This window comes from Flavobacterium arundinis (genome assembly GCF_038289855.1).
In the GTDB taxonomy this organism is placed as follows: Bacteria; Bacteroidota; Bacteroidia; order Flavobacteriales; family Flavobacteriaceae; genus Flavobacterium; species Flavobacterium arundinis.
In genome coordinates, this window is record NZ_JBBYHR010000001.1 from 173,014 (window position 1) to 230,684 (window position 57,671).

At 40.6% G+C, this 57,671-nt stretch carries 60 protein-coding genes, 1 tRNA gene and 1 riboswitch (2 of these 62 only partly in view); of the genes, 26 read left to right on the forward strand and 35 right to left on the reverse strand.

Features of this window, described 5'->3' with window-relative positions; genetic code table 11:
* The 7 genes from AAEO56_RS00735 to AAEO56_RS00765 all read left to right on the forward strand — a co-directional run.
* Positions 1-70, forward strand: the 3' portion of a protein-coding gene (locus tag AAEO56_RS00735; RefSeq protein WP_341695095.1) for a hypothetical protein. It extends 140 nt beyond the left edge of the window; only the last 70 of its 210 coding nucleotides appear in the window; its start codon lies off the left edge, out of view; its stop codon occupies positions 68-70.
* Between the two features lie 12 nt (positions 71-82).
* Complete coding sequence (locus AAEO56_RS00740; RefSeq protein ID WP_341695096.1) at positions 83-274, forward strand: hypothetical protein; 192 nt, start codon at positions 83-85, stop codon at positions 272-274.
* 50 nt (positions 275-324) lie between these two features.
* The gene (locus AAEO56_RS00745) at positions 325-627 is read left to right on the forward strand and encodes a hypothetical protein (protein WP_341695097.1); all 303 of its coding nucleotides are present in this window, start codon (positions 325-327) and stop codon (positions 625-627) included.
* 88 nt (positions 628-715) lie between these two features.
* Complete coding sequence (locus tag AAEO56_RS00750; RefSeq protein ID WP_341695098.1) at positions 716-1,162, forward strand: DUF6146 family protein; 447 nt, start codon at positions 716-718, stop codon at positions 1,160-1,162.
* A 30-nt stretch (positions 1,163-1,192) separates the two neighbouring features.
* Complete coding sequence (locus AAEO56_RS00755) at positions 1,193-1,498, forward strand: DUF6787 family protein (protein WP_341695099.1); 306 nt, start codon at positions 1,193-1,195, stop codon at positions 1,496-1,498.
* Between the two features lie 184 nt (positions 1,499-1,682).
* Positions 1,683-1,791: riboswitch (SAM riboswitch) on the forward strand.
* 149 nt (positions 1,792-1,940) lie between these two features.
* Entirely contained in the window at positions 1,941-3,125 is a 1,185-nt protein-coding gene (locus tag AAEO56_RS00760; protein WP_341695100.1) for a trans-sulfuration enzyme family protein, read from the forward strand.
* 4 nt (positions 3,126-3,129) lie between these two features.
* Entirely contained in the window at positions 3,130-4,362 is a 1,233-nt protein-coding gene (locus tag AAEO56_RS00765) for a homoserine dehydrogenase (protein WP_341695101.1), read from the forward strand.
* Positions 4,363-4,507: 145 nt separating this feature from the next.
* On the opposite strand, the gene AAEO56_RS00770 is transcribed toward AAEO56_RS00765, so the two are convergent.
* Complete coding sequence (locus AAEO56_RS00770) at positions 4,508-5,107, reverse strand: DUF1684 domain-containing protein (protein WP_341695102.1); 600 nt, start codon at positions 5,105-5,107, stop codon at positions 4,508-4,510.
* Between the two features lie 232 nt (positions 5,108-5,339).
* Between AAEO56_RS00770 and AAEO56_RS00775 the strand changes: the two genes are divergently transcribed.
* The 4 genes from AAEO56_RS00775 (at position 5,340) to AAEO56_RS00790 (ending at position 9,359) form a co-directional block, all read left to right on the forward strand.
* The gene (locus tag AAEO56_RS00775; protein ID WP_341695103.1) at positions 5,340-6,557 is read left to right on the forward strand and encodes an MDR family MFS transporter; all 1,218 of its coding nucleotides are present in this window, start codon (positions 5,340-5,342) and stop codon (positions 6,555-6,557) included.
* Positions 6,558-6,665: 108 nt separating this feature from the next.
* Entirely contained in the window at positions 6,666-7,025 is a 360-nt protein-coding gene (locus AAEO56_RS00780; protein ID WP_341695104.1) for a BlaI/MecI/CopY family transcriptional regulator, read from the forward strand.
* A 1-nt stretch (position 7,026) separates the two neighbouring features.
* The gene (locus AAEO56_RS00785) at positions 7,027-9,036 is read left to right on the forward strand and encodes a M56 family metallopeptidase (RefSeq protein WP_341695105.1); all 2,010 of its coding nucleotides are present in this window, start codon (positions 7,027-7,029) and stop codon (positions 9,034-9,036) included.
* 182 nt (positions 9,037-9,218) lie between these two features.
* Positions 9,219-9,359 carry an SsrA-binding protein gene (locus tag AAEO56_RS00790; RefSeq protein WP_341695106.1) on the forward strand — a complete coding sequence of 47 codons (141 nt, stop codon included), beginning with the start codon at positions 9,219-9,221 and terminating at the stop codon, positions 9,357-9,359.
* On the opposite strand, the gene AAEO56_RS00795 is transcribed toward AAEO56_RS00790, so the two are convergent.
* The gene (locus AAEO56_RS00795; RefSeq protein ID WP_341695107.1) at positions 9,356-9,868 is read right to left on the reverse strand and encodes an adenine phosphoribosyltransferase; all 513 of its coding nucleotides are present in this window, start codon (positions 9,866-9,868) and stop codon (positions 9,356-9,358) included. The genes AAEO56_RS00790 and AAEO56_RS00795 overlap by 4 nt on opposite strands.
* A 70-nt stretch (positions 9,869-9,938) precedes the next feature.
* Between AAEO56_RS00795 and AAEO56_RS00800 the strand changes: the two genes are divergently transcribed.
* Positions 9,939-10,012: transfer RNA gene (locus tag AAEO56_RS00800), tRNA-Arg, on the forward strand.
* 144 nt (positions 10,013-10,156) lie between these two features.
* Here the strand turns inward: AAEO56_RS00800 and AAEO56_RS00805 are convergent.
* The gene (locus AAEO56_RS00805) at positions 10,157-10,390 is read right to left on the reverse strand and encodes a helix-turn-helix domain-containing protein (RefSeq protein ID WP_341695108.1); all 234 of its coding nucleotides are present in this window, start codon (positions 10,388-10,390) and stop codon (positions 10,157-10,159) included.
* 92 nt (positions 10,391-10,482) lie between these two features.
* Here AAEO56_RS00805 and AAEO56_RS00810 point away from each other — a divergent pair, with 92 nt between their 5' ends.
* The 4 genes from AAEO56_RS00810 (at position 10,483) to AAEO56_RS00825 (ending at position 14,223) form a co-directional block, all read left to right on the forward strand.
* Positions 10,483-11,634, forward strand: coding sequence for a hypothetical protein (locus AAEO56_RS00810; protein ID WP_341695109.1), 1,152 nt, complete (start codon positions 10,483-10,485; stop codon positions 11,632-11,634).
* A gap of 151 nt (positions 11,635-11,785) precedes the next feature.
* Positions 11,786-12,946: a site-specific integrase gene (locus AAEO56_RS00815; protein WP_341695110.1), complete on the forward strand. Its 1,161-nt coding sequence runs from the start codon at positions 11,786-11,788 to the stop codon at positions 12,944-12,946.
* A 10-nt stretch (positions 12,947-12,956) separates the two neighbouring features.
* A complete protein-coding gene (locus AAEO56_RS00820) occupies positions 12,957-13,265 on the forward strand; it encodes a hypothetical protein (protein ID WP_341695111.1) in 309 nt (102 codons plus the stop codon).
* Positions 13,255-14,223 carry a hypothetical protein gene (locus AAEO56_RS00825; protein WP_341695112.1) on the forward strand — a complete coding sequence of 323 codons (969 nt, stop codon included), beginning with the start codon at positions 13,255-13,257 and terminating at the stop codon, positions 14,221-14,223. The genes AAEO56_RS00820 and AAEO56_RS00825 overlap by 11 nt, the downstream gene beginning before the upstream one ends.
* Before the next feature lie 269 nt (positions 14,224-14,492).
* Here the strand turns inward: AAEO56_RS00825 and AAEO56_RS00830 are convergent, their stop codons facing one another.
* Both AAEO56_RS00830 and AAEO56_RS00835 read right to left on the reverse strand, forming a co-directional pair.
* The gene (locus tag AAEO56_RS00830) at positions 14,493-14,927 is read right to left on the reverse strand and encodes a HEPN domain-containing protein (RefSeq protein WP_341695113.1); all 435 of its coding nucleotides are present in this window, start codon (positions 14,925-14,927) and stop codon (positions 14,493-14,495) included.
* A 25-nt stretch (positions 14,928-14,952) separates the two neighbouring features.
* Positions 14,953-16,005 carry a DUF262 domain-containing protein gene (locus AAEO56_RS00835; RefSeq protein ID WP_341695114.1) on the reverse strand — a complete coding sequence of 351 codons (1,053 nt, stop codon included), beginning with the start codon at positions 16,003-16,005 and terminating at the stop codon, positions 14,953-14,955.
* Positions 16,006-16,250: 245 nt separating this feature from the next.
* Here AAEO56_RS00835 and AAEO56_RS00840 point away from each other — a divergent pair, with 245 nt between their 5' ends.
* The 5 genes from AAEO56_RS00840 to AAEO56_RS00860 all read left to right on the forward strand — a co-directional run bounded on the left by AAEO56_RS00840 (position 16,251) and on the right by AAEO56_RS00860 (position 21,752).
* Positions 16,251-18,593 (forward strand): N-6 DNA methylase, encoded by a 2,343-nt coding sequence (locus AAEO56_RS00840; RefSeq protein WP_341695115.1) that lies wholly within the window; start codon positions 16,251-16,253, stop codon positions 18,591-18,593.
* A 177-nt stretch (positions 18,594-18,770) separates the two neighbouring features.
* The gene (locus AAEO56_RS00845) at positions 18,771-19,157 is read left to right on the forward strand and encodes a hypothetical protein (protein WP_341695116.1); all 387 of its coding nucleotides are present in this window, start codon (positions 18,771-18,773) and stop codon (positions 19,155-19,157) included.
* Position 19,158: 1 nt separating this feature from the next.
* Positions 19,159-19,884 (forward strand): hypothetical protein, encoded by a 726-nt coding sequence (locus AAEO56_RS00850; protein WP_341695117.1) that lies wholly within the window; start codon positions 19,159-19,161, stop codon positions 19,882-19,884.
* Positions 19,885-19,896: 12 nt separating this feature from the next.
* Positions 19,897-20,640, forward strand: coding sequence for a DUF3800 domain-containing protein (locus AAEO56_RS00855; RefSeq protein WP_341695118.1), 744 nt, complete (start codon positions 19,897-19,899; stop codon positions 20,638-20,640).
* Positions 20,641-20,774: 134 nt separating this feature from the next.
* Complete coding sequence (locus tag AAEO56_RS00860; protein WP_341695119.1) at positions 20,775-21,752, forward strand: reverse transcriptase family protein; 978 nt, start codon at positions 20,775-20,777, stop codon at positions 21,750-21,752.
* Positions 21,753-21,972: 220 nt separating this feature from the next.
* Here AAEO56_RS00860 and AAEO56_RS00865 read toward each other — a convergent pair whose 3' ends face one another.
* The 22 genes from AAEO56_RS00865 to AAEO56_RS00970 form a co-directional block, all read right to left on the reverse strand.
* Positions 21,973-23,280, reverse strand: coding sequence for an ATP-binding protein (locus AAEO56_RS00865; protein ID WP_341695120.1), 1,308 nt, complete (start codon positions 23,278-23,280; stop codon positions 21,973-21,975).
* Positions 23,281-23,312: 32 nt separating this feature from the next.
* Positions 23,313-23,864: a hypothetical protein gene (locus AAEO56_RS00870; RefSeq protein WP_341695121.1), complete on the reverse strand. Its 552-nt coding sequence runs from the start codon at positions 23,862-23,864 to the stop codon at positions 23,313-23,315.
* A complete protein-coding gene (locus tag AAEO56_RS00875) occupies positions 23,834-24,661 on the reverse strand; it encodes an eCIS core domain-containing protein (RefSeq protein WP_341695122.1) in 828 nt (275 codons plus the stop codon). Before AAEO56_RS00875 ends, AAEO56_RS00870 begins: the two co-directional genes overlap by 31 nt.
* Before the next feature lie 40 nt (positions 24,662-24,701).
* Positions 24,702-25,388 carry a hypothetical protein gene (locus AAEO56_RS00880; RefSeq protein WP_341695123.1) on the reverse strand — a complete coding sequence of 229 codons (687 nt, stop codon included), beginning with the start codon at positions 25,386-25,388 and terminating at the stop codon, positions 24,702-24,704.
* Positions 25,389-25,405: 17 nt separating this feature from the next.
* Positions 25,406-28,318, reverse strand: coding sequence for a contractile injection system tape measure protein (locus AAEO56_RS00885; RefSeq protein ID WP_341695124.1), 2,913 nt, complete (start codon positions 28,316-28,318; stop codon positions 25,406-25,408).
* Complete coding sequence (locus AAEO56_RS00890; protein WP_341695125.1) at positions 28,311-30,221, reverse strand: hypothetical protein; 1,911 nt, start codon at positions 30,219-30,221, stop codon at positions 28,311-28,313. Before AAEO56_RS00890 ends, AAEO56_RS00885 begins: the two co-directional genes overlap by 8 nt.
* A 10-nt stretch (positions 30,222-30,231) precedes the next feature.
* Complete coding sequence (locus tag AAEO56_RS00895; protein ID WP_341695126.1) at positions 30,232-30,936, reverse strand: hypothetical protein; 705 nt, start codon at positions 30,934-30,936, stop codon at positions 30,232-30,234.
* 7 nt (positions 30,937-30,943) lie between these two features.
* On the reverse strand, positions 30,944-34,033 hold the full coding sequence (locus AAEO56_RS00900; RefSeq protein ID WP_341695127.1) for a baseplate J/gp47 family protein: 3,090 nt from the start codon (positions 34,031-34,033) through the stop codon (positions 30,944-30,946).
* A gap of 12 nt (positions 34,034-34,045) precedes the next feature.
* A complete protein-coding gene (locus tag AAEO56_RS00905; protein WP_341695128.1) occupies positions 34,046-34,480 on the reverse strand; it encodes a GPW/gp25 family protein in 435 nt (144 codons plus the stop codon).
* A gap of 2 nt (positions 34,481-34,482) precedes the next feature.
* Positions 34,483-34,785 (reverse strand): PAAR domain-containing protein, encoded by a 303-nt coding sequence (locus AAEO56_RS00910; RefSeq protein WP_341695129.1) that lies wholly within the window; start codon positions 34,783-34,785, stop codon positions 34,483-34,485.
* A gap of 18 nt (positions 34,786-34,803) precedes the next feature.
* Positions 34,804-36,588, reverse strand: a complete 1,785-nt coding sequence (vgrG, locus tag AAEO56_RS00915) for a type VI secretion system tip protein VgrG (RefSeq protein WP_341695130.1) — start codon at positions 36,586-36,588, stop codon at positions 34,804-34,806.
* A complete protein-coding gene (locus tag AAEO56_RS00920; protein ID WP_341695131.1) occupies positions 36,585-37,235 on the reverse strand; it encodes a CIS tube protein in 651 nt (216 codons plus the stop codon). Before AAEO56_RS00920 ends, vgrG begins: the two co-directional genes overlap by 4 nt.
* A complete protein-coding gene (locus AAEO56_RS00925) occupies positions 37,235-37,396 on the reverse strand; it encodes a DUF5908 family protein (protein ID WP_341695132.1) in 162 nt (53 codons plus the stop codon). The genes AAEO56_RS00920 and AAEO56_RS00925 overlap by 1 nt, the downstream gene beginning before the upstream one ends.
* Before the next feature lies 1 nt (position 37,397).
* Positions 37,398-37,838 carry a phage tail protein gene (locus AAEO56_RS00930; RefSeq protein WP_341695133.1) on the reverse strand — a complete coding sequence of 147 codons (441 nt, stop codon included), beginning with the start codon at positions 37,836-37,838 and terminating at the stop codon, positions 37,398-37,400.
* Positions 37,839-37,848: 10 nt separating this feature from the next.
* Positions 37,849-38,298, reverse strand: coding sequence for a phage tail protein (locus AAEO56_RS00935; protein WP_341695134.1), 450 nt, complete (start codon positions 38,296-38,298; stop codon positions 37,849-37,851).
* A gap of 36 nt (positions 38,299-38,334) precedes the next feature.
* Complete coding sequence (locus tag AAEO56_RS00940; protein ID WP_341695135.1) at positions 38,335-40,179, reverse strand: phage tail sheath C-terminal domain-containing protein; 1,845 nt, start codon at positions 40,177-40,179, stop codon at positions 38,335-38,337.
* Between the two features lie 16 nt (positions 40,180-40,195).
* Entirely contained in the window at positions 40,196-40,912 is a 717-nt protein-coding gene (locus tag AAEO56_RS00945) for a hypothetical protein (protein WP_341695136.1), read from the reverse strand.
* 5 nt (positions 40,913-40,917) lie between these two features.
* Positions 40,918-41,478 carry a DUF4255 domain-containing protein gene (locus tag AAEO56_RS00950; protein WP_341695137.1) on the reverse strand — a complete coding sequence of 187 codons (561 nt, stop codon included), beginning with the start codon at positions 41,476-41,478 and terminating at the stop codon, positions 40,918-40,920.
* A gap of 135 nt (positions 41,479-41,613) precedes the next feature.
* Positions 41,614-42,294: a response regulator transcription factor gene (locus AAEO56_RS00955; RefSeq protein WP_341695138.1), complete on the reverse strand. Its 681-nt coding sequence runs from the start codon at positions 42,292-42,294 to the stop codon at positions 41,614-41,616.
* Complete coding sequence (locus tag AAEO56_RS00960; protein WP_341695139.1) at positions 42,281-43,057, reverse strand: sensor histidine kinase; 777 nt, start codon at positions 43,055-43,057, stop codon at positions 42,281-42,283. Before AAEO56_RS00960 ends, AAEO56_RS00955 begins: the two co-directional genes overlap by 14 nt.
* Entirely contained in the window at positions 43,027-43,689 is a 663-nt protein-coding gene (locus AAEO56_RS00965; protein WP_341695140.1) for a hypothetical protein, read from the reverse strand. Before AAEO56_RS00965 ends, AAEO56_RS00960 begins: the two co-directional genes overlap by 31 nt.
* Before the next feature lie 5 nt (positions 43,690-43,694).
* Positions 43,695-44,303, reverse strand: coding sequence for a hypothetical protein (locus AAEO56_RS00970; protein ID WP_341695141.1), 609 nt, complete (start codon positions 44,301-44,303; stop codon positions 43,695-43,697).
* Positions 44,304-45,346: 1,043 nt separating this feature from the next.
* Between AAEO56_RS00970 and AAEO56_RS00975 the strand changes: the two genes are divergently transcribed.
* Entirely contained in the window at positions 45,347-46,063 is a 717-nt protein-coding gene (locus AAEO56_RS00975; RefSeq protein WP_341695142.1) for a LytR/AlgR family response regulator transcription factor, read from the forward strand.
* A 9-nt stretch (positions 46,064-46,072) separates the two neighbouring features.
* Here AAEO56_RS00975 and AAEO56_RS00980 read toward each other — a convergent pair whose 3' ends face one another.
* The 8 genes from AAEO56_RS00980 to AAEO56_RS01015 all read right to left on the reverse strand — a co-directional run bounded on the left by AAEO56_RS00980 (position 46,073) and on the right by AAEO56_RS01015 (position 55,131).
* Positions 46,073-46,753 (reverse strand): LytR/AlgR family response regulator transcription factor, encoded by a 681-nt coding sequence (locus AAEO56_RS00980; protein WP_341695143.1) that lies wholly within the window; start codon positions 46,751-46,753, stop codon positions 46,073-46,075.
* A 153-nt stretch (positions 46,754-46,906) separates the two neighbouring features.
* Positions 46,907-47,950 (reverse strand): sensor histidine kinase, encoded by a 1,044-nt coding sequence (locus AAEO56_RS00985; protein ID WP_341695144.1) that lies wholly within the window; start codon positions 47,948-47,950, stop codon positions 46,907-46,909.
* Positions 47,943-49,160 (reverse strand): ABC transporter permease, encoded by a 1,218-nt coding sequence (locus tag AAEO56_RS00990; RefSeq protein WP_341695145.1) that lies wholly within the window; start codon positions 49,158-49,160, stop codon positions 47,943-47,945. Before AAEO56_RS00990 ends, AAEO56_RS00985 begins: the two co-directional genes overlap by 8 nt.
* A 23-nt stretch (positions 49,161-49,183) precedes the next feature.
* Positions 49,184-49,921 (reverse strand): ABC transporter ATP-binding protein, encoded by a 738-nt coding sequence (locus tag AAEO56_RS00995; protein WP_341695146.1) that lies wholly within the window; start codon positions 49,919-49,921, stop codon positions 49,184-49,186.
* Positions 49,922-49,933: 12 nt separating this feature from the next.
* Complete coding sequence (locus AAEO56_RS01000; RefSeq protein ID WP_341695147.1) at positions 49,934-51,142, reverse strand: efflux RND transporter periplasmic adaptor subunit; 1,209 nt, start codon at positions 51,140-51,142, stop codon at positions 49,934-49,936.
* Between the two features lie 5 nt (positions 51,143-51,147).
* Positions 51,148-52,461, reverse strand: coding sequence for a TolC family protein (locus tag AAEO56_RS01005; RefSeq protein WP_341695148.1), 1,314 nt, complete (start codon positions 52,459-52,461; stop codon positions 51,148-51,150).
* A 149-nt stretch (positions 52,462-52,610) separates the two neighbouring features.
* Positions 52,611-53,852, reverse strand: coding sequence for a hypothetical protein (locus AAEO56_RS01010; RefSeq protein WP_341695149.1), 1,242 nt, complete (start codon positions 53,850-53,852; stop codon positions 52,611-52,613).
* Positions 53,845-55,131, reverse strand: a complete 1,287-nt coding sequence (locus AAEO56_RS01015) for a DUF4270 family protein (protein ID WP_341695150.1) — start codon at positions 55,129-55,131, stop codon at positions 53,845-53,847. The genes AAEO56_RS01010 and AAEO56_RS01015 overlap by 8 nt, the downstream gene beginning before the upstream one ends.
* Before the next feature lie 239 nt (positions 55,132-55,370).
* Here AAEO56_RS01015 and AAEO56_RS01020 point away from each other — a divergent pair, with 239 nt between their 5' ends.
* The 4 genes from AAEO56_RS01020 to AAEO56_RS01035 form a co-directional block, all read left to right on the forward strand.
* On the forward strand, positions 55,371-56,234 hold the full coding sequence (locus AAEO56_RS01020; protein WP_341695151.1) for a hypothetical protein: 864 nt from the start codon (positions 55,371-55,373) through the stop codon (positions 56,232-56,234).
* A 2-nt stretch (positions 56,235-56,236) separates the two neighbouring features.
* Positions 56,237-57,214, forward strand: coding sequence for a Kelch repeat-containing protein (locus tag AAEO56_RS01025; protein WP_341695152.1), 978 nt, complete (start codon positions 56,237-56,239; stop codon positions 57,212-57,214).
* Positions 57,215-57,296: 82 nt separating this feature from the next.
* Positions 57,297-57,593, forward strand: coding sequence for a DUF4907 domain-containing protein (locus tag AAEO56_RS01030; protein WP_341695153.1), 297 nt, complete (start codon positions 57,297-57,299; stop codon positions 57,591-57,593).
* Positions 57,587-57,671, forward strand: partial view of a sensor histidine kinase gene (locus tag AAEO56_RS01035; RefSeq protein WP_341695154.1) — the start only. 944 nt of this gene lie beyond the right edge of the window; the window shows 85 of its 1,029 coding nt (coding positions 1-85); the start codon lies at positions 57,587-57,589; the stop codon falls past the right edge of the window. Before AAEO56_RS01030 ends, AAEO56_RS01035 begins: the two co-directional genes overlap by 7 nt.

Genomic DNA, 57,671 nt, shown 5'->3' on the forward strand with positions numbered 1-57,671 from the left:
TGTGCCGGACAACCACCCCGCACCGAATGAAAGACTGCTGCACCCGGATAAAGGAGATTTAAACAACTAAAATTATACCACTATGATACCATCAGACAACAAGGGATATATTCCCGGACAGGACGGAGATGAAAACAACCCCATTTCCGAAAAAAATATGGGAAAAGGCTATGAAGAAAAAGCAAACGTTACCCGCAACCATGCTGAAAACATGGATGAGAACGAAAGAAGGAACCTGAATGCCGACCAGGAAAAAAGATCGGGAAACAAATAATTGGACTTTAATAATTTAAACATAATTCACTAATCTTAATTTAACAAGCTATGAGTAACAAAAAATTGATCATAGGGATCGCAGCAGGAGTTGCAGCCCTAGCAGTAGTAGGCATTATCCTAAAAAGAAAAGGACATCTTGACGGCATCATCGGAAAAGCGGAAGAGCTTGGAAGTGACCTTGCCGACAGATACGAAAGCGTAAAAGAAAGCGCCAGGAAAAAATTTGATGAAGTAGTACAAAAAGGTGGCGAAATTGCTGATAAAGTAACAGGCCATGCTTCTGAAACTGCATCAACAAATACTGCCGCAGGCAATACCGCAGCCGGTAAATCAAACACTGCTACAGTTTAACAATTTCTCCGGAAGTTGATAATAAAGGTGCCTATATGATATATGGCACCTTTATTTTTTTAAATTTATACCTTATTTACTGAAAATCATGAGAGTATACATTGCAATTATAGTCGCCGTACTGACGGTAACTATAGGCTGTGGCAGCAAGGATAATGTTATGTATCCTGCAAATGCTAATGCCAATGAGGTAGCGGCAAGCGCCGTAAATGACACCGTGCGGATTGCCAATGACTCACTTGAATATGAAGTGATCATTATCGACCCCGGATTCTCTACATGGCTGGCTTCGAGGGCACGGCAGCGCGGTTACTATTCACAGCCGTACCTTCAGAACAAGAACCGCTTTTGGGTGACAGAATGGAACACGCGTGTAATGGAGCCGCAACGCTTTGGAGACCTTTACCAAATGCGCATTGATTATGATTATAGTGTCGATTATGGCTACGAGGTGAATTACCTGTTATATAATTATTTGGTTTATTTCCAAATAACGAATAACCAAAAGCTAGGAGGTATTGTTCCCTACCCATAAATCCGGTATATTTGCGCCAGCAAAACCAACATGGAAAAATTAAAGAAACGCTGGGGCATAACGAGCAACTACCAACTGGTGGTTATCTTTATCGTTTTTGCCGTTACAGGGTCATCTTCTGCCTATTTATCCAAACCGATATTGGCTGCATTGGGCTTTAAGAGAGACCTCTTTTCTCCATGGCTTTACTGGCCTTTGTACATCATTTTTATCTTTCCTATTTACCAGGTTTTACTAGTGTTTTTTGGGTTCATTTCGGGGCAGTTCAAATTCTTTTGGGCGTTTGAGAAACGAATGCTGAAGGCGGTTGGATTTGGATTCCTTTTTAAGGATTAATTAGGCTGCTATTATTATCGATATACTAAATAACACTATTTATCACAATCTACTCAAGTTAAATTTATAACATTTTTAAACTGATTATCAATTAGTTGCAAAATAGATTAAAAATTTTATAGAATAAATTTGGAAATTAAAAAGTTTGTCCCGTAAATTTGCTCCAAGTTCTTTAAAAAATTATTTCTTATCCAGAAAGACCGAGGGAATTGACCCTATGACGTCTTGGCAACCTGTTCGTAATTGAATAAGGTGCCACATTCAACCCCCTGCATTGCGGGGAAAGATAAGCTTAGAAAATAGTACATAATACCTCAAAATATTATATGCTCTTCTGACTTATCGGAAGGGCATTTTTTGTTTTAATGCCCTTTCGATAGAACTGGTTTAGAATTTTTTTTACAAGACGAAAAAAATTATTTAACACGCTAAATCAACAAAAATGAAAGAGCAGACCCAAATTTTACACAGCATCCCGGTTGACCCGCTAACAGGCAGTATCTCAACCCCTATTTACCAAACATCAACATTCGTACAAGACGCGCCTGGGGTACATAAAGGCTATGACTATGCCCGCAGCAACAATCCTACACGCAAAGTGCTTGAAGACTGTATTGCCAAACTCGAGAACGGAACGAATGGCTATGCGTTTGCCAGCGGGCTCGCAGCTATCGACGCGGTTATAAAGCTCCTTGAATCCGGCGACGAAGTGATCGCAGTAGATGATATTTACGGCGGCGCATTCAGGCTGTTTACGCACATTTACCAAAAATTCGGCATCAGCATCAACTATGTGGATACAACCAATGCCGCTAACGTGGCAGATGCTATCACGTCGAAAACAAAGCTCATCTGGATCGAGTCGCCTACCAACCCGACATTAAAAATATCAGATATTGCCGCTATCGCTGAGATCGCAAAAGCCAATAACGTATTGCTTTGCGTAGACAATACCTTCGCATCACCGGCTTCGCAAAAACCTATTGATCTCGGCGCCGATATCGTGATACACAGCGCGACCAAATACCTGGCAGGCCACAGCGACCTCATTGCCGGACTGGTGGTAACCGCTACACAGGAACTGGGAGACAAGATAAAATTCATCCAGAATGCTTCCGGCGCTATACTTGGGCCATTCGATAGCTGGTTGGTGATACGCGGTATCGAGACACTTACACTCCGCATAAGGCAGCACTCGGAGAACGCACAAAAGATTGCAGAGTTCCTGTCGGAAGAGAAGCTTATCAAAAATGTATATTTCCCAGGACTTCCCTCCCACCACAACCACGATATTGCCAAAAGACAGCAAAAATACTTCGGTGGTGTAATTGCTTTTGATCTCGTGATCGATGATAAGGAACTGGCTTCGCAAATCGTTTCATCGACTAAACTATTCAAATTGGCGGAAAGCCTTGGCGGCGTAAAGAGCCTTTGCTGCCTGCCATGTGAAATGACCCATAAGTCCATCCCGGCAGAGAAACGATACCAGTCGGGCGTGACGGACAGCCTCATCCGCTTATCTGTGGGGCTTGAAGATGCCGACGACCTTATCGCCGACCTGAAGCAGGCCATTGCCGCAGCTGTAGCGAAAACTGCTGTAACCAATTCTGTAACCGCCTTAAACTAATCCAATGTCAAGAAAAAATTTAAATATCGGGCTGTTCGGATTTGGCTGTGTGGGACTTGGGTTGTATGAAGTACTGCAAAAAACACCTGCATTGAAAGCGACTATCAGCATTATCTGCGTAAAGGATAAAAATAAAAAAAGGGCTATCGGGAAGGAAAATTTCACATTTGATAAAAACGATATCCTGAACGATGAAAGCATCAATGTTGTCGTGGAACTTATCGATGATGCAGATGCTGCTTTCGAAATTGTTTCCGCTGCGCTGAAAAAAGGCAAGGCAGTGGTATCGGCCAACAAGAAAATGATAGCCGAACATTTTACTGAATTGCTCGAATTGCAAAAAGAATACAATGTGCCTCTGCTCTACGAAGCAGCGTGTTGTGCCAGTATGCCGATAATCCGAAACCTTGAGGAGTATTACGATAATGACCTGCTGGAATCGATCGAAGGTATTGTGAACGGCTCCACCAATTACATCCTTACCAAGACCTTTAGCGAGAACCTGTCGTATGACGAAGCACTGCTACAGGCTCAGGAAAAAGGCTTTGCAGAAAGCAACCCGATACTCGATACAGGAGGATTCGATGCCAAATACAAGCTGCTCATCTTGCTTGCCCACTCATTTGGCTATGTAGCGAAACCCAAGGATATTTTCAACATTGGGATAGACAACATTGGTGAATTGGAGTTTAAATACGCAAAGGAAAAGAACCTGAAAATAAAATTGGTAGCCCAGGCTTTTAAAGGGGAGGAAGGGAATATTTCAGCATTTGTAATTCCGAAATTTGTAACACCCGATGACCGACTGTATAATGTGGATGATGTATTCAATGGCATTATTACCAAGACCAGCTTTGCCGATACCCATTTCTTTGTAGGGCGTGGTGCGGGTTCGCTGCCAACGGCTTCGGCAGTGCTGTCGGATATATCTGCGCTAAGCTATGACTATCGTTATGAATACAAGAAAATTTACCGTGAAGAGAATGTCTCACTTACCAACGACGCACAGCTTAAGGTGCTGCTCCGCCATAAAAAAGACGATGCCGCCGCACTAAAGCATTATTTTGATGAGGTAGAGGAATCGTATAACAATAATGAATCCGGATACATTACAGGTGTCATTTCGTTGAAAAACCTGATCGCGATTCATGCCGGGAATACCGGAGACAGGTCATTCATTCTTATTAATGTTGAAAAGGAAGCGGCTGTTGAGAAAGCTTTTGCGTTGGTGAATTAATTCAGGCCTCACCCCGACCCTCTCCAAAGGAGAGGGAGGAGCTTCACTCGGATGTACTTACTTAGCTCCGAAAAAGTTTTTGACTTTACGGAGCTTAAGGTTTGTAATTTGGGATTTGTTTTTTGGAATTTATTATACCCCGAATTTATTTTTTGTACTCTCTCACTCCTGCTTTCACTTCCACCTGAAGGTCATTCTGTGGCGGCGGTATAGGGCAGGAATAGGTATGGTTGTAGGCGCAGTAGGGATTGTAAGCACTATTGAAGTCAATTGTAATTTTATCGCCGTTCGGGATTTTAAGGTCAACATACCTGCCGCCGCCATAGCTGCCGTTGCCTGAGGTAAGGTCGGTGAAAGGAAGGAACAGATAATCCTTATATTCATCCAGCTTCACTAGGTCCAGGCTTTGGAAGACATCCAGCCTGCACGCTTTTCCCTGAAGTGTAAATTGAAGTTCACCATATTTTATATATTTAGGTGTCCTGTTTCCTGTCGTTGGCATTTTAAACGCTTTTTCTTCGGGCGTGCGTACCAGTTTTGCTTCAATGCAATATTGCAGGTCAATCGGATAAAAATCGAGTGCTTTAAAAGTGGCAAGGTCTTCCTTTAACAATGGCGACTTTTTAGGATCGGCATACTCCTCATTCAGCTGCTTTTGGGATTTCTGTGAATTTTCGACGGAGCATTCCTGCGCATTGGCATAAAACGTCATGGCTATTGCAAAACCTGTGAGGAGCTTTTTCATTTGGGATATTTTGGCAAAAGTAAGGAATATAGTTGTTACACAAAGATTCGCAAAGAATCGCAAAGGTTCACAAAGCGCGGCATGGTAGTTTTTCTAAGTTCTCTGTACAGATAATCTCTTTGCGCTTCTTTGCGAATCTTCGTGGTATAACTCCAACTACCCGTAAGAATTATTTCCATTTGATACCAAAGCACTTGCAAATCATTTGTAACTTTGAGGCAAACCAATCCACATGTTCCTGCAGGCCATTTCCCGATACATCAACAACTTCCGCGGATTCAGCAGGGAGATATGGATACTTGCCATCATCACATTCATCAACCGGGCCGGCACGATGGTACTGCCTTTTCTTTCAAAATACCTTAAGGAAAACCTTCATTTTACCTATGACCAGGTGGGAACAGTTATAGCTTGCTTTGGGTTAGGATCGCTGCTTGGCTCCTGGATTGGCGGCAAATTATCCGACAAAATTGGCTTTTACAAAATAATGATCTTCAGCCTTTTTACAAGCGGGTTAATGTTCTTTGCAATACAATATGTCACTACATTTCCGGGATTGTGTATTGCGATGTTCAGTATCATGGTTATTGCCGATATGTTTCGCCCCGCCATGTTCGTTTCCATTAGCACCTATGCCAAACCGGAAAACCGCACACGGGCCATGACGCTTGTAAGGCTTGCCGTAAACCTTGGCTTTGCCGCCGGGCCTGCCATGGGCGGACTTATAATTGTGGCTGTGGGGTATCGCGCATTATTCTGGATAGACGGTGCATCATGCATTATTTCGATACTTATTTTCAGTCTTTTGGTAAAAGAGAAAAAGAAAGTGGCATTGCCGGAAACTTTTACAGAAGATATAAAAAAGCCCCGAACGCTCCGAAACGACAAGTTATTCTGGCTGTTCCTTTTTTGCAGCTTCGCCACGGCGATGGTGTTTTTCCAACTGCTCACCACCCTCCCGCTCTACCACAGGCAGCATTACGGCCTTACGGAATTCCACACCGGGCTGTTCATGTCCTTCAACGGACTTATGGTCTTCGCACTGGAAATGCCGATAGTAAGCTTCTTTGAAAGGAAAAATGTGCCGAAGCTAAAAGTCGTTGGCTGGGGAGCGTTGCTTGTTGCATTGAGCTACCTCGTGCTGCTGTTTGACGCTTGGATCGGCATCCTTATAATAAGCATCATCCTTATCACCTTCGGCGAAATGTTTAACTTTCCTTTTTCCAATTCTTTTGCCTTTGGCCGTGCGCCAAGAGGACAGGAAGGGCTATATATGGGCTGGTACACCATGATGTTCAGTATGGCCCATATTGTCAGCGCAAAATTGGGAATGGATATAATAGCCAAACACGGATACGCTGCTAACTGGCTCTTTATGGGAGTGTTCGGACTGTTTTCTTTTACCTGCTGTATAGTGTTGCAACGATTACTTTTAAAAGAAAATACCTGAAACTTTCCGGTTTGATACAAAAAAACTACCTTTCCAGTTATTTAACTATAAATATAGTTGCGTAACTAAAAAAATAGTTTTACTTTTGGATCATACAATTCGGAAACCATGCAAAAACTGACAAACAAAGAAGAAGAGATCATGCACATATTATGGAAGCTGGAAAAAGCTTTCGTAAAAGAAGTGCTGGAAGAGATAAAGGACGACAAGCCGCACTACAATACGCTGTCGACCATCATTCGTAACCTTGAAGAAAAGGATTATGTAGACCATAATGCTTATGGCAATACCCACCAGTACTATCCGGTAGTTAGCAAAGAAGAATACAGAAAAGGATTTATGAGCAACGCCATCGAGAGTTACTTCAATAATTCCTACAAGAGCATGATATCCTTTTTTGCAAAGGAAGAAAAAATTAGCGCTGAAGAGCTCCGTGAGATACTCGATATGATCGAAAAAAAGAAATGATATGGAAAATTTCATTATCTATATGGTTAAGGCATGCGGGCTGATCGCCCTGTTTTTCCTAGCATACCATACTTTATTAAAGAAAGAGACTTTTTTCACCTCAAACCGGTGGTTCCTGCTGGCCGGGCTGTTTACGGCGGTACTGCTTCCGTTCATCGTTTATACAAAAACAATATGGGTAGAGCCTACGCCGATAGCACAATTGCCCGGGGAGACGATTGACCTTTACCAATTAATGCAATACCGCCAGCAACTGGCAAAACTGCCGTCACCGGAAGAAACCATCACTATCAATTGGTTTGATGTTGTTGGGGGTATGTATTTCGCTGGTGTACTTTTGTTCTTTGTACGTTTTATATTAGATTTCTTATCCATACGAAAAGTACTTACCTGCAATATTATCATTAAGGACAAGAATTTCAGGCTGATTGATTCAGAGAAAGTGGCCTCGCCTTTCTCATTCTTTAATTATATCGTTTATAATTCAGCCATACTGAAGCCCGAAGAACTTGACAGTATTATTACCCACGAAAAGGTACACAGCAGCCAGAGGCATTCGCTGGATATGATCATTAGCCAACTGTTCTGTATAATGTTCTGGTTTAACCCTTTTATATGGATGTACAAAAAATCGATATCACAAAACCTGGAATTCATTGCCGATGCCGAAGCTACAAGGCTACTGGCCGACAAGCAGGCCTATCAAAAAACACTATTAAAAATAACCATACAGCCTGACTGTATTGCCATCACCAATCATTTTTATCAATCATTAATCAAAAAGCGAATCGTTATGTTAAACAAGCAACAATCAAAAAAATGGAATTCCTGGAAGTATGCCACAATACTTCCACTCCTTGCCGCATTCATATTCCTGTTCCAGGTAAGAGTTGTGGCACAGGAAAAGCAGTCAGCCCAACAGCCCGTAAAAGTAACCGATACCAAAGTGAAGTTTGCTCTTGAAATCAATAAGGATACACAGGACAGTGAGCTTGAAGAAAGCAAAAAAGTTCTTAAAGAAGAATGTAATGCCGATGTAAGCTACGAGAAAGTTATCCGCAACCTGAACAGCGAGATCACAGCCATTAAAGTTACTGTAAAAGATAAAGGCCAGTCGCAGGTATATGAAGTGGCAGGAAATGACCCTATAAGCCCTTTTACAATTGAAGTGGAGCAAAACGGTTCAGGCCGCAACGCAATAACTTTTGGTACAGGCGGCGATGATAATTTTATAAGAAGCCGTGCTTTCCGCATTGCAGATAATGGCGACCGTAAGGACTTTTCAAAAGACATGGCTAAGGACTCTGTCAGAATGCAAAGGCACCAGATACTTAGGTCTTATAATGGCGGCAGTATGCCCAACCTCCCAAACACTCCATTTCCTCCAACCGAAGGCTGGTCTGTAAACAGCATGAAAATAGGCGGTAATGATATGCTTATCATTATCAACGGGGTAAAGCAGAAAAAAGGCGAAACTTCCATAAAAATCCCGCTTGGGCAGGAAATAGCTGAGATGAATATCCTGAAAGGCAAAGAAGCCAAAAAGAAATACGGCAAAGAGGCTAAAGAAGGTGCTGTAGAAATAACAACCCAGGGCGCTAATAACATGGCTTTCAACATAGGCCCGGAAGCTTTTGATTTCCAGATGCCACCTGACATGCAGTTTGACATGCCTATGGATTTTGATATCAGGATAGAAAGCCTGGGCGACTTTGGTAACATGAACCGTATATTTACAGACGGTGACTACTTTAAAGCCTGGGGCGATATGTCTGAAGAAGACATGAAGCAGGTGCAGGAGGAATTGAAGAAAGCGCAGATAGAATTGCAGGACCTTGGGCCAAGGATGCAGGAAAGCTTCAGGAAAAAAGAAATGTCCCAAGAGGAGTTGAAAGCTGCGAAGGAAGAGATAGAAAAAGCTAAAAAAGAAATAGAGCAATCCAGGAAAGAAATGGAAAAAGCGCGCAAGGAACTGGAAAACGCGAGAAAGAAATTGAATAAAAAAGCATAATTATTTAGAGTTAGTTACATAAATAAATTTAGTAGTTTATTATGACAAAAGCGGCCTTTGCAGGGCCGCTTTTTTTGTTTTGAAAGAATCGGTTAAGCCGCTGAAAAATAACATTATATTATGAGAGGAGACGACTTGGAAAAGAGGGCTTTTTTGTATTTTAGTATTAAAATTTTATCGCTATGTTTAAACTTTTAGCTAAACTCAACCATTGGCTGCTGCCAAACTATACCAAAGATCAGCTTGACCTCGCGAAGGCAACTAAATTCCAAAAGGCTGTCATCGCCTGGAAGTATTATGTAACCACCCGGGCTTTGGGTTAATAAACAAGCGGGGCATAAACTTCATACGGGCCAATTTTTTCACGCCCTTTCAGGAATGAAAGCTCCATCAGGAAATTGCATTGAACAATTTCGCCGCCCAGCTTTTCCACAAGCTCACAAACAGCCTTTGCTGTACCTCCTGTTGCAAGTACATCATCGTGTATTAGTATCCTGTCACCCTTCTTAATGGCATCGGTATGTATCTCGAGCGTGTCCATGCCATATTCCAGTTCATAAGAAGCTGAAATTGTTTCAAACGGAAGTTTTTTCGGCTTACGCACCGGTACAAACCCTGCTCCCAGTTCATACGCGAGCAACGTTGCAAAAAAGAACCCACGGCTCTCCACTCCTACTACTTTATCTATTTTACGCTCCCTAAGCCCATTGATCAGCAGTGCCATACATTCCCTTACAGCCTTTGGATTGGCCAATAGCGGTGTTATGTCTTTAAATACAATTCCGGGTTTCGGAAAATCCTGAACATCACGTATATACTGGTTTAATGTCATTTTTTTGTAGTTTATTATGGTTTTGCGTTTGCAAGTTACACAATATTATGTATATTTGCACCCGCATTAAGGCCTCGTGGCGCAACTGAATAGCGCATCTGATTACGGCTCAGAAGGTTACTGGTTTGAATCCAGTCGAGGTCACGAAATAGTAGATTGAAAAAATCTAAAAGTACTTAAAACCCGCTATATGCGGGTTTTTTATTGGACTTTATTAGACAATAATGGACAATATTGGTCAACTTAATTACCCCTACGGCTATCCCTGTATTGAAAAGAACTGATTTACTATAAATCTTCAAAGAAATCCTTCAAAGAAATTTTGTGAATATCTAAAACCTTGATTAAGGTTTTGAGCGTGATATTTTTCCCCGATTCAATACGCCAATACTGTACCCTATTTAATTCATTTTCAAAAGCGAAAGTTTCGTAACTCGTGTAACCTTTTGATAATCTGATAGCTTTTAATTTCTTAGAAATTTCATTGATTTTTAATTCGATATTTTTATCTACATCTTCCATTTCGGAAAATTGTAAAAAATGTCGCTTTTAATTTACCGCATTTATTATACAAATTTATATATTAGCTGAAAATATTTTGTAAAGTTTTTACTATGAAAACATCTTTGGCAATGGGAAGACTAATTTTAAAGTCGGTTTTAGTAATTTCTGTTTTATTTGCTTCTTGTAAGAATGAAGCCAAAAAATCTGAAATACTTGTAAGAGATAAGGGTATCGATACTATCAACGAGGTCGTTAAAACTGATGTAAATTTTATAACTTCTAAAGAAGCTACTTTAAATAAAGTTGGAGATACAATTTACGGTGATTTTAACGGCGATGGAAAATTGGAAAATGCCTTTCGTGTACTAATTAAAAAGGGGTATGGTAATCCAGTAGAGGACGGAATTCCTGATGAATATGAGATACATTTTTCAGATAAAAGAATTAAACCTGTAAAAGTAGATTGCTGTTGGTTTAAGCTAATCAATGAAGGCGACTTAGATAAAGACGGGGCGAATGAAATTACTATTGTACAAGCCCCTATGGATGGTTGTATAGGTAGTGTAAACACCTTCACTATTAAAGCTGGAAAAAGCTACCGTTTAATTCATCCCTTTACAATTTACTGGTGTGCTGATATTACTGATTCCGAGTTACAAAAATTGGTTGTAAGTGAGAATAATAGTATCTACTATTATGAAGCTAATCCAAACGATGAAAATCTGTTAAGCGACAATGGAGATAAAATCCGTTTTGAAAGATTAATAAAAAATAAGGCAACTGTAGTAAATACTGCCGCTAATGATAATAATGTATTAGCTGATTTACCACAAACTGATAATGAAGTTATTGATAACACTTCGATTAATAATTTAAAAGACTTACTGGTGGTTTCCGAATTAAGCCTTAAAGATATGGTTTCATCGCTTCAATATACTTGGGATGTACAACCTCCTGTGCAAGATACATCTGAGAAGGGTTATGTAACTGAACGATACATCTTCGCTTATGATAAAAACGGTAAAAAGCAAATTTTGAAAAGATGCGGTAGAATGGATATGAACACAGGGAGGACTCTCTGGCTGACCAATTTTATTTCTGATGATTTGGATTTACTAAATAAGATAACTACAAATTTAAAATATCAAGGATTTGAATTGACGGGGAAGCAAAACTCTCAATATATGTATGAAGATGGTAATAGGATGGTGATGATTAAGAAAGGGAAAAAGGTTTATGAAATAAATGTTGTTCTAAATTGAAATAAGAAACCTTGTGAATTGAGGCGGCTACTTTAAGCCGCTTTTTTAATACCATTTTGCCAAATGTTAAACTTGTGTTAAATAGTCGAATTTTAAGATTTTCTTAACTTCTTCAGGGAGTTATGTAAATTATAAACTTAAATTAATATCTATGAAAAATTCTTACTCAGTTAAAACGATTTTAAGGAAGGATAAGAAACGAAGTGATGATACTTACCCCTTAAATTACTTGATAATTTTCAACTCGAATAACTTGAAGTTATCTACTAAGCATTACCTACCCCTGAACGAATGGGATTTCGAGAAGCATTGTCCTAAGGGGACTGGAAACTCGATTTTGAAGAAGAAACTTCAACAAGAGGAGAAACTAATTTATAACAACCTTCTTGAATTAGAATTATCTGGAAAGCCCTTCATCAAGGAATTGATTAAAGAAAAATGTACTGGCGGTTATTCAAGGAAAGACTTTTACTATTACTTTGACGAATATTGTAAAAAGAAATTTAGATTGCTTGAGGAGGGAACCCAATACCATTATACCCTGTTTAGGAAGCAACTGAAAGAATATAAAACTAATGTTGAACTTGATGAAATTAATATAAAGTTTATTGAAGATTTTTTACACCACCTGGCTACCGAAAAGAATGTAGGTGTAAGCGGCGTAGCAACCCGAAGGAAAACCTTTTCAGCGGTATTGAATAAATTTGTCGTTGATAAGTTGATAAAAGAAAATCCCTGTAAGCACGTAAAGGTTGCTAAGGAAAAAGAAAGAACGGTATTCTTAACTTCAAGCGAAATTGAAAGAATTAAAAATGCTGACTTGAAGTTAGGTAATCTAACCGAAGGGCTAAATCTCACCCGTAAACTATTTTTGTTCAGCTGCTATACTGGTTTAAGATTTTCTGACGTGATGAACTTGAAAAAAGAAAATATTATCGGACTTAAAAAGATAGTGTTAACTATGAAAAAGACGAAACGAACCGTAGAGATACCAATTAACCAGTGGGCTTTAAAGATGTTAGTAAGTTCCAAAATAAGAACTAAGAAGCCGAAAGAACTTATATTTGATAATAGGGAAAATGTTTCTGTAAATAGAGATTTGAAAATCATTGCTAAAATCGCTAAAATAGATAAATTAGTAACCTTTCACGTTGCGAGGCATTCGTTTGGTTCTATGCTGGCTAAAAATGGTGTACAACCCTTCTATATAATGAAGCTGATGGGACATAAAGATATTAGAATGACGGAACGCTATGTAAACTCCGACGAAGAGATTTTAACGAACGCAATGAAAACTGTAAAGTTTAATTAAAAGAAACAAGATGCCGAAATTAGATCAGAAACTTATTAAAAAGAAACTCATTGAACTTACGCGTACTAAGCGCGAATTAGAAAGCGAAAAAAACAAAAATATTGAAATTTTAAAAAATTCTGTTAAGCCTAAATTGGATAGTGATTTACTGAAAAAGTCCGAAGCCGCGAAGGAATATAACATTAGTGAGAAAACTATCGATAGAATGAGAAGCAAACCGAAAGGGCTTAAATATGCCCAAAAATCGCCTAAAGCTACTGTATGGATAGTCAGGAAAGATTTAGAAGATTATTTAAAAAAAGATAGGCATGATAGATAAAATAAAAATACACCTGAAGGATTATTCTCCCAGCGATAATATAACGTGGAAGGAAAAATTAGTTGAAGACTGTATTGATAAATCTTTATATAATGCGAGGTTGTATAACAGCGCTTTTCCGAAGAAGAAATTTTCATTAAAATTACTTTTGACGGCTGACGAAGGAAACGATATGTTTAACTTAAGTATTGATGGAAGCATTAGAAAATGGTATTATCAAAAGAACTCCCGAAAAGATTTGAATTATGAAGAATTTCTTGATTGTATAGAGTTACTTGCTAAAGAATTAGGAACTACTAAAAAAAGGATTTTAGCTGGCAAGGTCAATAAGGTAGAAGTAGGTGTGACACTCTTGTTAAAAGCAAAGATGAGAGGTATAAATGATTGCTTCGTCAAATATCGAAATGCTGAACGAGAAGTTGTTGAAGAGACTACTCTATATTTTAAGTTTGCAAATTATAAGTTAGTTTTCTATGATAAGTTTTTAGAAATTAATAAAAATACTATTTGGTCAGATGTCCAAAAGAAGGTATTTGAAACGTTCTACTTCCTACGTTTTGAAATAAACGCCAAAAAGGTTTCTGGAACTACGTTCAAAAATAAATTTGATACGGTTGAAAAAATAAAAGAAAATTGGAATGATTTACCAGATGTAATTGAGAAGTATATTACAAATATTGTTTTTGTTGATGTAATTTCTAAGGAAAAGATGGCTGATGTAAGCGACTATTCAGATTTTATAATTTACCTTACTTTTTTAGGTATTAAACAATACGGCGTCATTGAAAGTATAAACCTGCTTGATAAGTCGCTTAGTATAAATAATAAAAAGAAAAAGATTGAACAATTTATAGATATATATAGAACGAATATTACTGATGATTTAGACCTAAAGGCTACGTTACTTATGGAATTAAGGAAAAAATTAGATAGATTATATAATAAGAGTAAGATATAATACCTTCTGAGCTTATAAATACGCGATAAGCCAATACAAGTAAATTAGGGCGAAAACTACAAAGCGCCTGTGAATTATACTACAAAGCGAAGTAAATAGAACAAGTAGGACTATTTAACTCCGCTTTATTTGTTTAATATAATTGAGGGTGGGCATTTTAGCTGGTTTAAGGAATGAATTATCACGATAGTATATATTAATCTCTATTTTAAATTAGAGGCTTCAAATTGCCTTGTTTACTAATTATGCCTTTTTATTAAGCCGACTACTTATCGTCTAATAATATCATCCAAGAAACTAATTATTAATTTTAAATTACCATAATGAACTTCTATTATGCGCATTGTTATGGAATCATTGTTACCATGAGCGATATTGTTTCGATTAGCAATTATAGTATTTAGTGAACTAATAATCTCCTCTTCCATTACTAACTCTAAATCTGCCTTCCATTTTTCATCAAATGATTCTAAAAATCCGCATAGCTTTTTATAATCGATGTTAGTGAAGTTTTTAAAATTTTTCTTTACATATTTAGCTGTTGCTTTTGAAGACGTTGTATCTACATAGTCCCCTATCTGTGCCTTAATATAGCTTTCTAATAAGCCTGAAACCTTTACGCATAAATATTTTGAAAAATGAGATTGTATCTCATCATCTGTAATAGTTTTAGCTGTAATAAATAGCGCATCTAAAGACGCCATCTGATTTCGAATTCTATAATGCACTTTAGATTGAATTAAATGCTTCAATACTCATTGAAATTCTACCTTTAACTGATGCTTCACTTGAAGTCCCACTTTGTACGTATGATAGAAATGCAGGTTGTAAAATTAATGTGTCATATTCTTCCTTAAGTCTGGAACTATCAATCGGGCTTGAATTGTTAACAAGTCTTTTTGCAACTCCAATCATAACCGAGTCAAAAATAGCTGCGTTAAGTCTGTTTCCTATTCTAAACGCATTGCTACCTAAGGCTGAGTAAATTGTAGATATAGTAGTTGTAAATAAATACTCTAAATCGGCTTGAGGATACCTTTCAAATTTTCTATTGGTGCCCATAAATTGATTTAAGGAGGATTTTAAAACTTTTTTATACTCACTATAATGATAGTAAAGTGTAAAAAATCTCAAGATTAATTCTTGTTCTTTCATTCTTCTATTAGCTACTCCAAATATCTGCCTCCAAGCTGGAAACTCTACTAATTCTGATAAGAACTCGTTAAAGGGACCATAGTAAATGCACGCCCTAATCTCTTGCGGTTGTAATGGGGTTCCTCCTGTATTAAGCCTTTCAAAGACCATATAAATACTACTTTCATCATCGTCCGGAGTTTCCTGTTTGATAATAGTTGCGTGTAAAATGGAATCGTCCAATCTATTCCTGTCCGCTTCTTTCAATGTATCGTAAGTAAGCCCTTCTAAATCTGGTTGAACATTCTTTAACCGAAATTTTTTCTCTCCGAAAACTCCTTTATAAAAATTCGCGATACTTAGCATTCTCTGTTGACCGTCAACGATAAGTAATCTACCTGTTTCATTTTCTTTTGATAAAAATACTCCCGGTACTGGAAGTCCTAAAATCAAGGATTCTATGAATCGAGATGCCTGGATGTTTGTCCAAACATATTGTCTTTGGAAAGGTGGAACAAATATTTTTTCTGTTTCAATTCTATTTACAACACTGTCCAATGTATAATCAGCTCCGTAGCTAGTAATCGAGTATCTAAATTCTTCATTCTCACTAATAGTATCGTCGTATATCTCGAATTCTTCTTCCATAATTGTTTTTTGTTTTTGTAAAATTAATTATAAATAATAAAGTTTTATACCGATAACATTATTATTGCTAGTGTAATATTGAAAACTTTTTTAATAACTAAGAAATGGCTTTGTAATTCTAGGCTTCTTAAGTACTATATTTGTTAACAAACTCTCAAAAAATGTGGTTTTTTTATAATAAAGTATTGACTTTTTTTTCCAAGCAAGGATTTAGTTTTACCGACTTAAATCCAAAAACTATAGTTTTGGAAGATAATGATTTACTTACTGAAAAACTTCAAAGTAACGTTTATTATTACGAATGTCCACCTCAGACAAAAACTTCTTTTTATATAATCCTTGAAACGCTTAGTGATCAAGAATTTGATGAATTAAGAAAATATATTTGGAATGAAGATAAGGCTGATTTGATTTTCATTACTAATGAAAAGTTAGAATCAGATGTTATTATAAATCTGTACTATGGTAAAATCTCTCCGAACTTAAAAATATCGGACTATAAACTTGATAGCTTTAAAGGTAGTGATGCTGGCAATGAAAAGATTGATAAAATCAATAAATGGAATTTTGATAGTGGACTATTTTGGTTGAATTATAAAAGCTTTATTGACCGCGTTAGAAAATCTAAAAGCATCGATAGGGAACTTATATTTACTTTAGAAAGACTGAAAAAAGATTTGTATAATGTCGTAGCGAATGATGAAATTGTACAAGCTCTCATTGATAGAACTCTATATATAAAATATTTGGAGGATAATCATATTATAAATTCTTACTTCTATAGCCATTACTTTGGTGATTTCAATATAACTTACAAAGAACTATTGAATAGAAATGACATTAAAAGCGTTAATAATCTATTTAAAATTATTAATGAAATTTTTAATAATTATTTGTTCATTACTCCTGAGATAAATCAAGAGTATCTGAATAATACTGTATTTGATTTAATTTATCATTCGATATCAGGAACTAGTTTAACCGGTCAACTATCTCTTTTTGATTTTAAATTTAATGTTATTCCTGTTGAATTTATCAGTTATATATATGAAGTTTTTCTTAAAGAAGAACAAAAAGAAAATGGAATTTTTTATACTCCTAAAAAACTTGCTCAACTAATCATTGATGATGTTATTATTGATGATAAAATTGGAAGAGTATTAGACCCGTCATGTGGATCAGGTATGTTCTTAATAGTTGCTTTTCAAAAGCTATTGGAGAATAGCCCTATTGAGTTTAATGATGTAGAAAAAAAAATTGAGCATAGGATACGACTGCTCTCGGAAAATATTTTTGGAATTGAGAAAAGATCCATTGCTCAACGATTTACTATTTTTTCTTTATCTCTTCAGATATTTAGAGACTTAAACCCTGATGAAATAAAAGAGTTTATAAATGGAGAATTAAGAAGTAAAAACAGGGTTGATTTATTTGGAAATTATTCTTTCTTTGAAAATATCATTTGCCATAATTCTCTAGATATCATTGATGAAGTTTTTAGAGAAGAAACATTTGATTACATTGTAGGTAATCCTCCCTTTTTTGAAATTAAAAACACCGATGAAGAAATAGCTTTTATTAGCAATTATAAAACTGTTGGCGAGAATACTAAAGTTACCGCTAAGGAAATTGTAGGGAGTCACCAAATATCTCAATGCTTTTTCCTAAAAATTAAAGATTGGAGTAATATAAATACTCGCTTTGGCTTTGTTACTAATAACTCTAATTTTTACAATGATAATTCTAGGAAATTCCAAAGTTTTTTTTATAGTAATTACCGTATTGAAAAAATATATGAACTTTCTAAAGTAAAAAAGATTTTATTTGAAAATGCTGAAGAAAGCGTTAGTGCAATAATTTTTAATAATTTATTAATAGAAGATAATTGCATTGAATACTATCCAGTTGAAATGGGGTTGTTTTCTGAAAAGCCTTTTGAACTGCTGGTTATTCAGGAAGATAAATTAATTGATATTAATCAACAGGAACTGGTTGAGAATAGAACAAGATTAAGAGACTTTTTATTGGGAAATAAGTATGATAAAGAACTGTTGCTAAAAATTAATAGTAACCAGTTTTTAAGTGATTATATAAAGTTAAAAACCGATAATAGTCAATTCTTACACCGTGGATTTGAACTTTGGGGAGAGGATGCTAGAAAGAAGGAATTTAATTTAAATAAAGAAGATTGGAAAAATTTACCGTCTGAAAAGAAAAAGGAATTTGTAGATATATTTGTAGATAAATATTTCACTGACGATTTAACTGAGACACATCTTGTTCCTTACGTTAAACCTAAAAATCTTGAACCTTTTTTAATATCTAACGCTAATAGATATATTTCAACTTTAGATAATTTTCATAGACCCAGAACTTTAGATATATATGAAGGAGACAAAATTATTATTTCAAGATTAGGAGATAACTTAAATGCCGTATATTCTAAAGAAAAAATCTTTTTTGATTTTTCTATTTATATTTTTAAACTAAGAGAAGAAAAGCTGTATTATCTTATTACAGCTATTCTGAACTCGGAGCTTTGTAATTATTATATTAATCAATATCTTAGAAAAAGAGTTAATGATTAATTTCCTAGAATAGGAATCGACGACATCAAAAACATCCCTATACCAAGGGATATAGATTTAGATTTGGCCGCTACGATTTCTGAGATTAGTAAAAATATTTCTGAATCTACATTGAAGTATACTGATGTTGAAGGCAAACTAAATAGTTTAATTTTCGATTTATATAAATTAACTTATTTGGAGAAGCTAAGGATAAAAGATTATTCTAAGAAAAAAGGAAAAATAAAACCAAGGGATTTATCAAATTATAGCGAAAGTATTATAGATACAATAAGTATCTATTTCGAAAGCCCAATAGATATAAAATATCATCATTATAAAGATTTTAATCTTGTAGTAGTAGGTATTTATTTTAATTCTCTTGAAAATAAACCTACGGAAAATAAGGTAGCGAAGTATTTACTTAATGAAATATTTAAACAAAAACCTGATGAAAATTTCTTAGCTTCTCAAGAAAAGATATTTGCTAAAGATTGTATTTATATAATCAGAAAAGATGATGTTTTAAATTGGACTGAAACGAAAGCTTATGAAGATGGGCAGGAAATTTTAAATAGGGCTTAAAATGGATAGAGAATATATTCGCCTTCCTAAAACTACAATTATGCCTGATAGTAGTAGAAAAAAAAGAACCTTAAATGATGATTTTTGGATCAATCTAATTCATTACCATTTACTAAAGTTTTACCGGGAATTTAATATAACTGAACTAAATGATTTAATTGAAACTGAAAAGGTAAAACCTGGAAGGAAACATATTGAAGACCTTATTAAAGATTATATGAAAACTTGGTTTGAAAATTATGATAGAAGAATTTTTTTTGAAGGTATAGTTGTTAATCTGGAACCCAAAGTTAAATATAACCAACCAGGATTCTATGATATAAAGTTTGAGCATAGCGACTGGATAAATAACGACACCTTAAAGCTAAAATACTATTCTGTTGAATGTAAAAATTTAAACTCTTATAATCCTTGTATTAATGAATATGTATTTAATGCTTCAAAAAAAGACGGTGGAGTTTATAGGCACTTTAATGGTAAGTATTGCCAAGAGAATAATTACGGAGGTATGTTAGGTTTCGTCTTAGCAGGTGATATTAATAAAATAAAAGATGCTCTGATATTAAAATTAAAGCAACCTTTTGATAATTCTCCTGAAGGAGATTTAATTGATGATGGTATCATTTTGGATTCTATTGAAGGAAATAATTTTACGTTTAATAGTAAGCATAGAAGACTAAAAGATTTTTTTACTTTACACCATTTCTTATTCAAAGTGTACGCTTAAATGCTTTACTATATGTCAAAAAAAACCTATTATTATTTTATAGACGAGAGTGGTCATATTAATAATGATCAAAATGTTTTTTTATATGGATGTATAAAAACTGATACTCCAAATCTTTCTGAGAGTGTTATAGCTAAATTAAAAGAAGATTTAAAAGACGAACTATATTTTGTAGAGTACGAAAAACAAATTGAGAAGGGATTCCATGCGTGTGAAAATCATCCGGATATAAAAACTCACTTTTATAAATTATTGCCTTTGCTAAATTTTAGAGCGTATTTTGAAGTTTTATATAAAGAAAGTGAATACTTTAGAAAATTAAAATTAGCTAAACAAGATTATGAAGTAATTGCCAAGATGTTAGAAAATCTTATTAGAAGGATGATTTTAAAAAATAGGAGAGATAAGCACCACTTTTTCATTGAAGAATTAAAAGTGAAAGATAAACCGCTTAAAAATATACTTCAAGAAATTTTTGATAAATATCATGAATTTGATGTTGAATACGAAATTGTTTCTAAAGGGAATAATAATTTATCAATTACTGATTATATTAATTATAACGTATTTAATATATTTGAACCTGATGAAGAGATATTCTCTAAAAATAAACGAGTTAAACAAACTTTTAATATTCTAAAAGAGAAAATTGCCTTAATACACATTTGGAATAATATTTCTTTTTTAAGTCGTAGAGGGAAAAAAGAAGAATTGGTTGAAATTGATAACTTAAGAAAAGTTATGGCAGAGGCTTAGGGGTAAATTTTGGATATGATTTCGTATCCGAGTAGGGATTAACCAATAGTTGTTACCCTGGCCTCTGTCATTTTATAACTTATATGAATCCAAGCGATATTAAGAACGAAAAGAGACTGTCTAATTATCTAAGGATGGATTTAGAACAGTTAAAAGTATTAATTGATAACGAATATGTTATTAATGATTACTGTTCGGGAAAAGCCCTTTTAAAACTTGATAATACAATCTTGGATATTGATAGATTTTGTATTCCTAAAAGGCAAAAAGAATTAGGGTATAGAATAATTTATAAGCCTATGGCTGAAAGTCTTATAAATTGCCTTAAAATATTGAATACACACCTAAACCAAGTTTATCGACCGTCCGTTAGCGCTAATGGTTTTGTGAAAGGTAGAGGAATTAAATCTAATGCTGAAAAACATCTTGCGAAGAAATATATTTTAGGAATTGATATTCGTAATTTTTTTGAAACTATAACGGATGGTATGATTGTTGAAACCTTAGAACAACATGGATTTGATTCTACGATTGCGCTTTCGATTTCTAAAATAGTTACCATTAATGGCTTTTTAGTTCAGGGATTTCATACTAGTCCGACCCTTGCTAATATGATTTTCAATAAATTAGATTTAATATTTGAACAGTTAGACGATAATATAACTTACTCAAGATATGCCGACGACCTCACTTTTTCTTCCGATGCCGAAATAAAATTATTGCCAGAAATTATCAAAATTATTGAAGAAGCTGGTTTTAGTATAAATGAAAGAAAATCTAAGATTATGAAAAGAGGCCAAAACCAGTACGTTACCGGTTTAACCGTTTTTGATAACCAATATCCTAGAATTGCGAAAAGAATAAAGAAGAAGCTTAGGTTGGAAGTTTATTATATAAATAAATATGGATTGAGGAATCATACGCTAAAAAAATTTAATGTAAATTGGAGAGATTTTTTTGGAGACCCAGTAGTAAGGAAAAAAATAGAATCTGCTGAAAATGACATTCATGATTATATATATGGTTGGTTGGTATTTATAAATGGTATAGAGCCTAAATTTGCTGAAAAATGCTTTGCCTTACTTAGGACTAAAAAAATAGATACTAATTGATAAATTACCCCTCAGGCTACCCCTGTTGAAAAATACAGAATGAAAACCGTTGTAAATAAGCGAATTAGAGTACTAAGTTACGACCCAGTCGAGGTCACAAATAAAAATCCCGAAATCAACTCGATTTCGGGATTTTTTGTTTTAATAATCTTACAATTAATTCAAAAATTAAAATAATTTTGTGAGTTTAAAACTGGCGGTTAGTTGGTTATACAGAATATTATTTATTCACCAATATGCCCTCTTTGTCAAGTTCATTGTTTATTGCTGTCCGCAGGATGTCCTCAGTCAGTATGGGTCTTTCGGCCCTGTATAGATGCAATGCGCAGTACTGAATAACGTTCACCATACTACCTCCGGATAGCTTGTGTTGCGAAGCACTGTTCAGTATATCGGTGTTTGCTGCTTCCAGCCACTCCCCGGGTATCATCTGCTGCCATAATTTCAGGCGCAGCGGCTGGTCGGGCATAGGAAAATTGAGTATCGACTGAAACCTCCTGAAGAATGCCTCATCCAGGTTGTCTTTTAGGTTTGTAGCCAGTACAATCATCCCCGGAAAGTCTTCAATGCGCTGCAACATGTAAGCAACCTCCTGGTTAGCATGGCGGTCATTGGATGAATTGGCATCAGACCTTTTGCCGAAAAGTGCATCGGCTTCATCAAAAAATAAGATCCAGTTCTGGTGCATTGCGCGGTCAAATATCTTTGCCAGGTTTTTCTCGGTTTCCCCTATATATTTGGAAACAATCATTGATAGGTCGATGCGGTACACCTCCTTGCCATGCTTTTTTCCCAACAGGCAGGCCGCCAGTGTTTTTCCCGTACCGGGTGGCCCGTAGAGCAGGCAGCGGTAACCGGGCTTTATCAGCCTGTCGAGGTTCCAGCGCTGGCGTATCTCCTGTCCGTGTTCCAGCCAAACCGATATATCGTTGAGGCTTTCCCAAAGATGGTACGGCACCACAAGGTCGTCCCATTCCAGTTTGGTTTCCATGCGCCTTGCAGGGAAATCCCTGTCATAGCCGGGGCGATAGCTTTCGTTCGAAGTGGCCTTTACCAAAAATTCCTCCGACACAATCAGTTTCCCACTCAGGTATGGCTCGCCTTGCCCATGCCCTTCGAGCTTTAGCACATTTTCTTTATAGAACCAATGCTCTTCACTAAACAGGTGCATTGCCATTACCCTCCCTTGCGGATCGTCAACAGAGAGCAGGAACGCTGCTGTGTCACCCGTGGGCAAAAAACCGTTGTGCGATGATCCTTTCCATCCGCCAAATATGGTATAGGGCCTGTCGAGGTCTTTATTCTGTATGAAGAACAGGTCAAGCGACTGTGGCTGCACATGTGGCATCAGGGCCAATAGTAATACTATCCGCTCCTCCCATATAATTTCTTTTCCTGTTACGGCTGCCAGTTCATCTTTTTCAGGAATGGGAATTTCACGCAATGAGGTATACTGGCTTTCCTGATTGAAATAGAGGGAAAAGGCGGCGTGGAGGACGGTTTGAAAGTAGGATGTGAAGTTGTTCATTTGTCTAGATAATTCATGTATTTAGAAATAGTTTATGACTGATCTTTTTGCTCAGTCTGTTTTTCAACCATCTTAAACTCACCAATAGAACCAAGAAATGTAACAAGCGAATTAAAATACTCGACAGGAGATTTCCAGTTAGCTTTTGTATTTTCCCGAGTTTTCGCTTTTACTCCAAAATTAAGTCCATCTGTTTCATGTTTTAAAACATAACCATGTTGAGGTGTATCATCCTCTTTACCTGTGCCTTTTATAACCTTTCTCAATTCATTTTCTCCCCGTTTAGCTTTTTCGTCAGGCCCTTCGCCTAAAAATTCAACCGTGTGCCCACCATCAGCATGGATACCTATATCATCTTTCAATCCATATGCGACTTCTGCTTCATTTACAGTAACAGCAATCATTTTTTCATATGGCATTTTCTCCTGTCTTTTATAAGCGTCATTATTTTTTTTATTAGCTAATTTTACTGAATAATTCATATCCGTTGCAAAAAACTTTATTCCTGATTCTTCACCATGTGCGTTTTTAGCCATTTCAAATTGCTTATTAGTTAGTAATTGTGACAGTTCATCGGCTCCCATGGCTCTGTATAAATTATACTGAGAGCATCTTCGTCGTTCAAAAATCTGTCTTGGAGAAAAACTGATTCTTTTAGCCTAAGTACAGGATTTAGGTAATTATATAATTCCCGGTACGATGTGAAACTTTCCATTACTTCAGGTTGTAGAAGTTCTCTAATGACTTTACCAAATCTACCCATATCCCCCTTACTTAACTTACAGCTTGTTTCTATATCCCGCATTACATCAGTAATTTGTTGCTGGCTGTTATATTCTTTTCCATTCACAGATATCATCCTTTGGATATTTTGAGTACCGGACACATTGTTTTTCAACAATCGTTGAATTGTATTACCGGCTTGCAAATTGACGGCCCTCTCCCCCATCACATCCGCCTCTTGCTCCAATGTCTTATCATCATTCACATTAATGCCTTTCATCTGCATGGTGGGCCTTACCCTGCCCTGCTTTTGCTGTACCACGTGCCAGGCTTCGTGCGGCAGGTGCTTTTCCTGCCCTGGCCCTATATGTATATTGGTCCCCTGTGCATAGGCATGCGCCTGTAGCTGTGCGGGTTTTGCCGAGTTATAATGTACTTTTACATCATCCAGGCTGTGGCCGGAAAGGTTTTCAATACCCGATTTCAGGTTATCCGGCAAGCCAGTATTATTCTCTTTTTTTTGCAATGGCACCCCTTCATCTTTCGTTTTGCGTTGCAGTGAATTCCGATACCCTTCCAAAACAGCGCCTACAGATGCCTGCCTGACTGCTTTCTGTTCAGTTCCCGATGTTTCAGGATAATTTTTCCTGTCTTTCATATTAAAGTATTTTTATAGTAGTCAAAGCACTATTATTGGTTTACATAAAATCATCAACTCCTCCAAAACCGGTATCTTGTCCCGTTAAGCCTTTTACTATCGCATTTGCAAATGACTGGCAATCTCCATGTTCATATGTCCGCATTGAATCGTGTGCTTTCCTGAATGCCTCCAATGCTGCTTTTACAGTCGTTCCCTCCGAGGGAATATAGGTATATATTATGGTAAGCCTGCCGGGATCCGCACCATATTGAGCAGTATCAGAAAAATTATTTCTTGAAAACCTCAGATTTTGTCCGTTATCAAGCAAACATATGATGTCCTGATGGTTGGAAGGCACTGTTGAACCCTGTAGCCTGATTTTCTTAACAATAGCAGCTAAATTAAAATCACCCTTCAATAATATTGTCAATTCATTTGTTCGCCTGTCATCAGGTTTAACGATATGATCCCTATAGTATGCTGATTGTCTTTTCCTTGCTTCCTTTTTTTCTTTCTTTACCCAGAATTTTCTACTCTGTTCCCTTTGACTACCACTCCATTTTCTTCTATTTTTATATAATTGCAATATCCCGGTAGTAGTGCCAAACGTAGTACCCCGGTTATTTACTGCCAATCGTTGGATTGTGTTGCCATATCCGCTTAAAATTGAATTTACCGGTGCCTGCTTTTCAGCTTTGGGCTGGATAGTCCCTTCCGCTTTTGATTGCTGTATTTGTGTCTTCATAATGCGTACTTTTAAAATTATCGCCACTTTACGTTAATGCCCTTTTCCATCCAGCTGTATTTTATTGTGCTTATGCTCCAGGGCAGTGAGCCGAGCAATATGTCAAAAGTCTTTTCTTCGACTACAAGCTGGTAAAGATCGTCAAGCTCGTCGATCTTGCCGTCGCGTACCAGGAAAGCGCCTCTCAGCCCCTCCACAGATGTCTTGCCCAACTTGCTCCATGCGTTGATAACTGCGTTCAGCAAGCCATCAATGGTCTCTTTTTCGTGGAGGGTAAGCTCAACCGACCCTGGTATCGCCACATCCTGCCCCACACCGGCCATTAGTTTGTTGAGCCGCATCTCGTGCTCGGGGAATTCAGTGCTGCCAAAAACCGCATACTGCATAAGAAATATGGCCCTGAATTGCGCATCTTCCCCTGTAAATTTACCATCTACCGTAAGCGACAACATGGCGAACAACCGCGGCAGATAGGGATGCAGCAGCACAAGCCCTGCATTATTTATAAATTCTGCCATCCCTTTTCCTGCCAGTGGCATTTCATCCTGTTTTATAGGTGTTCCTTCAGGCAAGCCACTTTTACTTTTACCAAAATTCGTTGACAGCGCGACCATGTCCTCTAAAGTCTCTTTTACCAGTGCATTCGTACGTGAAAGTTCGCCCAGCTTCTGTTCCAGCTGCATCGCTTTTCTTTTGTCCGTCACCAGGCTTGTATAATAGAGCAATATGCGCCTCATAACGACCGCACGGGTAAGCGAACTGTATCCATGAGAAGACCGCGCAATTAATTTCAATACCGCTTTAGCATCGACATCAATATTGAGCTCATTTATAAAATACTTTCTCAATAACGATCCAATGCGCAACCCCTCATCTATAAAATTTACAAATTCATGCACTTTTGCAAGTCTTTCGATAAGGAATGCCAAAGCAGTGTCATTTCCAAAATAATACTGCAGCCTTTCTCTGGCTTTTTGCTCCGGAGTAAGGCTTTCCTGTTGCTTTTCTTTCTGTTTTGTACCTCCTTCAATTATCTTTACCTTATCGTTATACAGCTCCCTAAGCACTTTAATCAGTTCAAAAGGAAAAGTGTTTCCCGCCGTTACGATCTCCCTGTAAAAAAACTCAAGCAATTCCTGGACCTTCAGGTTATAATGCGCCGAGATACGGGTAAGCACCCGCTCTACAAAATATTTTTTGTTGAATACGTTCTGCTGTGGCTCGAACAGGGCCGCGTGGATAAATTTCCATTTCATCTGTACGAAGCTACCCCCGGCTTTTCCTTCAAGCGCTTTTTGCTTGTTATACAGGTCAAGCCCACCCGCATAAGCAGGTATAATATCTGCTTCCAGGGGAAAAAGCATTTTTATAAAAGCAGTATGCTGCTTTTCAGACCTTAGCTGTCCCAGTATCTTTTCCCTGAGCCCGGTGTCGGCCATTACTTTTCTCCACTGGCGGAGCCCGACAGTATCCAATTCCTTACCTGTACGTAAATGGTCCAGCACCATTCCTTCGTCAGGCCTTGACGATGCCGATTTTTCCGGTAAGGCCCGGTCTCCTGAAACCTCTTTGTACAATTGCTCCAAAACTGACACCAGGGTTTTGTCAAGCAGTAATTTTTCCTTTGCAGATGTAATAATGTAGACCAGTATCTCATTTATATGAAAATTGTAACGCGATGCTATCCTCTGTAATGTCTGCAATATAAAATACTTCCGGTTAAACCCGCTGCTATTGCTTTGAAGAAGTATCGGGAAAATGATCTGCCATTTCAGCAGCCTGAACTCTCCGCCTGCTTTTCCCTGCAACAGGCCGGTCTCTTTTTGCCTTTCCAGCGATTTGGTGTAACCCAATACAAAAGAATGCTCCTCCGGAATAATTATTTTTACCAGGCCAGTGATCTCGGCTTCGGCAAGGTGCTGCAAAAAGGCCTGGCATGTATCCTGTTTTTTCAGTATATCTTCAAGTATATTTTTATTATTCTTCCATTGCGGCGACTCCCGCTGTGCCGAAACGACCGAAATATACATCCTGGCCATCCTGGTAAGTGATCTTCCTACAGGAACTTCCGACGCTTCATTTTTCAGTTCTCCCAGGATAATGTACAGTTCAGACCTCACCAGCTCATTCCTGTAGCGGACCTCCAATTCGTATGTAATGATCTTCAGCAAATGGGAATAAGAAATGCCATGCATCGCAGCGAGGGCAGCAATAGTATATTTAAGGAAGCCCCTGATGCTAAAAAAAGAGCTTTTGTTGTTCAAAAGATAGGCATATACTACCTGCCACACCATATCCCTATGGTGCCGCTCACTGATTCCCTGTGTTTCTGTTACTTTATATTTTGCATGCAAAAACCGGATATATGATAGCACAAAACTGCCCTCTCCGGGAGCTATCAGGTTTATACCTTCCTCCAGCGCGTTATCGCCCAACTGAAATACCAGGCGCCTCTGCAAGCTTGTGTAATGTCCATAGGTCTGCAAGAACTTTTTTAGGCCGGCGCTTTCATGCCGTACCACCTCAAAGAAAAGGTTGTCAATATCTTTGTATTTTTTGTCAATGTCCCACGGCAGCGAACCATACCGCAGGAAATGAAACAAAATTTCGGATAGCTGTTTTTGTTTTGTAACTTTCTTTACTCCATATACAATAGGGTTTACAATATACAAGCCAAGCATTTCATAGAGCTTTTCACGATAGATCGCTGCAAAACGCAAAGTAAAGTCTTCTTTAGTCAACGGGCCCAGATCAAGTTCGATCGTGCCTATTTCAACATGTTCAGCATCTTTATCATAAAATGCCACTACTTCGTCTGTAGGCTTTTCTATGGCAGCTGAGAGAAAATTGTTCACATCTCCATATAAACCCTGGAAAAAATTTTGATCCTCTCCTTTAAGATCAAGCGATATTTTACCAACGCTATTCATCTCCTACGCTTTTTTCGGAATTAACATGGCTACTCAAAAATGCCCGTACAGCTATCGATGCATAATCAATGTCTTCCCTGTGCCCGGCAGCAAGCGCTTTTCTCCATGTGGTATAAATATGCTTAAATTGCTGCATATTGCTATTTTGTATGTAAAATACCTTTATCCTGATGTGGGCCGGCAGGCGCTCTTCAAGAAGCCATTCTATGTGAGTCCTGTCGCCGTTACCAATATGTTCTTCAGAAATTATGACCGACAGCTTGTTCCTGTCATCGCCATGCCCGTGCCTCAGGAGCAGGTGCTCTATAAAATAAATATCGGTATGCACTTCCCTGTGTTTAATATTCCTGATAAACTGCCAGAAAAGATTGGCCGTTTCAACAAGTTTTTCTTTGGTCTTAAAGAACAATCCCATGTTTATCCAGTCACCTTTTTCAGGATGCCTAAAGACAAGCAGGTACTCTTCGTCCGGCAGTGTCAGTATCTTGTAATGCTTTTTCTCATCTCCATATTTCAGGAAACTTTCAAAAAGCACATTGTACCAAAGAAGGTTAATGTTCATCCGGAGCTTGTGGAAAGTCCTGTCATCATATAATACCCCAATTTCTTCCACTTCTTCCAGCAGTGCATTCTCCTCGATATTTATGGCAAAAGAAGTATTCTGAAGGAATTTGTATCTTTCATAAAATTCCTTATCGCTGACCACGCGAAGGCCATACTTTCCAAAAGTACCTGTTTCAGCCGGCATATGCCTGTAGTCAATAAGTGTCTCTATCAACTGTTGTATGGTGGGCGTGCTGGCAGTATCATATATATTGAAGGATAAAAAACGATGCGAGTTAAGCCACGGGAACCTGAGGATAAGGTTCGCACGCTTCTCATTCATTTTATGTTGCGAAATGGCGGGATCATGGGTAAATATATTTGCGGTGTTTTCGCCGTACAGTATGTCCAGCACATTAAAATAAAGGTTTTTCTGCGATCCGTAGTACGCCTCGCCATGCAGTATGGTATCACTCTTCAGGTCTTTGTCCACTATATGTTCCCATTCCGGCACTACCACATCAGGTATGGTATTGCCGGGCACACGTCCGGAAAATTCCAGAAGCTCATTTATACTGCCGGCCTGGCTGAGGGTATCGGCCATCATATGATCGAAAATAAGCATGTATGCTTTCATCTGCAATATCTTAGACTTTCCTGCAACGGTAATACCTGTAGGCAGGCCCCTCTCGCCGATACCGTAAGCTTCGGGAAAGTCGAATTGTATGGAATTATAATTTGGTGAGAACGCTGGCACAGCTTCCGTATGGCCAACGGTTTCAAATTCAGGATATTCAAAAGTATCCTTTTCAATAGGCCCCGACCCCGGATAGAGCGCTGTTTCATGCACCTCTTTATATTCTTGCCAACGGATCTCTCCCAGGTCTTCACAAAGGTTGCGGTTGCTGTGGTAGGCCTGCCTCACGATCTCTGCCAGCCGTTCCTTTGCATTTTCATCGGGATGCTGCGTGGTGCCCAAAAAGATATCATAAAGCCTCGTCTTTTTGTTTAGCAATACAATGCACTTTTTTATTGCCGGGTCCTGTCGCAGTATTAAATTTTCATAATCCTGACGTGTAACAATGCTTTGTTCAAAGAGCTCTTCTTTGGGGAGCAGTCCTATACGGCCAAATGGCACGGACCTGTCACCCGGTCCTTGCAGGTAGGCTTCAAGTGATGATCCCAGACGGTACTGAAGTTCAAAAAGGCCATAATTAAAATAGTCGGCAATGGTTATACCGGGGTCATGAACATTAAAGTCGGTCCATTTTTTACCGCACAGCTGTTCCAGCCTCTCCAGGGTTATGTCCTGAAGCTTCTTATAATAATTCTCCTCTTTTCCCCTCTTTTGTAAAGTCATGTCTTTGCTGTTATTGGTCAGTTTCCTGGTGACCCCATAATGTGGTAGTACTACATTTGATCAGGGCTCCATCGCCCGCTTTGTAACGTGTCTTTATCTGAAGGTCGCACAGGGTCTTGTGTCCGTCGGTATCTTTCACTCTTACCCATCTTATCCTTATCTTGTTGTTCCAGAAAAAAGTGCCTGGACGCATCTGTCTTATTTTCCTGCGCCTGCCGCAAGAATGGCTTGCCCACGCTATAAGGGTGCTGCATTTGCCTTTGCCCGCGGTATATACTGCAACGATCTCGAGCGCATTTACACCTTCAAGGCCTTTTGCCACTGTATGCCATTTGCCATCGGCGGCGTGCTCTGTACAAATACCCTTGCGGCTTCCGGCTGTTATAATATTATTTCCGTGCATCTCTATATCGCCATTTGTTTTAAATACTAGTGATGCCAGGCCGTTACCACCTTTTATTTCGCTGACGGCCAGATCGCCGTTCTCCTGCAAAGAAAAGGCCCACCCGGGTGCATCACCTGGTTTACCCAGAATAGAGATAACATCCCTGCTCTTTTCAGCGGGGGTAACTTCAATAACATGGTCTTTGCTTTTCTTAATAACCTCATCGTGTATATGCACTACCGAATCAAGGAGGTCCTCAAATTGCTTTCCTGAAGGTCGTTGCCCCGAACTGAAGTAATTCTGCAGGGTTTGTCTGTTTTGTACTGCCATACATTTTTTATTTAATTATGAAAGTATCTCCAAGTGTCATTTCGTCTATACCAAAATCATCGATCATATTCACATCATGCCCATCTATATAGATAAAGTGTTCTTTGGCCGGTACAAATATCACATTGGGCTGTGACGGTTTAATAAGATCATCTATATCTGTACATGCGTTAATTACATATTTGTCACCTTCCTTTTCAAACCGCAAGACCTCAAGATCGGTGATCTCTATATCCTGTTTGAATTCCTTTGTTATGGCATTATGCAGTTTTTTTACAGCCACCGCATGGCCAAAAGAAGGTATCTCACCTTTCTCAAGCCAGGGCGCGATCACCTCATCTATCTTTTGTATCAACAATTTACGCCTGCTTTCAGAGAGGTATTCCCCATTGAACTTAAGCACTGCCCTTACCAGTATCTCCTGATAAACAGGATTGATGACCCTGATATTGGCCACATAAGCCGATGACAATTTCCTGAGATAACGCTGTATGTTCACCATCACATAATTGGATACCAGCGGCATTTCACTACGGCTGAATGGCAATACGGCCACGAAAACACTGGTATCTTCAGTATCGCTACTGCCCCGGTAGCATTTTACCCTCGCAATATCGTGAAAAGCCTGTAACGTGATCCTTTCGTAATCGCGAAGTGTCACTGCTCTGCCCTGGTGCGTTATGTGCTCGGATATCCTCATAAGCATATCTTTAGGGTCCTCTGCCTCCCTGCCTTCATGAAAAGTAGATATCCTGCTGAAAGATGTTACGCCAGGAATATTCTTTTCCGGCTCGAGTGGAGCTGTTATATGTTTAAAAGGTACTTTTTCATTTGAGTTAAGATCAATATCCAGGCACAACAGTGCTGCATTCGTATAAATATCCTTCAGTTTTGGAATAATCGTCTTTCCCATCATTACAAGCCCTGCCCTTATCCACAACAAGCCATCATTGTCAAATAAAGAAGGCGCTATGCTCTCCGGCATCAGGAACTGTATGCGCCCTTCAACAGAAAGCCGGCGGGTTTCATCTTTCTGTACAAAACTGTGCGGCATCAGCTTCCAGTTCCGGCTGTTGCCAATGTACCATCGTATCCCCGGTATATTGCTCTCTGCGACTTCTTCCAAAGACGGGATAAAGCTAAAATAGAGGTTCAGCACTTTGCCGGGCACAACATCCCTAAGCGCCAGCAGCAGGTTGCTCTCTTCTATCTCTACAGCAAAAGGGATCGGCTTATTCTCATTTTCGGGAAAAGTGCGAAGCGTATCCAAAGGCAATATGGAGTCAACAACACTATTATTATCAGACTTTTCCAAAAGATCTATCATATCTTCCGACCTGTAATTAAGCGTTATCCTTTCCACTAAAGGAGTCATGGGCGAATTAATGGTCGGGTATTTTTGGTCTTTACGGGCATTTTTCATGAGCTGCTCCGCGAACAGCCTCCTGTGATCAGCCTCCCCAAAGCCTATATCCGGCGATACCAGTACAAAATTTAAATATCCTGAACGCGCCATGGGAACATAACTATAGTCTTTTTCGTCAATTCCTACAGGCGGCATTTTTGAAACATCTATCCCATGCAGCAAAGTATGGTTAGCTAGCAGATTGTCGGGAACAGGCATTTCTCCTTGTGGCTTCCCTACTGAAGAGAACAGGTAATATTCCGACCTTTCCGGAGTTTCTTTCCAATTATGATCAGCAAGGAAAGCCGACCGCAGCCTGAAGGAAGTGTTGTCTATTCCTTTATTATATTCCGAATAATATCCCTGTAGCCCTTTTTCATCTTCGGGCAATTGCCGCCATTGTATATCAACATCTACCGACTTCGTGTTCTTTATAGCCATTTCATAATTGCCTATGGCCAGCCATGCCCCCTTTTCATTATGTATCCCGAAAGGAGGAAAGGGCTTTGATACATCTACTTGCCCTAACTCATTATACACCTGCAGGCCGGTTATCCCCCTGGCACTGGACGCTATACTTACCTTCACTATCAGGAAATGCCTTATCCACGAGTACGGATAGAGCCATGCGTCAAAATTGAGGTGAATATTAAGTTTTGGGTATTTGCAGGAAAATCCATGTTTTTCGAACGTGCAGCCGGTCGTGGCCGGAAAACTTTCGGGTAATGTAAAGTCGAGTATAAGGCTGTCTTCTTCGCCAGGAGTAACGCTATAGCTTTCTACCTTTGTCCAGCCTTCAGTAGTACTAATCGTAAGAAAGAACATATCCCTGGTGAATTCTGAAATGATCGTTTTGAACATCTCTTCATGGCTCATTAAAAGCGTTTCAGGATGTACTTTCAAAAAAGCATCCATCCCCTGTTTTACAATATCCTCCCATTTGTTCTGGCTATAAAAGGTAATATTGACCGATCTTTTGCCTTCCCGCAGCAGCAGTGCCGGAGAGGTGAGCTTAACTCCAATGGTCCTAAGCTTTGGCGTGGCTTTGGGACCCGCCTGCCCTGCGATCACTTCCTGTAAGCGAAGCCCCGTAACAAAATCAAAGTGCGATTCAGGGTAGCGGTTCCTGTCTTTCTCAAGGCTGAGCATATATGCTTTTTCCACCACGGTGTCCAAAAGCTCAATATCTTCTTTAAGCTTGTAATACAGCGGCTTATCTTCTTTATTGACCGTCACAAAACGGGTATCTTCTTTTACCGTAACATTTTCAAAGGGCTTTTTGCTGAACGACAGCCAAACCTTGTTGCCTTTCATAGGCAGGGGCTTTGCTTTTAGTATACTCTCCATGTACCACACCGGGTACTCCTTCCATTTTTCATTGAACTGTGCTGTTGTGTGATGAAGGTTCTCTATAAAGATAAGCAACAGCGCCTGCGATGGCTCCATATACCCGCCGGAATGTGTGCCGGGGGTTTGACCGTAAATCTTTTCCGGTTCGCTAAGGTCTGTCAGGATCTCGTCAAAATACCCCTCGCGGGTACCATCCACATTATAATAATGAAGAAAACCCGCTATCTTCCGGGCCTGTTCAAACAACGATACTTCATTATTATCTATAACAGAAAATGGCTTGTTAATTATTGATCTTGCCTGCCTTTCTTCTCTGCTCAAACCGTTGTTAGTTATCTTCATCGCGCTTTAATTTTAATCTCTCGAAGATGATATGCCATGGAGATCGGTGCCTTCATGGAAATAAAAAGGATATACCATATTACTGCGACTGTTGGTTGTCTTTACCAAATAGTATAATTGTATCTCCAATATCCCGTTCACGGCATCTTTTATATTTATGTCCACTGTTTCGAGTGTTATCCTGGGTTCATTGGCTACAATCGCCTTTTCTAATATGTCGGCGATAAGTGTTTTTTCAGAAAGGTTCATTTTAGAAAACACCCATTTGTGGATATCGCATCCGTAATCGAACCTGAAAATACGTTCACCGGGTATGGTAGAAAGCAATATCCTTAGGCTTTGTTGTATATCTTCTTCCCCGCTTACAAGCACGGCACCTTTTGTATCTCCTTTTATAAAATGTGGCGGAAAAGCCCATCCTGTACCTAAGTATGACTTGTCTTTCATAACTATCCTCCTATTAATACGTTAATACAGCCCAGCACTATAGTGCCTCCATGAGCACAGCTATCTCCCATTCTTGCGGCAGGCTTCCCTCCTATCAGTACGGTGGCCGAGCCTTTAATAATACTGTCGGGCGGGCCTACACAGGTACACATGTCGCCCAATACGGCAGCAGGCAGCTTGCCTATCAGTACTGTCGGTACTCCCGGGCCCATTATCGGGCCGCCAACATGAGGTATGGGCGGAAGTCCCGGTGTCACCATCGGGCACATGTGCATATCTGTCAACCTTGCTGCAGGTGCGGGCATATCTCGTTATTTTATTTATTAGTTGATCATTACCATAGCCCCTCTAACGGTAACATTCCCCGTTGCCGAAAGTTCTGCCTGTGCATTGCCTTTTGCCGTAAAGGCAATATCGGCAGTGGCTTCTATATTGGGTGCCTTCATGATTATCCCAGATGTGCCTTTGATGTCTACGGCTTCGCCTGCATTTATCAGGATGCCCGTTGCTGCTTTAAGTATAAGGCTTTTAGCCGAATCTATCGTGATGCCGCTTTCAGACATAGTAATACTATTACTGTTCTGGTCGGACAGCCTGATCGACTTCCCGTCATCGTTTATCTCAATAGTGTTGTTGCCGGGTGTAGCGAGGGTAATTATCTTTTTCTCTTCATCAAAAACGATCTTCATTTTTGACTTCGTTACAATGCTTCGCGTATCATTTTTGGCTGTAAGCCCAGACGATGGCTTCCTGCTGCTGCTGTAAAGGCTGCCTAATACTACGGCATGGCACGGGTTATCGTTAAAAAATCCCAGCACTACTTCATCGCCCACATCCGGGATAAAGAAAGCACCATGATCGCTGCCGGCCCAAAAGCTGGCCAGCCTGGCCCAGACATTATTCTTATCGTCATTAAGCAGCGGTATCTCTACCTGTATCCTGTCCTCGCCTTCGGGATCGCCATCCAGCTTTACTACTTTACCTACCTGAAGGCCATTAATGCCTGCCAGAAGCCCCGATGCGGGTGGAGCAGAAACATCATTGCTATCGGTTATATTTTCGGGGCTTATACCCATACCGACTGTTGTGTACCAGTTCCCATCGCTTATTTCATGGGTTACCGATCCTGAATAGGCATTACCATTAAACCTGGCCCCAAGCCCTTTAAGTTCTATGATACAGCCGGGAACCGCCTTTGCGCTGCCCTGGAATTTTATAGTGCCACTGTACCTCCCCATGGCAGCTTTGAACCATTGTGCATCTGCCCAGGACTTTAGTATATCCTTGCCTGCGGTTGTTGTCTGCAATACTTTTTTTTGCTTGTTGACACCCGCGAGCGTGACAGGATCAATATTGCCCTGTGCATTTACTGATGGCGACGAACCGGACGCGGTCACTACCTGTTGCGAGGCGGCGTCCCAGCAAATAGCTTCTACAGCTACAGGCTGGCTGGCTGAGTTCAAGGTGCCGCTAAAGGCTATGACGTCCATCCCGTAAGTAACCGACAGCACAGGGCTTGCGCCAATAACAGGCTTTATCACTTTTATCGATCTGCCGTCGGGTATTACCACCAGTCCGTTGGCATCAGCCCTGGACAATATGAAGTCCCAATCGGTACATTGATATTGTACCAACGAACCATGGGTGCCTGCAGTACTGTCCACAGTGGCTTTGAGCGAACTGTAATTACCTAATATCTTTTGGATGACGGCATTGTCGCCCATGTTCTCGAACACGTGGTTTTTTCGCACTTGTGTAGCAGGGAAAGCATAATCCCGGCATTCAATGCGAAGTACGGTCTCATTATCTTCGGCTATCTCCAGGCTGTGCGATATAACGGTCCCCTCAAAGATCATTGATCCGGAGCTGTTGTACCCGGCTTCTATACGTATAGCTTTACCGGGAATAAAGGAGTCGTCATTACTTTCGGGCACATCGGCAGCGGGCATATCGCCAGCACTTATAACAAGCGTTGCTTTGCCAATACGGTTCACCTCTTTATGCACAGAAATCGATATTATGCCGAAACTGTCTCTTATTTTAGCGCCTTCACTGTATATCGTATAGGTCACCAGGCCTTCGGTGCCTCTGTCCGGTGATGTGCTCATATCCTTACCAATGGTGGGAACATGATCTTTGTTCCCGGTTCTACGTTCCTGAAGGTTTGGAGATTATTGAATTGTGCTACATCCGAACTATAGGACGCGTCCCCATATATCTCATTGCAAAAAGCAGCGATGGAATCTCCAGCCTTAAAAGTTATTATGCGGGATATATCAGGCGAGTTCTTGATAGCGGTGTCTTTGGCCGAATGCTCTGTAAAGGACAGTGATATCTCTACCCTTAGCGGAGTGCCATTCGGTGCAAAAAGCGTGTGATCATAGCTCAGCGAGCTTACCCTGCCATGAAATATCAGGCTGCCCCAGGCCACTTTTGCATATCCCGGTTCATGGCTTTCGGCATTAATCTTATAAAGTGTCTTTTCCAGCGCTTTTATCATCCCGTCTATAGGCATTTTTCCCGGCACCACACCGGTATCATCAAGGGTAATGTTAAACGAGAGGCTTGATGGCTGATGGTATTTATATTTTGCCGATTTCTTTTCTTCGCCCGGCGTATTGTCAGTGTCGTATTTTATGTCTTTTTTTATCTTGATGGTGGCAGGGTTTATCTGTACCTCAAACTGCCGGCCTCTTTCCTGTGTAGAGAATTCAGCATCGGTATAACCTATTATTTGCATTTTTTCCAGCTCCATTATCGTTCCTGCTTTTGCATCCTTTCCTTCCGGATGGTTTCTTTAACTTCCTTTATAATATCCTTTTTCATTTGCAGGAGGGCATCTTCATTGGTTCCCTTGCTTGTATCGCCTGCTGTTATCGTTGCCCGTACCAGTATTTCTTTTATTATTATTGCCATATCATAACCTTTTGATTGTGGTGTACGCAAACTCCAGTGTTTCGATCAGTACATTATTTTTTTCTGAATCAAGGCTTCCAATATCCCATTTTACGGGATAGGCATCCTGGCATACCCAGTTGTATATGGCAATCCCTTCGCTGTTGAGCAGCTGTATGGTTATAGGCATCGTGACTACAGGGATCGAAAGATCGCCCTCCAGCATCTGCCGTATCCATAGCACTTCGGGGCCGGTATTGGGCATCAGCACCCTTTTCAGCACCAGGTTGCCGTGCTTTACCTGTTTAGGGAGGAGGTGCGTATAATTATTCACACCCCCTTCGCTCACACTTTCTGTTTCCACCTCGGTCGAGAGGCCGGAAACTTCCTTAAAAGCAAACTCATTAAGCATTATCCTTACCTTAAAGTAAAATGATACCGGTAACTCCCAGCCATTTGGCATAAATTTCTATTTATTTGTTATCAATGGTAAGCCCTTCGTGGGCGATCTCAATACTCTCCACGGCAATCTCGTTCCCGTCGGATTTCATGTCGGTGCCGGTAATCTTGGTCGGCCATGCGTTAATCAGCGTCCACACCATAGTGGGCGCCCCCGCTTCATCCAGGAGGCTTATCACAACCGTTTGCCTTTCAATGGTATTCATCTTTATTTTATTGAACCAGTCCCAAAAGCCGTTGTCTTTTACAAAAACACCCTTTTTGAGGGTAACATTGCCTGTTTTTTTGATGCCGGGCATTTTTATGGTCGAAAAATCCGGACTGTTGCCGTGACGGTACTCTATTATCTGAGCTTCGATGTCAAGGCCCGACACTTCCTGAAAAGGGATTTGTTTATCGCCAATTTTCACCTGAAAGTAAAACTTGGGCAACGGCCATACATTATCTTGTTTATCTCCTGCCATGATCGTAGGTTTTTAAAATGATTATTTTATTAAATTTTAGCTTTTCTGCATTTGCTGCATAAAGGTTATCTCGATGAATTCAGCAGGGCGGGATATAGCTACCAATACCGTTATCCTCATTATACCCTCAAGTATCTCGTCAGGTGTCATTGTATCCCCCAACCCAACGTGTACGCTGAAAGCTTCTTCAGGCATAGCGCCCGGCAGGCCGCCGCGCTTCCATATCCCTGTAAGGAAATTACTTATCGTGCTGCGAACTATGACCCATGTATTGGCCACGTTCGGGTCAAAGACAAATGCTTTTGCCGCATTTTTAATAGACTCCTCCAGCATTATCATTGTACGCCTTACATTGACATATTTCCAGTCCAGCGAATTACCGTCAAGGGTACGGGCGCCCCAAACCTTTATACCTTCACCTTTAAAGTAACGTATTGCGTTTACTGCTTTACCGTCAAGGGGTACGTTCATATCTTCCTGGTCGGCAAAGGTGATGTTAACAGTCGTGCTTATCACATTGGCAAGCCCTGTATTGGCCGGCGCTTTCCACACTTCCTTAGTCAGGTCGGTAAGAGTATAAACACCCGCCATGGCAGCAGATGGCGGCAGCAGGTTCACCTGGTCCAGCATTTCCTTCATTATCGTGGCGTAGAGCTTACTTTGCTTGAAAAGCACTTTATGGGCAATATCAAGATCGTTAAGATTTGTGGTTGTACCTATAGTATTGATATATTTTTCCAGTTGTGGTGTGTAGGACATCAAAACGGTTTTCAGATCATCCAGCCCTTCCCTGATATTGGCGATACTTATCTCATTCTCAGACATGACCGATGTATTGAGAAACGGGTAGTATGCCGCTGCATAATCAAGCCCGTCCGTACCGATGTTCTCCCTGAAGTCTGTTATTACATCTCCCGCTTCCGGATCCTTCCTGTCTTTATCCCCATTGTAAACATCGAGTATGGCTATCCTGCTCATGGTGAGGCGGCAATGTTTCAGCATAGCCTGCTGGATACTGAAGCAATCTGCTTTGCTTTGGAGATTTACAGCCTCAGGTATCACGACCATTGTTGGCTCCTGTTCCTTCAAAAGGGTTTCAATGCCCTCTTGCAATTTTTCCCCGGTAAGATCATCTGTATAATTACCTACAGATACCACAAAACACGGCCCGCCGCCATTGGCAAAGAAAAGCCTCATGTTGTGGTACAGGCTGAATTTGTCGGTACGACCTATCGTGTAGTATTTTGCCTTAATAGTGGCTTTATCATAGCCGTCAATAAGTCCGGCAAGTGCATTGGTCACTACCTGTATATCTATCGCCTTACCTGCAGCATTGGCAATTTTGGTAGTAACCTCTGTAACTGCCTCATCTATTTTATCGGCCTCGGCCTCTGCTGCCTTTAATTGTACCGAAAGATTAGTTACAGAAGCGACGTAAGCCCGGATAGCTGTTACAGCCTTACTGAGCGTCTCAGTTGCTTTAGCTTTTGCCGATGCCTTTTGTTCGGGAGTAGCATTGGTATCTGCATTTATAGCTTCTTCCTGCTGTTCTGCCCTTACTGCTGCCGCTACAGGAACTTTCATGCTGCTTGCCAACAGTTTAACATCATCCAATAAACCTGCAGCGTTAAGGGAAATGAACGAAGTGCTGTCATCGGAACGTCCGAAAGAGAATTTTACGGGCGGGGCTTCGCCAAAATATTGTGCGAACTCTGCCAGCGAGGTTATTCGCCACGGTGTGCCCAATAGCGATTTTGTCCCGTTCATGGCCTTTGCTGTGTACCCGATAAAGGCAGGTACAGCAGTGGCCACCTCTACAACGGAGTTAGGAAATGCCGATCTCTCCACGACATAAACTCCTGGTGTTTTCATTGAACTCATAATGTATAGTTTAAAATTAGAAATAGAAATAACTTGAGATCGTATCCGTCGGGCTCATTACAGATGCCGATGCCGGTTTAGGAAAAGGAATATTGCTGCTAAGCAGCACCTGGCCATTTTCCTTTTGTTCCCAAAGCCCGATATTGAGGTCATATATCTCTTTAAGTGTCACACGGCTTTGGGTTATAAACCTGTACACAGGCCGCTCTTCCCTCGGGAAATCTATCTCTGACACATTAAAAGTGAGCCTCTCTTTGGTCTCCTTCAATAGTAACGGTATCCTGTTGCCTGATTTGGCTATCACTATGAACTCCAGGAACTTTTGGGCACTGCATAATGTTACATCGACGGCCGGGCAATCTGCCAGCATTGTCCTATCAATGGTCACTATCAGCATTTTCCATACCTCCGGGCTATTTATATCGTCTATCCTCCACCCGGTCCCGGTATATTGCATACTGCTATCGGTGCAGTAATAAAACCCCGGATCGATGTCTTTTATATAAAAACTTAGGTCTATCATTAATTCATTTGCCGCTGCCGCATCGGGGCTATCCTGCCTGAGAAATATCCATGTGCATTTGTCCTGTTGACGGACGAGTATACCTGCTTTTGACAGCACCTTCGATGTATTCCCGGACGGGACCAGCGTGAACCCGTTCCTGTCGCCCAAATAGTATTCGTGTGCTATTTTTATAGTCAGCCAGACAGTGTAGGATACTTTATGTGCCATTGATTTTAATTTTCCCTCTTAATAACTGAGTCAATCTGGGTGCTCATCATCACTCCAGACAGTTCGAGTATATCATTTTCATTTACTGCAAGCAGCCTCAGCCTGCACAATATAGACGGATAATAGCTTCCGCCGCATACACCCCACAAGTTTGCCAGCTCCTGTGCTGAGAGGTTGAGCACATCTATAGAAAAAGATGTATTATTGTTCTGTGATGTGACCATATTATTTTTTTGTATGAATCGCAGTATACCCGAAAATATCTGTAAAGCCTCTTCATATTGCTTGTCCTGAAATATTGCCGAAATAAGCACCTGAAGATTTATCTGCCATGAGGGTGCACTAAGCTTTGTCGCACTGTCAGACAATGCCGTTCTTTGAAAATTCAGTCCGCGAGAAGTTTCTCTCTCAAGCCCAACAAGGCTTACGCTTACCCTGTTCGAAGGAAAAACCTTGTCATGGTCTTTTACGGGTGACAGATATACAATGTCTTCCTTTAACTTAAAGGACAGCCTCAGGTATTCATTGAGCTGGGAACTTAATAGTTGCAAAGACGTGTATACCATAATTATATTAGTTGAATGCCAAAGTATAGTGTCCAATTTTTCATTATTGGTTTGGCTAAGTAATGAATAATTATGGGCTGAAAAAAGGTAGAAAACACCCAATCTCATAAATGGTAGAAAATACTTAAAATTTTGTTAAGAAGCAATTAATGGAAGGTCTTTAACGTGAATGACATTGTTTTGGATAGCATATATTACCAGACCTGCGATGTTCTTAGCACCTGTCTTTGCGAACATGCTGTTCTTCCGTCCTTCAACCGTGCGCTGTGTTATAAACAGGATATCGGCGATCTCTTTGGCGGTTTTCTGCATGGCGATCAATCGTAATACATCCACTTCTTTGTCAGATAATAACTTATCCTGCTCAAAAACGGGTCTCGGGCTTTTGCCGTTCAGCTGTTCCCTTATGGTGCCTATCTGCTCTTCCATAAAGTAAAAACCTTTGGCATGGACCGTCTTAATAATATCTATAAGGTCTTCCGGAGAGACCCCTTTGGGTATGAATGCCGAAACCCCGGTCTTTAGCATAAAGCCTAAAAAAGCATTTTGATAATGAGACGATACCACAATGATCCTGATGTCCGGAAAATGTGCCTGCAGGTACTTGGTAACTTCTATGCCGTCCATTTGCTGCATTTTCAGGTCTACCATGAGGATCTCCGGAAGGACTTCCGCACTATTCAGAAACCTGAACATATCGTTCCCGTTATTTGCAGTTGCGATCACCTTTATTGATCTGTGGCTGCTTATAAAAGCCGCCAGAAGGCTCAGGAACAATGCATCATCGTCCACGATACCTATTTTAATTTCGTTCATGCTCAATGCTGTTTATATCTGCCAAAAAAATATAAGATGTGCCCCGGCTTTTGCTCGATCGTACTTTGTACCGTCCATTGATCTGATCAATACGGAATTCTATGTTCTTCTGGCCAAGGCCGTTCTCATTTGCTTTTACATCAAAACCTGTCCCGTCATCCGCAACTATAAGTGACAGTCGCTTATTAGTTTGCCGCAGGTGGATAAAGATATTACCAGCACCGGAGTGCTTGTTAATATTAACCAGCAATTCCTGGACTACACGTGTAAGCTGCGCTTTTACATTATAAGATAAAGATACGTCATCGTGGATATCCTGAATATAATTAACAGTATAATGCCTGCGCCAGGGTATGATAATATTTTCAATAAGCTCATTTAGCGGCATATATTCTATCATTGGCAGGCTAAGGTCGTGCGATATCTTCCGGGCTATATTTATTGCGTGCTTCAGCAGGCCGTTCACCTCATTCTCAAGATCACCTGTTTTATTTTTCAACTGGATCACAGCGAGTTTGCCTATAAGCTCATCGTGAATATCGGCAGCAATGCGTGTCCTTTCTTTTTCCTGCACGATGATATTAGTCTCCATCAGGCTCTTTTGGTGCAACAGCTTCATTTTTTCCTCTTCAATCTTCGCATACTCAATTTTACGAAAATTTTCCCGCACCAGCAGGACCATTAAAAAAACCAACAAAAAAATGAAAAACAATATCCCGAAGAACCATTGTATCACAAGCCCTGAATTCTCCCATTTTTCCATATAGCATAAATTAAAAAGGAATAAAACAGAAGCGTCAGTAGAAGGTTAGTGAACCAAATGTAAAATTTGTACACTGAATTTTCATTTATCAGGAGATCAAGCGGCAGAAAGATAATGATATTCAGCGAAAAAAAAACCAGTATTCCTGAATTCAGTATAAATATATGCTTTTTAGGTATCTTATTCTTCCTGATATCCTGAATAAAAAAAATGGCCGCGAATACTATTATAAACAACGAGTTCACGGCTTTTGAATAGAGCTGGAAATCTTTTGTAACGAACGCTGCGGTCTTAAATATTTCCAGAACGCTGAAAATAAGTGCAGCACTATTGATTATTAATAAAAGGTATCTGAGTTTGGGTACGTTTTTAAAGCCAATGAAGTAATATACAATCGAGAATAGTAATATCTCGGTAAAGCCCAAAACAGGAATGAAAAACAAGTTGTTCCCGAAAACAAGCCCGCACCACCTGCTGCCAATATCAATGCAAAGCATAGCAAAAAGGTAATATACAAGGGTTTTATATTCCGAATCCAGGCTTTTATAATAACAGACTCCTGTGATCGTTCCTGCCAAAAGAATAAATGGAGATGTCCATGTTAAGAGGTTCAGCAGTGCATAGAGGTCCATTCAGGTTATAGTGTAAGCAGGTAAAAATCGTTCTTTGCCCATGGGCTTGGCTTGAAAGGTGGTACAGGCCTGACAAGATTAAAATATGATTCTCCTGCACCATCATACTTCCTGTAAAGTATAAGATCGGCATTATAACTTTGTCCTGTAATCTCACTGGTATAAGGGGCTAATGCAAAATAGACAGTTATGGATCCCGGCTCTACATCATCTATCGGAATCCCAAATGCCAGATACATACTGTCTTCACTATCCAGCTGATTATCGATCCACCCATTATGGTTCTTTACCCAGGTATCTATTCTTTCTTTTGCTATTGCTTCAGGAATGATGTCCATACCAGTTAAATTTTTGATCGTTGCCTCTATAACATATTTTTCATTATATCCTTCTTCGGTATCATGATCAGAGCGGATCAGGTAAAATTTAAGCAGCCCTTTTTCAATGCCGGGATAGGCGTGATAATAAAGCCCGGTCACATCATCATTGGTTTTCGGTATCGTGAAAAAGAAACCTGAATTTTCCAGGAAGAGTTGCTTGAACACCTGACTTTCTTTATTTGATCTTGCCAAACCCCAGCTTTTTATATTGTTAATAATTGTACTATTATTCATTTATCTGTGTTTTTGGTTAGTTACCAAAAATAGAATTTTTCTTACTAATATCAAACTCTTTTATTAGTTCATCAAGAACAATCAGAAAGCGATAAAATTGTCTCCTTATAAGATCCCTTAACAATATTAATTATTATGATAATTATATTTTTTCCCTTTTTATAGTTATTATATCCAATTTGGAGCACATAAACGAGCTTTAACCACAAAAAAGACCTTGGGCTACAGGCTCAATTCACACGCGTATTACACGTCATTTTATGCAGGCACCATTAAAAAATGACACTAATTGGGTTGGCAATATGACAGGTTATATATTTAGAAAAAGTAAACAAATATGTTTACAATAGATAAGGCACATTCCCTTCTGAAGCGATTAAAAAAGTAATTCTAATGACTCAATAATTATTACACAAAATAATTTTACGTTTGTTATTAAGATAATCTATAATATATTCAATGAAGGTATGGATTGTAATTACACTAAAAGATATATTAAAGGATTAAACCCTGAACATTACAAAGAGGCAATCGCCGAAATAATAATTAAAGATATAAATAACACTTATTATGCTTTCCCTAAAAATATTTTAATGATATGTAGGTCTCATTAAGCTGTTAAGCAATTTGCAATTCACTATCTCACATTATAAGTAATTCTGAACTAATACTACCCTAGACAAAATAAACCGCTACATTTGAAAACGCATAAAAAATATCTTAATAAATCCCGTTAAAGTAAGCCAATTTCTTTAAATCCTGCATAAAATGGTTTGGAATTTGTATATTCGGGGTCACTCTTAAAAAGTGTTAAGTCAAAAGATTTAGCACTTTTTGTTTTTATAATCTTACAGAAATTTAAAGTTATTATATTTCGTGTAGGTTAATACTTTTATTTGATTCTAACAACGATAGACTCTTAGAACGGGTGTAACTGTAAATTCATCGTATTGCTTTAAAAATTCAGCAAGAAAAACTTTAAATCATCAGTGACAAAACGGACTTAGCAGTATATTTACCTTAAATATTTTACCCCGACTCTCATGCTTTCAAAACTGAAATGCCTTATAGTTGATGATGAGCCACTCGCACTCTCCTTGTTGGAGAGCTATGTCCTTAAGACGCCTTTCCTGGAGCTGGCCAGCAAATGCTCCAATGCCTTTGAAGCCCTCGAAGCATTGGATGCCGGGGAAATCCATGTAGCATTTATCGACATCCAGATGCCCGAACTGACCGGGCTGGAACTATCAAAGAGTATAAAAAAATCAACAAAGATAATCTTCACCACTGCCTTCAACGAGTATGCTCTTGAGGGATTCCGGCTGGAGGCTCTGGATTACCTGATGAAGCCTTTCGGATTTGATGAATTTTACAGGGCGGCTCTTCGTGCCAAAGAGTGGTTCAGCCTTGTAGGCAATACTACAGTCCCAACAAAAGAACAATTTATTTTTGTGAAATCGGAATACCGGCAGCTTAAAATCCGGCTGGAGGAAGTAATGTATTTTGAAGGCTTGAAGGACTATGTGAAAATTTGGATCCGTGGGGAGGCTAAACCAGTTTTAAGCCTCTTGAGCCTGAAGTCGTTGGAGGAGCAACTCCCCTCTTCGCAGTTTATGCGGGTACACCGCTCCTTCATTGTAGCGCTTGATAAAATTGAGGCCATCGAAAGAAACCAGATAATCATCCTGGATCAGCGGATCACGGTTGCGGAACAGTACAAGCACGGTTTCCAGAATTTCCTTTCGCGAAATTCTTTCTGAACCTGGTTATTAAACAAGCTGCCTGATCACCGTTTTGTAGGTATCCCCTACCGGAATGACAAAATCGTCGATTTGTACTGTCTGGCCGTAACTGGCCCTGACCCTCTGCCGTGGTACGATATACGACCGGTGTACCCTTACAAAAAGCCCAGAAGGCAGCTTCTGAAGGATACTGCCCATTGACATACGTGTCGTCACTACCGACTTGTTCTCCAAATGGATCTTTATGTAATCATCCGCACCCTCGATCAAAAGTATGTTTTCAGAGTTGATCCATAGCAACTTGTAGTCTGCCCGTACCGCCACACGGCAATGTTGCAGCATGGGGCTAAAAAATGTGAACTGTTTCCGTGATCTTTCCATAGCTATAACAAAACGCTCCGGAGAAAATGGTTTTAACAGGTAATCAGTAGCATGGAGGTCAAAACCGTCAATGGCATATTTACTGTATGCTGTGGTAAAAATTACGGGAATATCCTGGTGCAGGGATCTGTAAAAGTCGATACCACTCCTCACAGGCATGTCAATGTCCAGAAAGAGGAGATCGACAGGAAATTGCGACAGGTATTTTCGTGCTTTGTCCGTGCACGTAAATGTTTTTTCGATTACAATAAAATCCAGCATATCACAATAGCGCTCAATAATGGTTAACGCCAGCTGGTCATCATCAATTGCTATTGCTCTTATCATTTTGGTTGCTATTTAAAATTTTATACTATACACCTTTTGCCTACGTTGCCACAACGATTACTTATCATTAAGCCCGGTTGCATACAGTAGGTTTAAAAATAACCCGGGGCGTAGTTATTCACCCCGGGCTAACTACATAAATAACCACAAAATTTAAATAGTTATTTCGAGCCTTGAAACAAATTCCCCATCGTGGACAGTGGCGGAGAAAGTGTGGGAATCCGGATAAATAAGCTCAAGCCTAGTCCTGACATTCACCAGCCCTATTCCGCTTCCGCTTCGGTCTGCTGTAGTCTTTGGGTAATTTTTGTTCCGTGTCTCAAAAATCAACTTGTTACTCTTAAACTCAAGCGTGAATGTTATCGGATTGAGACCTGATGCGCTGATGCCATGCTTGAAGGCATTTTCTATCAACGGGACCAGCAGTAGCGGGGCAATCACCATCCCGGAAGGAATTGTTTCGAATCGGGTTTTTACATTGGTATTTACAGAGGTTCGCAACTCCATGAGCTCTATATACTTATTAATGAAGTCTATTTCCTTTTTAAGAGGTATCCTGGGCACATTAGATTCGTACAGCAGGTAGCGCATCAGGGTGCTCAGGGCAAGGATAGACATCTTAGCCTTATCCGGCGACAGGTCTACCAATGCGAAAATATTATTGAGGGAATTGAAAAAGAAATGCGGCTGCAATTGGTATTTCAGGTGCTCAAGTTCCGACTGTAGACGGGCATTTTCAAGTTCTTTCTTTTCCCTGTCTGTACTCAGCCATCGCTCAAATGTTTTTAGCGTTACAGAGAAGGCTACAGGAATAATGAACGATAGTCCGTCCAGATATACGAATATCTTTAACGGCGGACGGTCCTCTTCAGCAGGAAACCCGGCAGGCAGGTCGGGCCCCTCCATGATATAGTGTATGAGTATAAACCTGACCGCTGTACAAATGATCACCAAAAGGAGGTTTACAGCAATGAAAACCGGTGTTTTCTTTGCAAAGAGCAGCTTATTGACCAGCACAAAATAATTCAGGTAAAATAGGGTTGCCGAAAGAAGCAGCGGTATCCACATGGCTTCAAACATGAAGGGAAAACTAAAGTTCTGCCCTGATGAGAGAAGATAGGGCATCATGAAAAGCATGCCCCACACAAAAAGGTGCATAAAAACGTAAGCCCGGTTATTTTTCAAATATCTATTCATAACGTAAAGCGGTTATAGGGTCAAGCGCGGCAGCATTTTTTGCCGGATACCATCCGAAAAAAATACCTGTGAGCGCGCAAACAGCAAACGACAGCAGCAGCGAATATAATGTAACGCTTACCGGCCACCCGATCAATGATATGCCAAAAGTAGCTCCTAAACCCAAAAGTACGCCTAAAATTCCACCTACAACACTGATGATAACAGCCTCCGTCAGAAATTGGAGCAGGATGTCGCTTCCACTTCCGCCCACAGCCATCCGCAGGCCAATTTCCCTGGTGCGTTCCTTTACCGATACATACATAATATTCATGATGCCTATGCCTCCGATAAGTAACGAGATGCCTGCTATAGCCACCAGGAGCACAGTTAGCATTTCGCTGGTACTGCTGAAGGCAGATATGAGTTCCTGCTGCGAAAAAACATTAAAATCGTCTTCCTGCCCCGGCACGATGTTATGGCTGCCGCGCAATAGCGCCGTGATCTCTGTTACTGCCAGTTCTGCCATCTCTTCACTTTTCGCAGAGGTTACTATCGATTGCAGGTAAGTTACGGCAAGTATGCGCTTTTGAACTGCGGTATACGGAGCCAGTATCACATCATCCTGGTCTTGTCCAAAGGTATTTTCGCCTTTTTCTGAAAGTACGCCCACAACCTTGAATGGAATGCTGTTGAAACGGATCGTTTTACCAATAGGGTCCTCACCTTCCGCAAAAAGGTTTTCTACTACGGTGGTACCAATTATAGCAACCTTTGCCGAGGTTTTTACATCGCGTTCGGAAAACATTGCTCCCTCTTTTACGGCAACTCCCCTCACCTTGATATAATCAGGGTTTACACCATAAATAGTGGTAGGCCAGTTTTTGGAGCCGTTTATCGACTGTCCTCCGCTATTTACGAGGGGGGAGGTATTTTCTGTGTATTTGGATTCTTTTTCTATTATGGCAAGGTCTTCCATGGTCAATGACTGCGTGGTAGATGCATCCTGCCTTACCCCACCCATCATGCTTGCCCCGGGCCTTATCGTTATCATATTAGAGCCCATTGCCGATATTTGTGCCTTGATGCTTTGTTTTGATCCCTCCCCTATGGCCAGCATGGCAATTACGGAGGCAACCCCTATGATTATGCCAAGCATGGTAAGAAAAGCCCTCATTTTATTGAGTTGTATCGCTTTAAAGGCAATCTTTATAAGATTAGATAGGTTCATAGTAATGTGAAAAGGATAAATAATTATTCTGTAGGCAGGGCAGCCAGCGCTGTGGCGGCATCCTGCCTGCCCGCCAGGGCTTCGTCTTTTATAATGTTGCCGTCTTTCAGTATGATGGTACGGCTGCTGAATACGGCGATATCGGGCTCATGGGTAACAAAAGCAATGGTTTTCCCTTCTGAATTGAGTTTTTGGAAAAGTGCCATGATCTCATAAGATGTGCGTGTATCAAGGTTTCCTGTTGCTTCATCGGCCAGTATGACTACCGGGTCATTCACCAGCGAGCGGGCTATGGCAACCCGCTGCTGCTGCCCTCCTGAGAGCTGGCTGGGGGTATGGTGCAGCCGTCCCGATAGTCCTACCAAATCCAATGCATGCAGCGCCCGCTCCCTGCGCTCTTTCGTGCTCACCTCACTATTGTACAGCAGGGGAAGCTCTACATTTTCAAGTGCGGTGGTGCGGGCAAGAAGGTTATAGGATTGGAATATAAACCCTATCTTCCTGTTCCGTAGCCTTGCCAGTTCGTTTCTGGTAAGGTCCTTTACAGCCAGCCCGTCAATTTCGTAAACGCCGCCTGAGGGCTGGTCCAGGCAACCCAGTATGTTAAGCAGTGTACTCTTCCCCGATCCGCTCGATCCCATGATGGTTACGAACTCGCCTTCGTTTATGGAAAAAGAAATGCCTTTGAGCGCCCTTACGGTGTCATCACCCATATGAAATTCCCTTTTAAGGTCCTGTATCTTAATGATTGTTTTGCTCATGGCTGGGTGTGTTTATTTTTTTGACGGCGGTTTTGGCATGAAAGGGCTTGAGGCGCCTCCCTGGGGCATGCCATCTGCCGCGCCTGCGGCTTCGAGCGTTGTAACTACCTCATCCCCTTTTGACAGCCCGCTCAATATTTCATAGTTAATGCCATCGGTACGTCCTGTTTTAACTTCCCTGGACTCCATACCCTTCGCACTTTTTATCCATACCGTTTTAAGGGCGTTCTCCGGGGCGGCCTTCTTTACATCAGCTGGTATAGCTTTCATGCCTGCACCGGCATTGTATTGTTGAAGTAAATCCGGATCGGGGGTAAAGTTGAGCGCCTTGGCCTCAAGTATCAGTACATCCTTAATTTCCATTGTATAAATGGACACGGTTGCTGTAAGCCCCGGCTTTAGCTTTTCATCAGGGTTGTCAGCCTTTATAATCACTTTGTAAGTAACTACGTTGGACTCTACCGTTGAATTGAGCCTCACCTGGGTAACAGCTCCGTTAAACTCCTCACCCGGGAAAGCGTCAACGGTAAAAACAACACGCTGGCCCTGCTTTACATTCCCAATGTCGGCCTCGTCCACATCGGCCTCTACCTGCATTTGTTTCAGGTCCTGCGCTATAGTGAAAAGGGTTGGCGTGCTGAAACTCGCCGCTACAGTCTGCCCTTCATTAACGTCTTTAGAAAGTACCACTCCGTCTATCGGCGAATAGATCTTAGAATATCCCAGATTGGTTTCTGCCTTTTTGAGGTCGGAAAGCTTTTGCTGCAGGCTCCCTTTACCTGTAGCCAGATTGTATTCGGCCTCCTGGAATTCCGATCGGCTGATCACCTTTTCGTTGTAGAGGCTTTTTTGCCGGTCATATATCATTTGCAGGTAATTACGCTCATTAAGCGCTACATTGTAAGCCGATCTTGCCTGGGTGAGCTGTTGTTGCAGGTTCTCTTTATCCAATTCTGCAATGAGCTGCCCCGCCTTTACAACCGAATTGTAGTCCACATAAACCTTTTCGACAACCCCCGAAACCTGGGTCCCTACTTCCACCTGCTTTACAGCCTCGATAGTTCCTGTAGCGGTAACTATTGTATTTATATCGCCCGTTTTCACTGTAGCTGTTTCAACTACAAGTGGCGCTGCTTTGGGTTTAAGAACAAAAAAGTACAGTATCCCTGCGATAACGACAGCTACCAACACACCGGTAATTATTTTTGCTTTTCTAGTCATTCGTTCTATAATTTAATTTCTTTTCCCTGATAGAATTGCAGCAACTGGTAATATAGTGCTGCCGAAAATTTTGTTTGTAAATACTTTTGTTCAGCGGATAGGTAAGTGTTTTGGCTCACCAGCAGTTCAGTGGGGTTGAGTGTACCCAAAGCCGCTTTTTTAAGGGCCATCTCATAAGCCTGCCGTGATGAATTCCGGAGTGCCAATGCTGCCTCCATCCCGCTTTGCGCTGAAACTGCATTTTGCCAGGCGCTTTCCACTTTAAGATATAATTGCTTAGACGTACTCTGTGCCGTATACTTCGACTGCTCAATAGCAATTTTAGACTTTTCGACGGCGGCCTTATTCTGGTATTTGCTGAATATGGGTATGTTTACCGACAATCCCGCATTCTGATAAAAATTATTATCCAGCTGCGTTGCAAAGTTGAAATTTTGGGTGTTGGTATATCCGGTATTTAACCCTGCATAAAGCGAAACGGTTGGAAGATAACCCGACTTCGACTTGTCCAGCCCTACTTTTTCAATATCCGTTTGGAGTGCAGCGCTTTTGATCTCTGGCATATTTGCGATCGCCGTTTCGTATATTACCCCAACGTCCGGAATGAGTATTTCGGATTCGGGAAGGGTTGGTTCTGCTATCTCAAATGGCAGCGCAGGGTCCATCTCCAAAAGCTGTTTGAGTGTTATAAGCTGTTGCCTGTAACTATTGCGGGCAGTAACCAGATTGTAATTATCGCTGCTTAATTGAGTTTCCAGGTCGGCCACATCAATGCCTGCTACCGACCCGGCGCTGTATTTCTTTTTTACATTGTCGAGTTGCGTTTGTGAGGAATAAACAGCATTTTCGGCTGCACTTATACCTTCCTTATAATATAAAGCCATCAGGTAGGCCTCGGTGACGCTCAGTGTCACATTGTTTTTTGCCTCGCTGACATAAAACTCATTTTGCTTTACCAGCAGTTCATTCTGCTTAATAGTATTGTTGATATAATTGCCATTATACAGTGTAACCTGGGCGGTGGTACCCAAAGAGGTAGAATGTACCATCTGGGTAACAAAACGGCTTGTTATGGGGTCAATACTTGTCCCATTATTCATATTTTGCGTTGCCGATGCGCTAAGGCTCGGGAACCTTGAATACTTTGACTGCGTATAATTTACGTCGGCAATATCCTTGTCGGACTCGCTCTGCTTAATGGTTATATTATGAGCGATCGCGTATGCAATGCAATCCTCAAGGGTCCATGCGGTCCTGACCTGCGACAAACCTGAGGATACAAAAGCAATGATGCATAGTAATGTTGAGAAGATTTTCATTTTCCTGGATTATATTACAAAGGAAACAGATTGTCGATCGTGGTGAAAATGTAATAGATGTTGCACTACATCTTATCGACGTTTGGGGTGATTTTGATGATGGGATAGTGGTGAATGCCGCGATTACTAAGATATCGGGACGATCGCGCCTAATCAAACAATCGCTTGGCAAACCAAATTTCTTCCAGCGACAGGTTTATTGAGATAAGATGGTAATTCTCCCGTATAAGGGTGTTGGATACCTGCCCGCGCTGCCCGTAGCTGTAGGACAGGTTAAGAAGGGTATTGCCTCTTATTCCCAACGGTAACCCTATTCCGGCCGTAAGTGCCACATTCTTTATCTTTGACCCCTGCACCGACATGAACCCTGTATCATAATTGCCGCCCATCCTGAACCGTGTCCTGTCGAGAAAATTCCTCCCTCCCCGGAAATATTCCACTCCACCGCCTAAAAACTGCTGGTTGGTAAACTTGCCAATGGAGGTATCTTCCTCGTTTGTGCCTTTCCAGAAGCCTACCTTATAGTCTGCGTTGAAGGTAAAAGCCTTATAGGTATATTTTGCACCTATACCAATTTCTGCGGGTATCCTGAACGAATCCATATTGCTTTGCTCACTGGTCTCAATTTCACTTTCCAGTCCCCCGATAACCGAGGATACGGTTTGTTCTTTAGATGCTGACAGCGATGTTGGCAGGTTGACTAATAATCCGAGCCCCAGGTTATCAGCCAGCTTGTACTGCCCGCCCAGGCTGAACTGTATCCCTTTATAGCGATGGTCCTCATCTATAATAAGGTTGTCGCCCTGCACATCAACAGTTTCGACCTCATTAATCTTACCGAAATAATAGTTGACCCGTGCGCCCAGGTTCAATCGTGCCGTAATCTTCCTGCCGTAGTTAAGCTGGAAATTATTAAGTCCGCCACTTCCGATGACATTGCTGGTGTACAAATCGGACGTACCTTCTACAGTACCACTCACTGCCGCAATATTGTAACCCACATTAGTATACGGGAACAGGGAGAACCCTATGCCGGATTTCTCATCGAAGGCCAATGCCATGGAAATGTTGGAGAAGTTCGAAATATTGTTACTCTTTTCATCCCTGCTCCCTACATAACGGCTGTTTTCATTTTTTATACCTATGTCAAAAAAAACCGCGTTCTTCGGTATTGTAGCAAGAGAAGCCGGATTCAGACTGTTTATTTCGGTTTCGCTGCCCAGGGCTATGCCACTTTTTCCAAGTGCATTTGTTTTCCCGGAACCAACTTCATTTTGTTTGCCAAGCCCGAACAATGAATAGGGTGAACTGGTCAGGTTGCCGGTTTGGGCATAACCGGTGGCATAACAGAGTGCAATACCTATAAGTATCCCACTTTTCAAATTATTCATAAATTACGTAAGTTAAGGTTAATCGGGACTTATAATAGGGATTGTTCTCACCGTTTAGTACAAGCCTGTCGGTTGAAGTGTTGTAATTGAAGGGCACAAATACTAATCCGTAATTGAGGTATTGGCTATTGGTAAGTAGCTTCTGCAAAAAGAAATTGACATCTGCAGTCAGGTAAACCTCATTTATTTCCGGATCTATCCGCTGTATATACCCTACTCCCCCGTAGGAAATAATATCATTATTCTGATCTACAGTGCACACATACACTGAATCACGGACGGGATAATTCTTGTTGTAATACCGGCTATCCAGCTTGATTTTCAGCTGTGCTTTAAAAATTTCTCCATTACCTTCATTATACTCCCGGATATTGCGGATGGATGGGAACGTTACCTTGGTCATTACCCCTAGCCCGGATTGTATAAAGCCAAGATTCCCCAAAGCAGCCGAGCTGACCTCGTTCTCCTGCCCTCCCAACCCCTGGAGTGGAGTGCCGGAGTAATTTCCTGTAATACTATTGAAGAACTTTTTGGTGCTGCTGTTATAAACCAGGTCAATGTATTCACTCTCTATTTGTGCCTGGTCCGGATAGGAATAGTAAACCCTTATATATGATCCTGTTGGAGAAAAGCCGATCATAGCAGCATCTTCTCCATCCGCAGGCGAAATATGCAGGCCTTTCAGGTAATTCAGGAATTCCTCCCTGTCATTGACATTATTGCTTTTTAGTGCCGTAAAAATAGTTTGCCCGAAGGCTGGGCTAAGGGTGACTGTGATGGAATCATTGCCTATTCTGGGCCTGAAGATCCTTTGCCCAATAACCTCGTCTACTAAGGGAATAGAGGTAGTATTATAATAATCAGTCTGCGAGTTGGGAAGGCGTAACTCCTTGGCGAGCTTACGGACATTGATAGTTTTTGTCTGCAAGGTATCGTTATAATAGTAGCCATCATAGCGCAGGTTAAGTACGATCGAGTCAAATACAGCATCATCGTCAATGGTATAATAATAAGATGCAGGCAGGAACTCAATATATGATGAAGCTTTTACTTCCCCAAAGTAAGGATCGATATATCGCCCCACCACCAGCCGCTCTTCCCCGCTTACAATACTATCGTACCGGTAGGTGGTCATTTTCATAGCGAAACTGTCCACATCGATAATGTGTACATCGCTCTGTATAAGATCGGCGTCCGAATAAAATGACTCTGTATTGTCACAGGAATAAAGCAGCGCCAAAACCGACAGTACTGCCATAATGTTTTTGAATGATACCATTTTAAAGCTTTTCCGGCGAAAGTAGAATGCAGATCTGCAGCTTTAAAATAATATATACACACAGGAACAAAATGACGACACACTGTGCGATTATACCGACAAAGAACGACTTATGCGGTTAAGGCCCGCAAAGTTAAAGTATCCGTAAAATTACCATGATCGTCTATAAAATCACCCTATTGGTATATTATGATTTTTGGAACGTTTCAAAAAAAATACGTTTGTGCAAAGTTCCATATATGCATATACGATTTTTTATGTTCTTAGTGCTGATGACAAGTAATACTATCTTATCGCAGGAATTCAATGCCTCGGCAAAATATAACTATACTATGTTTTATAACCAAAATTCTGAATCGATCTACCGGCAAAAGGCCGCCGCCGATCTTAGTACCGGTAGCTGGAAGTATGGTATAGACTTAGAGAGCTACACTATAGATTACCAAATGTCGGCTCCTTTTAACAGCGATGCGATGGACAAGGTGTTTTCACTACAGGGCCTGATCTCCTATAAAAAAGCCATCGGCCAAAAATGGGATGTGGGTCTTTCCTTTGCACCACGCCTCATTTGGATGACCAGCCAGAATGCAGGACTAAACAATATCATCCCGGAGGGAAGCTTTTCTCTTACCAGGAAATATGGAAGCCAAAACCTGTCCTCCTTCTCGATCGGTGTAAGCTACAGCACTGTTTTCGGAAAACCTGCAATACTACCTTTACTGTCTTACCAGACCTCAATCCGAAAGTTCAGTATAAGGGCAGGGATTCCGGAAACAGTGCTTTCCTATAACCTCACCCCGGAACACTCTTTCAGCGCATGGGGGCGCGCCTCTTCTTTCTATGCGAGTTCCAACGGGAATAATTATTTCTCGCTGAACGGTACAGAGCAAAGGGTTACAGCCCTGGAGTGGGTGGATATTTCGGCTGGACTTGGATATAAATACAAGTCGCATACAGGCTGGGATACAACCCTCTCAGTCGGAAAAACAGTCTATAATAAGTTGGAACTTTCCGGCTACGGAGATAATGATCTTGACACCGGAATTGGCAAAAGCCTTTCAGTCTCACTTAATTTTATATACAAGTTAAATTTTAAAAAATGAATATGACAAGATTAATTAAACACGCTTCTATAGCATTTTTAGTAACCGCCGTGCTGGCAGGGTGTTCGGACGATGACAATACCGAAGATATCGGAAACTGGGTTACAGGAACCGTTTTAGACGGACCGGCCAGAAGCAGCGCCGTTGTATTTACGCAGGGCAACTATGCCTACATGGGAACCGGATACGACGGTGATGATTACCTAAAGGACTTTTGGAGATATAATATACAGGACGGATACTGGGAACAGCTATCGGATTTTGGCGGTGAACCACGCAGTTCCGCAGCTGCATTCGTTACCGGAGGATTCGGTTATGTTGGCACAGGAACAAATGGCCCGGACCTGCTTAATGATTTTTATAAATATGATATCCAGGGCGACACATGGACGCCCATTGCAGATTTTGGGGGTGCGCCCAGGCGTGCTGCCGTGGGTTTTAATTCGGCTACGGCGGGCTTTGTCGGCTCAGGTTTTGATGGGGCGAACGACAGGAAAGACTTTTGGAAATATAATCCCGGCAATGATACCTGGGTCGAGTTATTCGGTTTTGGAGGCAACAAAAGAAGGGAAGCCGTGACGTTCGCCATAGGTGAGGACGTTTATTTTGGAACAGGAATTACCAACGGTACCCACCAGGATGATTTTTGGAAATTCAACACAGTCAGCGAAACCTGGACGCGCCTAACTGACCTTGATGACGACGATGATTATACCATCACGAGGGCACAGGCAACCGCGTTTACAATTGGTAATTACGGTTATATATGTGGCGGAGATAATGGAAACAGCGTTTGGGAATACAATCCTGCAACGGATAAGTGGGAAAGCAAGACGGATTTCGAAGCCGCCAGCCGGGTTGACGCGATAGCCTTTTCAAACGGTTTACGAGGTTTCGTAGCTCTTGGAAAAAGTGGTGAATATTACTTCGACGATATGATGGAGTTCCAACCTTTCGAGGATGAGGATGACGAAGACTAATTAGTATTGGTTTAAATAGATTGGTGAGTTACTTGTTTAATCGGGCCAGATAGTACTATTTGGCCCATTATTATTATCACAAATGAGAAAAATACTTTTAATACTGCTGGGCGCTATAGTTAGCACTTCCTGCACTGAGGATGAAATGCGGGTGGAGGTGTACAAAATAGAAGCCGGCTACGGCTACAGGATCACAGAGCATGGTAAAACGATGATACAGCAGGGCAGCATACCCTCAGCGCCCGGAAACAAAAAATTTTGTGACAGCCTTGATGCACTTAGGGTCGGGAACGAAGTGATCAGGATGCTGCGCACCGGAAAGATCCCGGCTATTACCGCCGATGACCTGCGCCGGCTAAACATCAAGATGAAATGCTGAGCAGCCTTCACCGTAAAGAAACCCTTCGGGTATTCTTCCTGCACTTTTTTATCTGGCTGCTAATATTCTCTTTTCCCA

Bases quoted from the DNA above. Each gene is read 5' to 3' on its own strand.
- AAEO56_RS00740 (WP_341695096.1), top strand. From the start codon at position 83: ATGATACCATCAGACAACAAGGGATATATTCCCGGACAGGACGGAGAT.
- AAEO56_RS00745 (WP_341695097.1), top strand. From the start codon at position 325: ATGAGTAACAAAAAATTGATCATAGGGATCGCAGCAGGAGTTGCAGCC.
- AAEO56_RS00750 (WP_341695098.1), top strand. From the start codon at position 716: ATGAGAGTATACATTGCAATTATAGTCGCCGTACTGACGGTAACTATA.
- AAEO56_RS00755 (WP_341695099.1), top strand. From the start codon at position 1,193: ATGGAAAAATTAAAGAAACGCTGGGGCATAACGAGCAACTACCAACTG.
- AAEO56_RS00760 (WP_341695100.1), top strand. From the start codon at position 1,941: ATGAAAGAGCAGACCCAAATTTTACACAGCATCCCGGTTGACCCGCTA.
- AAEO56_RS00765 (WP_341695101.1), top strand. From the start codon at position 3,130: ATGTCAAGAAAAAATTTAAATATCGGGCTGTTCGGATTTGGCTGTGTG.
- AAEO56_RS00770 (WP_341695102.1), bottom strand. From the start codon at position 5,107: ATGAAAAAGCTCCTCACAGGTTTTGCAATAGCCATGACGTTTTATGCC.
- AAEO56_RS00775 (WP_341695103.1), top strand. From the start codon at position 5,340: ATGTTCCTGCAGGCCATTTCCCGATACATCAACAACTTCCGCGGATTC.
- AAEO56_RS00780 (WP_341695104.1), top strand. From the start codon at position 6,666: ATGCAAAAACTGACAAACAAAGAAGAAGAGATCATGCACATATTATGG.
- AAEO56_RS00785 (WP_341695105.1), top strand. From the start codon at position 7,027: ATGGAAAATTTCATTATCTATATGGTTAAGGCATGCGGGCTGATCGCC.
- AAEO56_RS00790 (WP_341695106.1), top strand. From the start codon at position 9,219: ATGTTTAAACTTTTAGCTAAACTCAACCATTGGCTGCTGCCAAACTAT.
- AAEO56_RS00795 (WP_341695107.1), bottom strand. From the start codon at position 9,868: ATGACATTAAACCAGTATATACGTGATGTTCAGGATTTTCCGAAACCC.
- AAEO56_RS00805 (WP_341695108.1), bottom strand. From the start codon at position 10,390: ATGGAAGATGTAGATAAAAATATCGAATTAAAAATCAATGAAATTTCT.
- AAEO56_RS00810 (WP_341695109.1), top strand. From the start codon at position 10,483: ATGAAAACATCTTTGGCAATGGGAAGACTAATTTTAAAGTCGGTTTTA.
- AAEO56_RS00815 (WP_341695110.1), top strand. From the start codon at position 11,786: ATGAAAAATTCTTACTCAGTTAAAACGATTTTAAGGAAGGATAAGAAA.
- AAEO56_RS00820 (WP_341695111.1), top strand. From the start codon at position 12,957: ATGCCGAAATTAGATCAGAAACTTATTAAAAAGAAACTCATTGAACTT.
- AAEO56_RS00825 (WP_341695112.1), top strand. From the start codon at position 13,255: ATGATAGATAAAATAAAAATACACCTGAAGGATTATTCTCCCAGCGAT.
- AAEO56_RS00830 (WP_341695113.1), bottom strand. From the start codon at position 14,927: ATGGCGTCTTTAGATGCGCTATTTATTACAGCTAAAACTATTACAGAT.
- AAEO56_RS00835 (WP_341695114.1), bottom strand. From the start codon at position 16,005: ATGGAAGAAGAATTCGAGATATACGACGATACTATTAGTGAGAATGAA.
- AAEO56_RS00850 (WP_341695117.1), top strand. From the start codon at position 19,159: ATGGATAGAGAATATATTCGCCTTCCTAAAACTACAATTATGCCTGAT.
- AAEO56_RS00855 (WP_341695118.1), top strand. From the start codon at position 19,897: ATGTCAAAAAAAACCTATTATTATTTTATAGACGAGAGTGGTCATATT.
- AAEO56_RS00860 (WP_341695119.1), top strand. From the start codon at position 20,775: ATGGATTTAGAACAGTTAAAAGTATTAATTGATAACGAATATGTTATT.
- AAEO56_RS00865 (WP_341695120.1), bottom strand. From the start codon at position 23,280: ATGAACAACTTCACATCCTACTTTCAAACCGTCCTCCACGCCGCCTTT.
- AAEO56_RS00870 (WP_341695121.1), bottom strand. From the start codon at position 23,864: ATGGGAGCCGATGAACTGTCACAATTACTAACTAATAAGCAATTTGAA.
- AAEO56_RS00875 (WP_341695122.1), bottom strand. From the start codon at position 24,661: ATGAAAGACAGGAAAAATTATCCTGAAACATCGGGAACTGAACAGAAA.
- AAEO56_RS00880 (WP_341695123.1), bottom strand. From the start codon at position 25,388: ATGAAGACACAAATACAGCAATCAAAAGCGGAAGGGACTATCCAGCCC.
- AAEO56_RS00885 (WP_341695124.1), bottom strand. From the start codon at position 28,318: ATGAATAGCGTTGGTAAAATATCGCTTGATCTTAAAGGAGAGGATCAA.
- AAEO56_RS00890 (WP_341695125.1), bottom strand. From the start codon at position 30,221: ATGACTTTACAAAAGAGGGGAAAAGAGGAGAATTATTATAAGAAGCTT.
- AAEO56_RS00895 (WP_341695126.1), bottom strand. From the start codon at position 30,936: ATGGCAGTACAAAACAGACAAACCCTGCAGAATTACTTCAGTTCGGGG.
- AAEO56_RS00900 (WP_341695127.1), bottom strand. From the start codon at position 34,033: ATGAAGATAACTAACAACGGTTTGAGCAGAGAAGAAAGGCAGGCAAGA.
- AAEO56_RS00905 (WP_341695128.1), bottom strand. From the start codon at position 34,480: ATGAAAGACAAGTCATACTTAGGTACAGGATGGGCTTTTCCGCCACAT.
- AAEO56_RS00910 (WP_341695129.1), bottom strand. From the start codon at position 34,785: ATGCCCGCACCTGCAGCAAGGTTGACAGATATGCACATGTGCCCGATG.
- vgrG (WP_341695130.1), bottom strand. From the start codon at position 36,588: ATGAGCACATCACCGGACAGAGGCACCGAAGGCCTGGTGACCTATACG.
- AAEO56_RS00920 (WP_341695131.1), bottom strand. From the start codon at position 37,235: ATGGAGCTGGAAAAAATGCAAATAATAGGTTATACCGATGCTGAATTC.
- AAEO56_RS00925 (WP_341695132.1), bottom strand. From the start codon at position 37,396: ATGGCAATAATAATAAAAGAAATACTGGTACGGGCAACGATAACAGCA.
- AAEO56_RS00930 (WP_341695133.1), bottom strand. From the start codon at position 37,838: ATGCCAAATGGCTGGGAGTTACCGGTATCATTTTACTTTAAGGTAAGG.
- AAEO56_RS00935 (WP_341695134.1), bottom strand. From the start codon at position 38,298: ATGGCAGGAGATAAACAAGATAATGTATGGCCGTTGCCCAAGTTTTAC.
- AAEO56_RS00940 (WP_341695135.1), bottom strand. From the start codon at position 40,179: ATGAGTTCAATGAAAACACCAGGAGTTTATGTCGTGGAGAGATCGGCA.
- AAEO56_RS00945 (WP_341695136.1), bottom strand. From the start codon at position 40,912: ATGGCACATAAAGTATCCTACACTGTCTGGCTGACTATAAAAATAGCA.
- AAEO56_RS00950 (WP_341695137.1), bottom strand. From the start codon at position 41,478: ATGGTATACACGTCTTTGCAACTATTAAGTTCCCAGCTCAATGAATAC.
- AAEO56_RS00955 (WP_341695138.1), bottom strand. From the start codon at position 42,294: ATGAACGAAATTAAAATAGGTATCGTGGACGATGATGCATTGTTCCTG.
- AAEO56_RS00960 (WP_341695139.1), bottom strand. From the start codon at position 43,057: ATGGAAAAATGGGAGAATTCAGGGCTTGTGATACAATGGTTCTTCGGG.
- AAEO56_RS00965 (WP_341695140.1), bottom strand. From the start codon at position 43,689: ATGGACCTCTATGCACTGCTGAACCTCTTAACATGGACATCTCCATTT.
- AAEO56_RS00970 (WP_341695141.1), bottom strand. From the start codon at position 44,303: ATGAATAATAGTACAATTATTAACAATATAAAAAGCTGGGGTTTGGCA.
- AAEO56_RS00975 (WP_341695142.1), top strand. From the start codon at position 45,347: ATGCTTTCAAAACTGAAATGCCTTATAGTTGATGATGAGCCACTCGCA.
- AAEO56_RS00980 (WP_341695143.1), bottom strand. From the start codon at position 46,753: ATGATAAGAGCAATAGCAATTGATGATGACCAGCTGGCGTTAACCATT.
- AAEO56_RS00985 (WP_341695144.1), bottom strand. From the start codon at position 47,950: ATGAATAGATATTTGAAAAATAACCGGGCTTACGTTTTTATGCACCTT.
- AAEO56_RS00990 (WP_341695145.1), bottom strand. From the start codon at position 49,160: ATGAACCTATCTAATCTTATAAAGATTGCCTTTAAAGCGATACAACTC.
- AAEO56_RS00995 (WP_341695146.1), bottom strand. From the start codon at position 49,921: ATGAGCAAAACAATCATTAAGATACAGGACCTTAAAAGGGAATTTCAT.
- AAEO56_RS01000 (WP_341695147.1), bottom strand. From the start codon at position 51,142: ATGACTAGAAAAGCAAAAATAATTACCGGTGTGTTGGTAGCTGTCGTT.
- AAEO56_RS01005 (WP_341695148.1), bottom strand. From the start codon at position 52,461: ATGAAAATCTTCTCAACATTACTATGCATCATTGCTTTTGTATCCTCA.
- AAEO56_RS01010 (WP_341695149.1), bottom strand. From the start codon at position 53,852: ATGAATAATTTGAAAAGTGGGATACTTATAGGTATTGCACTCTGTTAT.
- AAEO56_RS01015 (WP_341695150.1), bottom strand. From the start codon at position 55,131: ATGGTATCATTCAAAAACATTATGGCAGTACTGTCGGTTTTGGCGCTG.
- AAEO56_RS01020 (WP_341695151.1), top strand. From the start codon at position 55,371: ATGCATATACGATTTTTTATGTTCTTAGTGCTGATGACAAGTAATACT.
- AAEO56_RS01025 (WP_341695152.1), top strand. From the start codon at position 56,237: ATGACAAGATTAATTAAACACGCTTCTATAGCATTTTTAGTAACCGCC.
- AAEO56_RS01030 (WP_341695153.1), top strand. From the start codon at position 57,297: ATGAGAAAAATACTTTTAATACTGCTGGGCGCTATAGTTAGCACTTCC.